The organism is Streptomyces sp. NPDC056987, from assembly GCF_042673865.1.
Lineage (GTDB): Bacteria > Actinomycetota > Actinomycetes > Streptomycetales > Streptomycetaceae > Streptomyces.
In genome coordinates this window covers 87,398-145,068 of the sequence record NZ_JBHURV010000016.1, presented here as the reverse complement: position 1 = coordinate 145,068, position 57,671 = coordinate 87,398, and the positions used below count along the sequence as shown (strand labels likewise).

Genomic DNA, 57,671 nt, shown 5'->3' with positions numbered 1-57,671 from the left:
GGGACCACTGGCCCTCCTCGCGCGAGTAGTCGAGGTAGAGCATCGAGGCGACCGCGTCCACGCGCAGCCCGTCGATGTGGAACTCCTCGCACCAGTAGACGGCGTTGGCGACCAGGAAGTTACGGACCTCCGTGCGCCCGTAGTCGAACTCCAGCGTCCCCCAGTCCGGGTGCTCGGCCCGCTGCGGATCCGCGTGCTCGTACAGCGGCCGGCCGTCGAAGCACGCCAGCGCCCACTCGTCCTTCGGGAAGTGGGCGGGCACCCAGTCGACGAGCACCCCGATGCCCGCCCGGTGCAGGGCGTCCACCAGGTACCGGAAGTCGTCGGGAGTCCCCATGCGGGACGTCGGCGCGTAGAACCCGGTGACCTGATACCCCCACGAGCCGCCGAAGGGATGCTCGGCCACCGGCATCAGTTCGACGTGCGTGAAGCCAAGATCCTTGACGTACGCGGGAAGCTGAGCGGCCAACTGACGATACGTCAGCCCCGGTCGCCAAGAGGCGAGATGCACCTCGTAGACGGAGAACGGCGCCTCGTGCACCGGACGTTCGCCGCGCCGCGCCAGCCACTCCGCGTCCCGCCACACATGGTGGGACTCGGTGACGATCGAGGCCGTCGCGGGCGGCACCTCCGTACGCCGGGCCATCGGGTCGGCCCGCAGGGTGTGCGAGCCGTCGGGGCGGGCGATGTCGAACTTGTAGAGCGCGCCCTCGCCGATCCCCGGCACGAACAGCTCCCACACCCCCGAGGAGCCGAGCGAGCGCATGGGCAGACTCGTACCGTCCCAGTAGTTGAAGTCACCGGCGATCCGCACCCCGCGCGCGTTCGGCGCCCAGAGCGTGAACCGGGTCCCGGTCACCCCCTGGTGGGTCATCGTCCGGGCGCCGAGCGCCTGCCACAGCTCCTCGTGCCGGCCCTCGCGGATCAGATGCAGATCGAGATCCCCGAGCGCGGGCAGGAAGCGGTACGGGTCCCCCACCTCCAGCTCGTCCGGCTCGGCCGCGGAGTCACCGCTGTCGTTGCCCTCGGCCTCCTCGCCGTACCGGACGAGCAGCGTGTACGCGGGCACCGCGCGCAGCGGCAGGACGCCGGAGAAGAAGCCGTCCCCGTCGCTTCTCAGCTCCGCCCGCAGATCCGGCGCGCATACGGTGACGGCCCGCGCGTACGGCCGCAGCACCCGGAACGCCACCCCGTCCGGCACGGGGTGCGCCCCCAGCAGCCCGTGCGGATCGTGGTGGGTCCCGCTGAGCAGCCGGTCCCGGTCGCCCGCGTCCAGCGGCGGCGCGACCCGCACCCGGGGCGCGGACGTCGCGGGAGCCGCGGCGGGTGCGGGTGCCGTCGCGGGGGCCGGGATCGGGAGGGCGGCGGCCGGTGACGCGGCCTTCGGCTTGGTCTTCGGGGTGGTCTTGGGCTTCGGCTTCGACGCGGACTTGGACGCGGACTTCGAAGCGGACTTGGACGCGGACTTGGACGCGGACTTGGACGCGGACTTGGACGCGGACTTCGACGTGGGCTTGGGAGTCCGGCCGGACGAACGGTCGGACGGCGTGCGGGCGGTCACGGGGGCTGCCTCCTCGAAGGGGCTTCGTTGTCGAACGGAGGGGGGAGGGGGAGGGGGAGGGGAGAAGCAGGGAGGGGGAGAACGGCGGCGGCGCGGGTCAGGTGCCCGCGGCGAGCCGGCGGATCGCCGCCATCGGGACCGGGAGCCAGTCGGGGCGGTGCCTCGCCTCGTACAGGACCTCGTACACCGCCTTGTCCGTCTCGTACGCGCGCAGCAGCTCGGGCTCCGTGCGCGGATCGGTGCCCGAGGCGGCGGCGTACCCCTCGCAGTACGCCGCGCGGCAGCGCGCCGCCCAGTCGGGGCGCCACGGCTCGTGCTGGCGCGCCGCGTAGTCGAAGGACCTGAGCATGCCCGCGACATCGCGGACCGGCGGCTGCGGCCGGCGCCGTTCGGCGAGCGGCCTGGCGGGTTCGCCCTCGAAGTCGATGACCGACCAGCGGCCGTCCGGGGTCCGCAGGGCCTGGCCGAGATGGAGGTCGCCGTGCACCCGTTGCGCGGACCTGCCGCGCCCCGCCCCGGCCGGCCCGGCGAGCGCGTCGAACGCGGCACGCAGCCCGGGGACGTACGGCAGCAGCGCGGGCACCGCGCGCGCCGCCGCCTCCAGCCGTTCGGTCATCCCCTCGGCGAGGTGCGCGGTCTGCCGGCGGCCCAGCGTCACCGTCGGCAGCGCGGCGGCGAGCGCGGTGTGCACCTCGGCGGTGGCCCGGCCCAGCGCCCGCGCCTCCGCGGTGAACTCCCGGTCCTCGGTGAGCGCCGCCAGCGCCAGGCGCCAGCCGTCCAGGGAGTCGCGCAGATACGGCTGGAGCACGCCGAGCGTCAGGGTCTCGCCGCCGGCCGGCCGGCCGCCGCCCGACGGGTCGGCCGCCTCGATCCAGCCGACCGGCGCGGGCACCCGCTCGCACCCCTCGGCGGCCAGGGCGAGCGGCAGCTCCAGATCCGGATGGGGGCCGGGGAAGACCCGGCGCAGGATCTTCAGGATGTACGCGTCCGAGCCGCCGCCCGAGCCACCGTCCACGGCGGTTCCGTACACCAGCGACGAGTTGGACTGTTCGGCGTCGAGCAGCCGGCCCGTGAGCCCGGCCGGGAGGGGCGCCGCGCGGCAGAACCGCAGCGGCCCGCGCGCGCCCGGGGTGCGCAGCCGCTCCAGCAGCAGGTCGGCGACGCGCGGGTCGTGGAGGCCCTCGTAGACGGTGCGGCCGGCCAGCGGCCCCTGCTCCACCTGGCCGATCGCGGCGGTGGCGAGGGAGGCGGGCAGTGAGTGCCGCACGCCGAGGAGGAGCTGGTAGCAGTCCTGGTAACGGCCGGCCGCCGGGGCCGGGCTCGCGGCGCCGTGCTGCTCGACCCGTACGAGCAGATGGAGCAGTCCAGGGCCGCCGGCGCCCAGCGCCCGCAGCTCCGTGACGGCGACCGGCACGAAGCCGGTGATGGGCCGGCCCTTGCCCGCGAACCAGCGCCGGCGGGGCAGCCATTCCTGGAGGAGCGGCGCGAGCGAGCCGACCAGCGTGCGCGCCTCGGCGTCGGAGAGAGCGGGAGCGGATGCCTGGGCCCCGGACGGCGGGGACAGGGCGCTCCTGAGCCGGGGGACGCCGTGGTCGGGTCGGGCGTCCTGGGCCGGGGAGGTGACGGGGTCCTGCGGAGGGTGGCTTCGGTCAGCGAGACCCGGAGTAATCCGGGCGGATGCCGCCTTCGACATGGCATCGCGTCCTTTCCCCGGGCACACCACAGGATGCGCAGAGTGTCCCGGATTGCGGCAATGGCTGTCCGGCTGTGCGGGACGTGTCGGGTGAGGATGATCCGTACGGATCGATTCCGTACGAACTCGATACGAATTTGATCGAATCGATCGAACTGGATGTGGAGGAGAGTGCCCCGTGCGAGGCGGTGGAAACCGCCCCGCACCACGACACGCGTTAACACCGTGTCACAACGGCCCTCCGGGCAGGAGGGGATACGCGGCTCACGCCGGAGGCGCGGCGGCGGCGTCCTTCCGCAGTCTGAACCAGTAGAAGCCGTGGCCCGCCAGGGTCAGCAGATACGGCCATTCGCCGATCGCGGGGAACCGCACCCCGCCGATCAGCTCCACCGGGTGCCGGCCGCTGAACGTCTTCAGGTCCAGCTCCGTCGGCTGTGCGAAACGCGAGAAGTTGTGGACGCACAGCACCAGGTCGTCGCCCTCGCCCTCCTGGGAGGGCGCCTCGCGCAGGAAGGCCAGCACCGCCGGGTTGGACGACGGCAGCTCCGTGTACGAGCCGAGCCCGAAGGCCGGGTTCTGCTTCCGGATCTCGATCATCCGCCGGGTCCAGTGCAGGAGCGAGGACGGCGACGCCATCGCCGCCTCCACGTTGGTGACCTGGTAGCCGTAGACCGGGTCCATGATCGTCGGCAGATAGAGCCGCCCGGGGTCGCTGGACGAGAAGCCCGCGTTCCGGTCCGGGGTCCACTGCATCGGCGTCCGTACGGCGTCCCGGTCGCCCAGCCAGATGTTGTCGCCCATCCCGATCTCGTCCCCGTAATAGAGGATCGGGGAGCCGGGCAGCGACAGCAGCAGCGCCGTGAACAGCTCGATCTGGTTGCGGTCGTTGTCCAGCAGCGGGGCGAGCCGGCGCCGGATGCCGATGTTGGCGCGCATCCGCGGATCCTTGGCGTACTCCGCGTACATGTAGTCGCGCTCTTCGTCCGTGACCATTTCGAGGGTCAGCTCGTCATGGTTGCGCAGGAAGATGCCCCACTGGCAGCTGCTCGGGATCGCCGGGGTCTTCGCCAGGATTTCCGAGACCGGGTAGCGGGACTCGCGCCGTACGGCCATGAAGATCCGCGGCATCACGGGGAAGTGGAACGCCATGTGGCATTCGTCGCCCCCCTTCGCGTAGTCGCCGAAGTAGTCGACGACGTCCTCCGGCCACTGGTTGGCCTCGGCGAGGATCACGGTGTCGGGGTAGTTCGCGTCGATCTCCGCCCGTACCCGCTTCAGGAACTCGTGGGTGGCCGGCAGGTTCTCGCAGTTGGTGTTCTCCTCCTGGTACAGGTACGGCACGGCGTCGAGCCGGAAGCCGTCGATGCCCAGGTCCAGCCAGAAGCGCAGCGCGGAGACGATCTCCTCCTGCACCTTCGGGTTCTCGTAGTTGAGATCGGGCTGGTGGGAGAAGAAGCGGTGCCAGTAGTACTGCTTGCGCACCGGGTCGAAGGTCCAGTTCGACGTCTCCGTGTCGACGAAGATGATCCGCGCGTCCTGGAACGCCTTGTCGTCGTCGGCCCAGACGTAGTAGTCGCCGTACGGACCCTCGGGGTCCTTGCGGGACTCCTGGAACCAGTCGTGCTGATCGCTCGTGTGGTTCATGACGAAGTCGATGATCACGCGCATGCCGCGCTGGTGCGCGGCGTCGACGAACTCCACGAAGTCGGCGAGGTCGCCGAACTCGGGGAGGACCGCCGTGTAGTCGGAGACGTCGTAGCCCCCGTCGCGCAGCGGCGACTTGAAGAACGGCGGCAGCCAGAGGCAGTCGACCCCGAGCCATTGCAGATAGTCCAGCTTGGCGGTGATTCCCTTGAGATCACCGATGCCGTCGCCGTTGCTGTCCTGGAACGAACGCACCAGGACCTCGTAGAAGACGGCGCGCTTGAACCAGTCGGGATCGCGGTCCTTGGCCGGGGTGTCCTCGAACGTGTCGTGGACCGGCTCGTTGACGATCATGATGTGGGTGACCCTCCGATCGGCGGGGACGGTCGCAGCACCACGATGTGCGCGGGCGTGACGCCCGGCTCCAGGCGCACATAGAAGGAGCTGCCCCAGTGATAGGTCTCGCCGGTGAGCTCGTCGCGCACCGGCACGGTCTCGTGACCCTCCATCGATGCGAGGCCGAGCCGTGCCCTGTCCAACGAGACCGTCGCCTCCTGGGTGTGGTGGGGGTCGAGGTTGACGACCACCAGAACGATGTCCGTACCCGACCTCTTGCTGTACGCGATGACCGCGTCGTTGTCGGCGTGGTGGAAGTGGATGTCGCGGAGTTGCTGGAGGGCGGGGTGGCGCCGTCTGATCCGGTTGAGTGACGTGATCAGCGGTGCGATCGTCCGGCCCTCACGCTCGGCCGCCTCCCAGTCACGGGGCCTGAGCTGGTACTTCTCCGAGTCGAGGTACTCCTCGCTGCCCGCTTTGAGCGGTGTGTTCTCGCAGAGCTCGTACCCCGCGTACACCCCCCAGGTAGGCGCCATCGTCGCCGCGAGCACCGCCCGCGCCTCGAAGGCGGGGCGGCCGCCCTCCTGGAGGTAGGCGTGCAGGATGTCCGGTGTGTTGACGAAGAAGTTGGGCCGCATGGACCAGGCCGACTCACCCGACAGCTCCGTCAGGTACTCCGTCAGCTCCTGCTTGCTGTTACGCCACGTGAAGTACGTGTACGACTGCTGGAAGCCGACCGCGCCGAGCGTCCGCATCATGGCGGGCCGGGTGAACGCCTCCGCCAGGAAGATGACGTCCGGGTCCGTCCGGTTGATGTTCGCGATGACCTTCTCCCAGAAGAGCACCGGCTTCGTGTGCGGATTGTCGACGCGGAAGATGCGGACACCGTGCGCCATCCAGTACCGCAGGACACGGGTGGTCTCCCGGACCAGCCCGCGCAGATCGCTGTCGAAGGCGATCGGATAGATGTCCTGGTACTTCTTCGGCGGGTTCTCCGCGTACGCGACGGAGCCGTCCGCGCGGTGGTGGAACCACTCCGGGTGCTTCTCGACCCACGGGTGGTCCGGTGAGCACTGGAGCGCGAAGTCGAGCGCGATCTCCATCCGCAGGGTGCGGGCCGTCTCCACGAAGTGGTCGAAGTCCTCGATCGTCCCCAGGGCCGGGTGGATCTCGTCGTGGCCGCCCTCGGCCGAGCCGATCGCCCACGGCACCCCGACATCCTCGGGGCCGGGCGTGAGGCTGTTGTTGGGGCCCTTGCGGAAGGTGGTGCCGATGGGGTGGATCGGCGGCAGGTAGACGACGTCGAACCCCATCGCGGCCACGGCGGGCAGCCGCTCGGCCGCCGTCCTGAAGGTGCCGCTCACCGGCGGCTCGCCCTGCCGGACCACCGCGCCCTCGGAGCGCGGGAACAGCTCGTACCACGATCCGTACAGCGCGCGGCGGCGCTCGACGAGCAGCGGCACCGGGCGTGAAGCGCTGACCAGTTCGCGCAGCGGATGGCGGTCGAGGGCCGCGGTGGCCTCGGGGGCGAGCGCGGCGGCGAGCCGGGCCGCGGCGGGCAGCGCGGTGTCCCGCAGGGTGTCGGCGGCGGCGAGCACCGCCTCCCGGCCGTCGCGCTTGGGCACCCCGGCGGCGGCGCGCTCGTACAGCTCGGCGCCTTCCGCGAGGACGAGGGGGATGTCGGTGGCACCGGCCGGAATCTTGATGCCGGCGGCGTGGCGCCAGGTCGCGACGGGGTCGCTCCACGCCTCGACCGTATACGTCCACCGGCCTTCCCCGGTGGGGGTGACCTCCGCGCCCCACCGGTCGGTGCCGGGGGCGAGTTCACACATCGGGGTCCACGGGCCGGGGCGTCCGCCCGGGTCCACGAGAACGACATTGGCGGCGACGGCGTCATGGCCTTCGCGGAAGACGGTCGCGGTGACCTGGAAGGATTCACCGACCACCGCCTTCGCGGGGCGTCTTCCGCAGTCGACGAGCGGGCGTACGTCCAGGACGGGAATGCGTCCGATCAGCGGTTTCACTGGATCACCTGAGGGCTGTGCGGGCTTGACAGGCAGGGCGGGTGAAGCGGGTGAAGCGGGTATCGCGAGTGGAGCGGCTGCAGTGCCGTGACGAGAGAAGGTGTGCGAGCTTTGTGTGGTTTTAATGCTCTTTGTAGCTGCTCTGTGGGCGACTGCGAGGCTGCGAGCATGGCCGCTCCTGTCCGCGTTCACTCGAATAGCGCTGGAAATCGGGACGAGACGCGCTCGTGTGCGGTAGGTACCGCTGGAGCCTTCCCACTCGTTTCGGGGCGGTAATCCAGTGGTGTGTTAACTCCTCCTACTCCGGCCGGATCGGGACATGCATGCCGTGAGGGGGTGGGTTTCGGCCGATAAGGACGGTGCCGCGTGTCGCGGCACCGGACCGCTCCGGTGTCCCGGCGCCGATGTCCCCACCACGTCCCGGATATCACCGACGGGACAACCGGGGAAACCACCGGGGAGGGAGCGAATGGAGTGCATTCGCGGCCACGTGTGCGCCGTGGTCCCGCGCGGCGGGGTAGGGCTACCTTCGAGGAGAGGCGGACGCACCCTGCGGTGTGTCCGCTGCGGCTCTTCTGACGTCCGGCTGTCCGACCCCCCGGTTGCGAAGGTGGAACACGTGAAGGCAATCCGTCGGTTCACCGTCCGCCCCGTCCTGCCAGAACCGCTCCAACCCCTCAGTGACCTCGCCCGCAATCTGCGCTGGTCATGGCGGACGGAGACCCGCGAACTCTTCGAGTCCGTCGATCCCGCCGGGTGGCGTGCCGCGGGCGCCGACCCCGTACGGATGCTGGGTGGCGTCTCCGCCGCGCGCCTCGCGGAGCTGGCGGCCGACGGTGCTTTCCTCGACCGGCTCACCGCCGCCGCCGCCGATCTCGACACCTATCTGCGCGGTCCCCGCTGGTACCAGGAGCGTGCCGTCGGCGTGGGGGAGACCGGCGGGGAAGGGGGCGTACGCGGGAGCGCGGGCGGGTCCGCCGAACTGCCCGCCGCCATTGGCTACTTCTCGCCGGAGTTCGGGGTCACGGCCGCGCTGCCGCAGTACTCCGGCGGCCTCGGCATCCTCGCCGGCGACCACCTCAAGGCCGCCAGCGATCTCGGCGTACCGCTCATCGGCGTCGGACTGCTCTACCGGCACGGCTACTTCCGCCAGTCGCTCTCACGGGACGGCTGGCAGCAGGAGCAGTACCCCGTCCTCGACCCCAACGAGCTGCCGCTGACCCTGCTGCGCGAGGCGGACGGCACCGCCGCGCGGGTCACCCTCGCCCTGCCGGGCCACCGCACGCTGCGCGCCTGCGTCTGGCAGGCCCAGGTCGGCCGCGTCCCGCTGCTGCTGCTCGACTCGGACGTCGAGGAGAACGGCCCCGGCGAACGCGAGGTCACCGACCGGCTCTACGGCGGCGGCAGCGAGCACCGCCTCCTCCAGGAGATGCTGCTCGGCATCGGCGGCGTCCGCGCGCTCCGTACCTACTGCCGGCTCACCGGCCACCCCGCGCCCGAGGTGTTCCACACCAACGAGGGGCACGCCGGCTTCCTCGGCCTGGAACGCATCCGCGAACTCGTCAGCACCCCGGCCGAGGCCCTGTCCGGCACCGGAGCCCCCGGTTCCGGTACGGGCATGGGGTTCGAGGCCGCGCTGGAGGCCGTCCGCGCCGGCACGGTCTTCACCACGCACACCCCCGTCCCGGCCGGCATCGACCGCTTCGACCGCGACCTGGTCGCCCGCCACTTCGGCGACGACGGCGAACTGCCCGGCGTACCCGTGGAACGGGTACTCGGCCTCGGCACGGAGAGCTACCCCGGCGGCGAACCGAACCTGTTCAACATGGCGGTCATGGGGCTGCGGCTCGCCCAGCGCGCCAACGGGGTCTCCACCCTGCACGGGGCCGTCAGCCGGGAGATGTTCGCCGGGCTCTGGCCGGGCTTCGACCCGGCGGAGGTGCCCATCACCTCCGTGACCAACGGGGTGCACGCACCGACCTGGACCGCCCCCGAGATCACCCGCCTCGGCACCCGACGGGACGGCGCCGACCACCCCGGCACCGCGGACCTCCCCGACTTCACCGGGACCCCGGACGCCGACCTCTGGGACGTACGCCGGGCGCTGCGCGCCCGGCTCGTCGCCGAGGTACGCGAACGGCTCCGCGCCTCCTGGCGGCTGCGCGGCGCCGAGGACGCCGAACTGGGCTGGATCGACGGCGTCCTCGACCCGGACGTCCTGACCATCGGCTTCGCCCGCCGCGTCCCCTCGTACAAACGCCTCACGCTCATGCTGCGCGACCGGGACCGCCTCACGGAGCTGCTGCTCCACCCCGAGCGGCCGGTCCAGATCGTCGTCGCGGGGAAGGCGCATCCGGCGGACGACAGCGGGAAGCGGCTGGTGCGCGAACTGGTGCGGTTCTCCGACGACCCGCGCGTACGGCACCGCATCGTCTTCCTGCCCGACTACGGCATGGGCATGGCGCAGAAGCTCTACCCCGGCTGCGACGTCTGGCTCAACAACCCGCTGCGCCCGCTGGAGGCGTGCGGCACCAGCGGAATGAAGGCCGCGCTCAACGGCTGCCTCAACCTGTCGGTGCTGGACGGCTGGTGGGACGAGTGGTTCGAGCCCGACTTCGGCTGGGCGATCCCCACGGCCGACGCCGCGAGCGCCGACGAGAACCGCCGGGACGACCTGGAGGCGAACGCCCTCTACGAACTCATCGAGGACCGTGTCGCGCCCCGGTTCTACGACCGGGGCGAGGGCGGTGCCGACGGACTGCCGGGCCGCTGGATCGAGATGGTCCGCCGCACCCTGGTCACCCTGGGGCCGAAGGTGCTCGCGGGACGCATGGTGCGGGAGTACGTGGAGCGGCTCTACGCCCCGGCCGCCCGCGCCCACCGCGCGCTCGACGGCGGTACGGCGGCGGAGCTGGCCGCCTGGAAGTACCGGACGCGCACGCTCTGGCCGTACGTCTCCGTCGACCACGTGGAGGCGGTGGCGGCCACCGGCGCCGGGGGCAGTACCGAGCTGGGCTCCACGCTCACCCTCCGGGTGTGTGTCGGCCTCGGCGAACTGCGCCCGGACGACGTCGAGGTGCAGGCCGTCGCGGGCCGGGTCGGCACGGACGACGCGCTCGTGGACGCGCGGCCCTTCCCGCTCAAACCGGCGGGCGGCCCCGACCTGGAGGGCCGCTGGGTGTACGAGGGCCCGCTCGCCCTGGACCGTACGGGCCCCTACGGCTACACCGTCCGCGTCCTGCCCGCGCACCCGCTGCTGGCCACCAGCGCGGACCTCGGGCTGGTGGCCCTGCCGACGGAGGCGACGGGGGAGGGCGCGGGGGTGCTGATGCGCTGAGCCGCACGGGGGAGCCGCGACTGCGGAGCCGCCGGGCCGGAACGCCGGTTCAGGAGAGCGAGCCGGGGTCCGTGTTGGCGCCGCACAGCACCACGCACACCCGCTCCCCGGGGGCGGGCCGGTAGCCGTACCGTCCCTCCTCCGGGGCGTGCGTGAGCGCGGCCAGCGCCGTCGACGCCGCGTGCTCCACCGCGATCCGGTGGCCGTCCCACAGGGACTGCCGGGCCGCCGTGATCGCGGAGTCCGGTACGAGGACCGAACGCACCCCGTCCCGCCCGGCGGTGGACAGGGCCATCGCCGAGGCACGGGACGCGCCCAGGGAGTCGGCGGCGACCGAGTCGACCGGCACGTCCACTACACGGCCCGCCTCCAGCGCCGCGTTCAGGGCCCGGCAGTGCTCGGGCTCGACCGCCACGACCCGCACGCCGTGGTGCAGCGCGGCGGTGGCGACGCCCGTGAACAGCCCGCCGCCGCCCACGGACACCACCACCGTGTCCAGCTCGGGCAGCCGGGCGTGGATCTCCTCCATCAGGGTGCCCGCGCCGGCCGCGATCAGCGGATGGTCGTACGCGTGCGAGGCGAGCGCGCCGCTCGTGGCGGCGAACTCCTCGCACGCCGCGAGCGCCTCGCCGTACGTGGCCCCGGTCAGCCGCACGTCGGCGCCGTACGACCGGAGCCGGCCGACCTTCACCGGCGGGGCCGACTCCGGCAGGAAGACCGTCGCCCGTACGCCCTGCTGCCGCGCCGCCCACGCGCAGGCGAGCCCGGCGTTGCCGCCCGAGGCGATGGTCACGCCCGCGGCCGGCAGGGTGCCGGAGGCGCGGTGGGCGCGGAGGAAGTTCTGCGCGCCACGGGCCTTGAAGCTGCCGGTGTACTGGAGGTACTCCAGCGCCAGCCAGATCTCCGCACCGCCTTCGGACACCGGGTCCGCCGGGGCCAGGGCCACGGGGCGGACGTGCCCGGCGACGCGGTCCGCCGCCTGCTTGACGTCGTCGTAGGTGATTCCGGGCATGTGCTGGCTCCTGCCGGTGGGGCGCGAGGTTCCGGCCCCCGGGGCTCTTGGAACGGGGGCCGAGGGGACCGGTGGATGGTCCGATACGGTGTACCGTACGCTGGCTCCCATGCCCAGGCAATCCGCTTCCCTCGACGCCGCCACCCCGGAGCGCATCGCCGCCACCGCGCTGGCGATGATCGACACGGACGGCCCCGGCGCGCTGAGCTTCCGCACGCTCGCCGCCCGCCTCGGTGTCGCCCACGCCACCGTCCAGCGCCGCTGCGCCGACCTCGCCGGGCTGCTCGACCTCTGCGCGGACCATCTCGCCGGGGACCTCCCCGCCATCCCGCCGGACACCGGCTGGGCCGAGGCGACCGAGACCCGCTTCCGGGCGCTGTACGCGACGCTGACCGCGCACCCCGGGCTGCTCGCGCTGCGCGGCAGCCGCCCGTGGCTCGGCCCCCGGCTGCTGGGCAGGCTGGTGGAGCCGCAGCTCGCCGACAGCGTCGCCGCCGGGATGACACCGGGCGAGGCGATCGCCGCGTACCGCCGGATGTATCTGCTCACTCTCGGCAGTGCCACCTTCGTCGACCACCGTGATCCCCGGGGGAGCGTGGCGGCGACCCGTACGGCACTGGCGGCGCTGGACCCCGAGGAGTTCCCGGTGCTCACCGGACATCTCCCGGAGATCCTCCCCGCGGTCGTGGACCACGAGGTCTTCTACGGCGCGCTGCGCCAGCTCGTCCGCGCCGCCGACCCGGCGACGTGAAACCGCCCGGGGCGCAGAGGCACCCCGGGCGGCTTCCGTGGAACGACGGCTCAGGAGATGAACCTTCAGGAGATGAAGTTCAGGAGCTGAACTTCAGAAGGTGAGCCTTCAGAAGGTGAGCTTGAAGCTGTTGAGCCGGCCCGTGTCCTGGGACGCGACATCCTGGACCTTCAGCGTCCAGGTGCCGTTCGCGACCTCGGACGAGGCGTTGACGTAGTACGTCTCGATCACGTCGTCCGCCGAGTCCCCGCTGCTGGAGGCCTTCAGCCGGTACGAGGTGCCGCTCGGCCCGACCAGGTCGATGACCAGGTCACCGCGCCAGGTGTGCGTGATGTTCACGTCGACCTGGAGGGTGGACGGGGCGTTGCCCGTGACGCCCGAGACGACGAGCGGCGAGGTGATCGCCGCGCCGTTGTCCGGGATGGCGACCGACGTCGTGGACTCGAAGGCCTGGCCCGTGCCGCCGCTGCCCGGACGGGGGCCGACCGCGATGCCGGCCCACGCGTTCTGCACGGCCGTGTACTCGGCGCTGGTCGTGCCGTACAGCTCACCGGCGACCGCGAGCGTGCCGGTGCGGGCCGCCGCGTAGTTCGTCGTGGAGGTGAACTTGGTGGAGAGCGCCTTGAACCAGATCTGCTCGGCCTTCTCCCGGCCGATGCCGGTCACCGGCAGCCCGTCGGAGGTCGGGGAGTTGTACGAGACCCCGTTGACCGTCTTGGCGCCGCTGCCCTCGGAGAGCAGGTAGAAGAAGTGGTTCGCCGGGCCCGAGGAGTAGTGGACGTCGACGCCGCCGATGCCGGAGTACCAGTAGTCCTTGGAGGCGCCGTCCTTGCTCGGCTGGTCCATGTAGCGGAGCGGCGTGCCGTTGCCGTTGATGTTGATCTTCTCGCCGACGAGGTAGTCGCCCGGGTCGTTCGGGTTGTCCGCGTAGAACTCGACGGCCGCGGCGAAGATGTCGGAGGTGGCCTCGTTGAGGCCGCCGGACTCACCGCTGTAGATCAGGCCGGCCGTGTTGGCCGTGACCCCGTGGGACATCTCGTGGGCGGCCACGTCGATGGAGGTCAGCGGCCGGGTGTTGCCCGAGCCGTCCCCGTACGTCATGCAGAAGCAGGAGTCCTGCCAGAAGGCGTTGACGTAGCCGCTGCTGTAGTGGACGCGGGAGTACGCGCCGACACCGTCACCGCGGATGCCGGTGCGGCCGTGCACGTTCTTGAAGTAGTCCCACGTCTCGGCCGCCCCGTACGCGGCGTCGGCGCCCGCCGTCTCCAGGTTGGCGGGCAGGCCGTTGCCCCACGTGTCGGTGGAGTTGGAGAAGAGCGTCCCGGTGCCCGACGTACCGCGGTTCAGGTTGTACGTACGGTGGTTGCCGCGGCCCCCGTCGGTGAGGTTGTACGTCGAGCCCGACGCGGTGGAGCCGAGGGTGACCTGGCCGCTGTACTGGGTGTTGCCCACGCCGTTCTTGACGGCCTGCCACTGGTACAGCTTCTTGCCGGTGGCCGCGTCGGTGACGACGTGCAGCTCGTTCGGGGTGCCGTCGTGCTGGAGGCCGCCGACGACCGTCTCGTAGGCGAGGGTGGGGGAACCCTGCGCCATCCAGACGACCTTGCGCGGCGCGCGCTCGGCCTCGGTCTTCTTCGAACCCTCCGCCACGGCGGCGCTCAGCGCCTGCTTCTCCGCGACCGGGGCCGCCACGTCGGCCTCGGTGCTGACGTTCGTGAGCGTGGACTTGGACGCCTTGCTCACGGACTGCGTCGTGCCCGCCTTCGTCTCGGCGACGACGAGGTCACCGCCGAGGACCGGCAGCCCCTGATAGGTGCGCTCGTAGCGGGTGTGCGTGGTGCCGTCGACGTCCTGGACGACATCGCGGACGACCAGCTTCTCCTGGGAGCCGAGGCCGAGTTCCCCGGCGGTCTCCGCCTTGGTCGCGTCGGCGTCGCGCAGCAGGGCGGCGCGCTGGGCGGGGGAGAGCGTGCGCGGCAGCGCACCCGGATCGGCCTTGCCCGCGACGGGGGCGGCGGGCGCGCTGTCCGGCTGCGCGGCGGCGGTGCCGGCCTGGACGCCGACGGTGAGAAGGGCTGCTGCGGCGATCAGGGCGCCGGTGGCCGTGGCGCGCCGACGGGGTCTGTGCGTGGGTCTCACGCGAACTCCTTCTGCGAGGGGGGACCGGGCGGCTCGGTGGGTCACCCGGACAGTGCACGCGGAGCTGTGTGGAGCGGGGCGGTGCGGGCGGTGCGGAGAACGGGGGAAGAGTGGCAGCAGTGACGCGCCCCTGTCAGGGGCGCGTCAAGAAGTTGGCCGGAATTCGTTCGCTGCCCGAAATTGCCTGTTCGTTAAGCGGACGTTTCACCGGTCAACACGCTTGCGGTGCCTGCGCGTCGGGACGGGCGGGGGGATGTGAACGGAACGTCAACCGGCTCCGGGCGAGACCCGCCCGGAGCCGGTTGTACTGTGGCGCGTTCTGTACTGTGCCCCCGGTCAGACCGCCGTGCTCCGCGCGGGCGGACGGGACACCGTACCGGCCCCCGCGGCGGGTGCGGATTCCGCCGGTCGCGGGGCCTGCCGGGCCCAGCGGGCCGCGAGGACCGCGCACACCATCAACTGGAGCTGGTGGTAGAGCATCAGCGGCAGGATCACCGGGCCCGCCGAGGCCCCGAACAGCACCGCCGCCATGGGCAGCCCCGTGGCGAGGCTCTTGTTCGAGCCGCAGAAGACGATGGTGATCCGGTCCTCCCGGTCGAAGCCGAGCCGCCGGGCGGCGTACGCCGTCGCCGTGAGCGCCAGCCCGAGCAGGCCCGCCACCACACCGAGGAGGCCGGCCAGCCGCGCCGGAGTGATCTGCTGCCAGATCCCCTCGGCCACGCCCAGGCTGAACGCCGTGTACACGACGAGCAGGATCGAGCCCCGGTCCAGCAGGGCGAGTCCCCTCTTGTGCCGCCCGACGAACCCGCCGATCCAGCGGCGCAGCACCTGTCCGGCGAGGAACGGCAGCAGCAGCTGGACCGCGATGGCGAGCAGCCGCTCCGCCGAGAAGGTGGCGGTGGCGCCGATCAGCCAGGCGGACAGCAGCGGCGTGGCGACCATCCCGGCGAGGCTGGAGTACGTGCCGGCGCAGATCGCGGCCGGCACATTGCCCCGGGCGGTGGAGGTGAGGGCGATCGAGGACTGGACGGTGGAGGGGACGACGCAGAGGAAGAGCAGACCGATGTGCAACTGGTCGGTGAGCAGATACGGTACGAGGCCGCCCGCGGCCACACCGAGCAGCGGGAAGAGCGCGAACGTGCCCGCGCCCACGACGAGATGGAGCTTCCACCGGCGCAGGCCGTCCAGCGCCTCCCGGGTGGAGAGCCGCGCTCCGTAGAGGAAGAAGAGCAGCCCGATGGCGAGGTCGGCGGCGCCCCCGACGGCCACGGCGGCGCGGCCGGTCGCGGGGAGCAGCGCGGCGAGCACGACCGTACCGAGGAGGGCGGCCACGTAGGGGTCGACCGCCTTCCTCAGCCGGCCCGGCCAGGACGGCGGCCGGGACTTCTGGTTCACGTCAATCACCTTCGCCGTCGTCGCCCTGCCACGGGGGGTGGCCGATCTGCGCGATCCACCCGAGCAGCGAGGGCGTGGAGTTGGCGGCCCGCGCGGGGGCCGGTGCGGGGGGCGGGGCCCCGGCCGGTGCGGGCGGCCGGGCCTGGTCGGAGGGGGACGCGGTCCCGGACTCGGGTGCGGAGGCCGGTGGTTGTGCCTGTCCCTGTCCCTGTCCTGCACCGGGTGCGGGCGCGGGCGCCGTGACCGGTGCGGGCGCCGGTGCGGGTGCGGGTGCGGTGCCGGAGGTGTCCCCGGTCCGTACGTCGATCGCGCCGCCGCCCCCGTCGTGGTCGCTGCCCGCCGTCCCCTTGCTGCTGATCAGCGTGTTGAGCGTGCGGTCGACCTCCAGCCAGGAATCGGCGTGGGAGTTGTCGATCACGACGAGCCCGACGTTCCGCCCGGCGACGGGCCCGGACTCCGACGAGTCGTCGTCATCGGCCTGCGCCCCGGCGCCCGCGCACAGGATGCTCACGCCCGCCATGGCGACGACGCCCACGGCGGAGCCGCGTGTCAGGCGGGAACCGCCGGTGGTGTTCCGGTGCCGGCCGGTGCCGGCCCGGAAAAGGTTCGACGACACGAGGTTCCGCGGCCCCGTCAGACGGAGGCGGGAACGGCCACGGAATGGCGGACGTCGTGATGTCTGCTGATGTTCTTCTCCAGCAGTTCCGTCGCGCCCTGTACTCCGATGGCGCCGGTTTCCCGGGTGTCGGGCAGCCGCCCGTCATCCATTTTCAGATCGATGAGCGCGCTGTCGATCGCGCCGTGCGCGGCGAAAAGGCACGGCGTGCTGTAGATGGCGACATCGACGCCGAGTTCCGAGAGTTCGGTGAGCGAGAGCCGCGGCGACTTTCCGCCCGCGATCTGGTTGAAGAGCAGGGGCTTGTCGCCGACGACCGAACGGATCTTCCGGATCCATTCGACGCTGCGCACCCCGTCGACGAGGACGACGTCCGCGTCGGTCTCCGCGAGGGCCTCGGCCCGCCGGATGATCTCCGCCTCCTCCGTGGCGTCCGTACGGGCCACCACGAGCAGGTCCTCCCGGCTGCGCAGCACCAGATCCAGCTTGGCCAGGTACTCCTCCAGGGGCAGGATCAGCTTGCCGTCCGCGTGCCCGCAGCGGCGGGGCCGCTTCTGGTCCTCCAGGATCACCCCGGAAGCCCCGGCGCGCTCCAGCCGCTGCACGACGTGGCAGGCGACCTCGGGGTCGACGTAACCGTCGTCGATGTCCACCAGCATGTGGTGGCGGGGGAAGGCGAGCCGCAGCCGTTCGGCGAAGGCCACCATGTCGGGCCACGCGATGTATCCGATGTCGGGAAGCCCGTAGTGCGAGGCGGCGAAGCCGAATCCCGAGACGAAGAATCCGTTGTAGTGCTGGGCCGCGATCGAGGCCGAGTACATGTCGTAAATACCGATGAGCGGTGTGGTGCGGGGCGATTGAACCGCTTCCCGCAGGGCGTTGCCGTAAAGCATGGCTCTCCTCTGTCCGGAGTGGATTCCTCGGCGGAATCCGGGACGGGGTGGGTGGGGGCTACGGGAAGAGATTTGCAGAACCCCAAGAGTTGGTAACGCGACACACCGGAGAATTTCCCGGTTTGGCAAAATTTCGATATTCGTCCTGTCCGGATCCGGTTGACCCGATCCGGTCTGTTGGGCCCTGGATTGGGTCCTGGGGCCCATGACGCGCCTGTGCCACGGCCGTTACGCTCACCCGAACGGGGGGTGGGGCGATGTGCGCCACCATGAACGGCCCTTTCACCGGGGCAGTTTGAGGTCAGACATGTCATTTTCTGGTGTCGTTCCACGGTCGGTTCCGCAACCCATGCCCAGGCAGCTCCGGCTGGCGCGGCTGCTGGTGTACGTCCTGTTCGGCGCGACGCTGCTCGGCGGGCTCGGGATCTTCCTGACCGCCGTGCTGCTCGGCGCGGTGGACGGGGTGCTGATCGGGGCGGTGGCCTGGGCCGCCGTGCCCGGGGTGGCCGGCTGGGTGCTGGCGCGGCAGGCGGGGGTCGGCGGGGTCCGGGTCTGGTGGGGGCTGATCGCGGTCCAGGTGTGGCTGATCCTCGGCGGTCTGGCCAACATCCGGGACGGGTCGGTCGCGGGCCTCACCCAACTGGTGCTGCCCATCGCGATCCTGACGCTGCTGAGCCGGGTGCGCAGCCGTGAGTGGTTCGACCTGTCGGAGCGCGAGCGGCTCGCGGACCCGCCGTTCTCGTTCGCCCACATGATCACGTGGCGGCGGGACCGCGGTCAGACGGCGATGGAGTACCTCGGTCTCGTCCTGGTCGTCGTGGCGGTCATCGGGGGCCTGGTGCTGGGGGCCGCGCAGATCGGCGGCGGTGTGCAGGCCCGTATCTGCTCGGTCCTCGACCTGTCCTGCGCCGCGGAGGGCGGCGGGGACAGCGCGATCGAGGCGGGCGGCGACCAGGGCGACCCGGGCGGCCAGGGCGACCCGGGCGGCCGGACCGGCGGTACGACGGGCGGTACGACGGGGGGTGCCACCGGCGGTACGACGGGCGGCGCCACCGGCGGCACTGGTGGTACGGGTGGGACCGGCGGCACCGGAGGGACGGGCGGCACGGGTGGGACCGGCGGCACCGGAGGGACGGAGGGCGCGGGAGGCGCGGACACCTCCGGGGGGACGGCGGACGCCCCGGGCGATGACATCCCGGGCGGCTCCGACGACGAGGCGGGCGACCCCACCGACCCGTACGAGCCCATCTTCGCGCCCGGCGAGGAGGAGCGGCGCGAGGGGGGCGGCGACGACAAGAAGGCCGACTGCTCCGGTTTCTGGGGATGCACCTGGGACAAGCTCGGGCAGGTCGGCGAGGGCCTGTTCGTCGACGGTGTCTGGGGTGACGTCACCGACCTGTTCAACACGGTCATCCACCCGATCGACACGTTCAACGGCATCCTCGACTACGGCAAGTCGCTCGGCGACAAGTGGTCGGACGACTCCAAGGACGCCTCCGACAAGTGGGGCGACGGCGACTACCTCGGCGCGCTGGGCGACTGGACCGGCGCCACGCTCAAGACCGGCGGCACGGTCCTGGACGACATGTTCATCGGGGACGACGTACGCGAGACCTGGAACCGGGGCGAGAAGACCCAGGCCGTCACCAACGTTGCCTGGAACATCGGTTCGCTCTTCATCCCCGGCTACAACGTCGCGAAGGTCGCCGGGAAGACCAGCAAACTCGGCAAGCTGGGCAAGATCGCCCAGGCCATCGCCAAGGGTGCCGAGAAGGCCAAGGACGCCGCGGGCAAGGCGCGGAAGGCGGCGGGCCTCGGTGACGCCAAGGGCGCCCGCAAGGCGGCCGACGAGGCGCAGCAGCACGCCGACGACGCGGCGAAGCAGGTCGAGGAGAAGGGGAGTTGCAGCATCGCGCTGGGCGGCGCGCTGCGCGTCCCGTACGGCGGGGTGCCGACCGGCGGCGACAGCGGTCCTGGCGCCGGCGGCGGTCCGGCCGGGGTGGCCGGCTCCGGCACCGGGGTCCTCGCCTCGGCCCGTGCCTCCGTTCCGCTGATCGTCCTCGCGGAGGGCGGCACGAAGCGGTGCGAGGGCGCGGAGGCGGACGACGCGCGGGAGGCGCAGCGGGAGGCGGACGACGCCGACCGGGCGGCGGACGGCGCGGAACTCGTCGACGCGGCCGACCGGGCCAAGCAGACCATCAAGGACGCGAAGGACAGGCAGAAGACGCCCAAGGAGGACCGCTACACCCTCAACGAGGGCGGGATCGACAAGCTCACCGCGAAGGCCAAGGACAACCCGGATCTGCGGCGGGGCGAGTTCGGCAAGGACGAGCTGGCCGCGGCGCTGGACGACCTCTCCGAGATGCTGAACACCAAGGGCATCGAGAACCAGAGTCGCGGTTCCCTCGGTGCGACCGTCCTGAAGGCGAACGACCGTCACCAGCTGGCCGAGGCCATGGCCGAGGTCCGCGCCGCCAAGCGCGCCGCCGATCTGGAGGCCGCGCCCGGCACCAAGGTGTACGCGGCCGTCGGTGAGAAGAAGGGCCGCCAGTCGGTGAACCTCGGGGACGGCACCACCGCCGACCTCAAGGGCATCGACGACGCGGACGTCGTCTACAAGGGCAAGGACGGCAACATCCACGTCGCGGAGGTCAAGAACACCGCCAACGCCACCACCCAGGCATCCCTGCCCGCCCAGGCGGAGAGGCTCGGGAAGTGGGCGAAGCAGGACGGGGCGAACCCGCCCAGGGCGGCGCGGTACGAGATCCAGACGCAGAAGGACTGGGACAAGATCTTCGACGGCTTCCAGAAGGACAGGAAGACCGGCGAGACCCCGGAGGGCACCCCCGCGCGGACCATCGCGGACAACGGCCTCGGGGCCCGGATCGCCGGCCAGGACCTCACCCCCAAGCAGCTCAAGGACCTGGACGCCGCGTGGAACGCGAAGAGCTCGGCGGAGAAGCAGGCCGCGCGCGACTCGGGCAAGATGAAGGATCCCAAGAGCGCGATGGAATACCTGGGGGTCTCGTGACCAAGGACGACGGCGCGAAGGACGGCGGTGCGAGGAGCGACGGTGCGGGCGACGTCGCGGGCAGCGTCGTGGGCGACGCCACGCCGCTGCTGCCCGAGGCGGTGCGGGCGGTCCCGTACTCCTGGGACACCGGCTTCGGCTGGCCGCCGGAGACCCCGGAGAGCGCCGAGAACCTCGCCCTCGCCCGTGCCGTACTGGAGGCGTGTCTCCCGGCGCGGCCCCTCGCCGTGCCGGAGCCGCCCGCCGAGGTACGGGCGAAGGACCTCGGCGAGGGGGAGGAACTGCCCGACTGGGTCGAGGCGAGGAGTGTGCTGCGGGACCTCATGCCGTACGCGCGCGACGTGACCCGGGGGCGTATGGCCGAGGCGGAGGCGCGGTGCGCGCGGGCGGGCCTGGACACCACGGACTTCACGGCGCGCTGGACCCTCCGGATCTCCGCCTGGATCGCGGAGGAGGTGCTGCGGTGGTGCGGCCTGATGGTCGACGACACCACGGCGCTCACCCCCTGGGCGGTCGAGCTGGCGGAACGGTACGCGACCCGGGGCGTCGCCGCCGAACAGGCCGTGTGGCTGCTCCGGCTCACCCCCGAACTCCCGTCCGGCCAGGCGGCCCTGGCCCGCCTGGCCCGTGACGCGACCCTGCCGGCCGAGGTACGGGAACTGGCCGCCGAGGGGGTCGGGTAGCAGCCCCCGGGTCCTGACACCGGGGAACCTTTACGGTCGAGAACCGGCCGCGATGGAGGCCCGGTCACGGCGGTGTACCGGCCGCGGCGGAGGCCCGGTCACGACGGAGAACCGTTACGGCCGGTGCCGGCCGTCAGCCGCCCGCGGTGACGGCTTTCAGCTGGGCCGGCGAGTCGCGTACGAGCTCCCGGAAGTCCGCCGGGCCCGGGTGCCGAACCGTACCGTGGCCGAGGTGATCGGGCGCCACCTCGGCCTGCCGGTGGCCTCGGTCTCCCCCGACGACGCGGCCGGGCACTTCATCTGGCCGGCATCCTTCCTCTGCTCACCGCGGAGGGCTGGGTCATCGTGCGCGGCTGACCTGACAGCGAGACCTGCTGCCACGCCCACCGGGTCCACCGGTCCACCGGGCCCTGGCGGCAGGTCGCCACGGTGCGGCGACCTGCCGTGGAACGCGGAAGCCGCCCACCCGCGGGCTCTCAGGCCAGGCTGTCGCGCCACGCGCGGTGGAGGCCCGCGAAGCGGCCCGTGCCCGCGATCAGCTCGGCCGGGGGGCCGTCCTCCACGATGCGGCCGTGCTCCATCACCAGGACCCGGTCCGCGATCTCGACCGTGGAGAGGCGGTGCGCGATGACCACCGCGGTACGCCCGTGCAGCACCGTGTCCATCGCGCGCTGCACGGCACGCTCGCCCGGGATGTCCAGCGAGCTGGTCGCCTCGTCCAGGATCAGCACCGCCGGGTCCGCGAGCAGCGCGCGGGCGAACGCGACCAACTGGCGCTGGCCCGCCGAGATCCGGCCGCCCCGTTTCCGTACGTCCGTGTCGTAGCCGTCCGGCAGACCGCTGATGAAGTCGTCCGCGCCGATCGCCTTGGCGGCCGCCTCGATCTCGGCGCGGCCCGCGTCCGGGCGGCCGATGGCGATGTTCTCCGCGACCGTGCCGGAGAAGAGGAACGCCTCCTGGGTCACCATCACCACCCCGCGCCGCAGCTCGGGCGTGTCCAGCTCGCGCAGGTCGACGCCGTCCAGCAGGATCCGGCCCTCCGTCGGGTCGTAGAACCGGGCCAGCAGCTTCGCCAGGGTGGACTTGCCCGCGCCCGTCGAGCCGACCACCGCGACCGTCTGGCCCGCCGGGATGGTCAGATCGAAGCGGGGCAGGACCTCGCCGCCCGTGCGGTACGCGAAGCGCACCCCCTCGAAGACGGCCGCCCGGCCGGGGAATCCGCCGTCCAGCACCGGCAGTTCCCTCGGCTGCGCGGCCTCGGGCACCGAGGGCGTCTGGGCCAGCAGACCCGCGATCTTCTCCATGGAGGCGGCGGCCGACTGGTACGAGTTGAGGAACATCCCGAGCCGGTCGATCGGGTCGTACAACCGCCGCAGATACAGCGCCGCCGCCGCGAGCACTCCGAGCGGCAGGGTGCCGTCCGCCACCCGGTAGGCGCCCCAGAGGACGATTCCGGCGACGGCCGTGTTGGCGACGAGCCGGGAGCCGGTCACATAACGGGCCATCTCCAGGATCGCGTCGCCGTTGCTCCGCTCGTGTCGGTGGTTGAGCGCCCGGAAGTCCGCGTCGTTGGCGCGTTCGCGCCGGAACGCCTGTACCGGCCTGATGCCGTTCATCGTCTCCGCGAACTTCACGATGACGGCCGCGATCGCGGTGGAGCGCCGGGAGTAGGCGAGCGCCGCCCGCCGCTGGTAGAGCCGTACGAGCAGATACAGCGGGACGAAGGACGCGACGGCCAGCGCGCCGAGCCCCACGTCCAGATAGAGCAGCATCGCCGAGATGTAGACGAAGGCCAGCACCACACCGATGAGTTCCTGGAGGCCCTCGCTCAGCAGTTCCCGCAGCGACTCGACGTCCGTGGTCGACCGGGAGATCAGCCGCCCCGACGTGTACCGCTCGTGGAAGTCGACGCTCAGCGCCTGGGCGTGGCGGAAGATCCGGCCGCGCAGGTCGAGGAGCACGTCCTGGTTGATCCGGGCGGCCGCCCGGATGAACGCGTACTGGAGGGCCCCCGACCCGGCCGAACAGATCAGATAGGCCACGCCGACCGTGTAGAGCGGCCCGTTGTCCCCGTCGCGGAACGCGGGCACGCCCCGGTCGATGGCGAACGCGACCAGCAGCGGCCCGGCCTGCATCGCGGCCTGCTGGAGCAGCAGGAGCAGCGCGGCCACGGCCACCTTCGTACGCCGGGCGCTCAGCAACGACCGCAGCAGGGCGCCGGTGGCTCCTGGAGGCGTGGGCAGCGCGTCCTTCCCGAAGGGATCGTCCGCGTCGGAGGAGAGCGGGGATGGCGACGGGGGTGGTGACGGCGAGGGGGTCGCCTTGTCCTTTTCCAGGTACAGGTCCAGGTCCCTGGCCCGGTCCTTGTCCAGGCTCACGGAGCGGACGGCGGCCGGCTCCCGCCGGGCCTCCGCCTCCACTTCCGTTTCCGGATCGGGTTCCGGGCCGTGCCCGTCCGTCGTGGTCGACGTCGTCATCGGACACTCTCCTCAACGGGCGCGGAGGCCCCGGACATCAGCCATGCGTACTCCGTGCTGCTCCGCAGCAGCTCCTGATGCGTCCCCACGGCGGCGACCCGCCCCCCGGAGATCAACGCCACCCGGTCGGCGAGCAGCACCGTCGACGGCCGGTGTGCCACGACCAGCGCCGTCGTGTCCCGCAGGACCCGCCGCAGCGCCGCCTCCACCCGCGCCTCCGTGTGCACGTCCAGCGCGGAGAGCGGGTCGTCCAGCACGAGGAAGCGTGGTCGGCCGGCCACCGCCCTGGCCAGCGCGAGCCGTTGGCGCTGGCCGCCGGAGAGGCTGTGGCCCTGCTCGCCGACCTCGGTCTCCGTGCCGTGCGGCAGCGCCTCGACGAAGTCCGCCTGTGCCACGTCCAGCGCGCGCGGCAGCGCGTCCTCCCCGAGGTCGGCGGCGCCCATCAGAACGTTCTCGCCGACCGTCGCGGAGAAGAGCGTGGGCTCCTCGAAGGCCACGGACACCAGCTCCCGCAGCCGCCGTCTGGGCAGCTCCGTGATGTCCTGCCCGTCCAGGGTGATCCGCCCCGCCGTCGCCTCGTGCAGCCGTGGTACGAGCGCGGTCAGCGTCGTCTTGCCCGAACCCGTGGCCCCGACCAGCGCCATCGTCTCGCCGGGCCGGATGTGCAGATCGATCCGGTCCAGGACGGGCGCCGAGTCGGCGGGGGCGTCGGGATAGCGGAACGAGACCCCCTCGAAGCGCATCCCGCCCTCCGTGCCGCCCGCCGCCGCTCCGGGCGTACCCGCACCCGCGCCCGCACCCGCGCCCGCCTCCGCCTCCGCTTCCTCTTCCTCCCGTACGTCCATCACCTCGAAGTACCGGTCGGTCGCCGTCGCCGACTCCTGGCTCATCGCCAGCAGGAACCCGATGGACTCCACCGGCCAGCGCAGCGCCAGCGCCGTCGACAGGAACGCCACCAGCGTGCCCGCCGAGAGACCGCCGTCCGCCACCTGGATCGTGCCCAGCACCAGCGCCGCGCCGATGGCCAGCTCCGGAACGGTCACGATGACGGCCCAGATCCCGGCCAGCAGCCGCGCCTTGACCAGCTCCGTCGAGCGCAGTCGTCGCGCGAGCTCACGGAAGGCCAGCGCCTGGCTGCGATGGCGGCCGAACCCCTTGATGATCCGGATGCCGAGCACGCTCTCCTCGATCACCGTCGTCAGATCACCGACCTGGTCCTGCGCCTTCCGCGCGACCAGGGAGTACCGCGTCTCGAAGAGCGAACAGACGATCACCAGCGGTACGACGGGGAGCAGCAGCACCAGCCCCAACGACCAGTCCTGGAGCAGCAGAATGACGAAGCCGATCAGAATCGTCACCCCGTTGACCAGCAGGAAGGTCAGGGGAAAGGCCAGGAACATCCGCAGCAGCATGAGGTCCGTCGTGCCGCGCGAGAGCAACTGGCCCGACGGCCAGCGGTCGTGGAAGGACACCGGCAGCCGTTGCAGATGGCGGTAGAGATCGGCGCGCATCGCCGCCTCCACCCCCGCCAGCGGCCGGGCCACCAGCCACCGCCGCAGCCCGAACAGCAGCGCCTCCGCGACCCCCAGTCCCAGCAGTGCCAGCGCGCCGAGCCAGACGCCCCCGGGGTCCCGGTCCGTCACCGGGCCGTCCACCATCCACTTCAGGACGAGCGGCATGACCAGCCCCAGGCACGACGCCACTATCGCGACGACCGCCGCGCAGAAGAGACGCCTGCGCACCGGTCGTACGTACGGCCACAGCCGCAGCAGCGAACGGACGGAGGAGGACCGCTCCCCGGGGCGTTCCCCGGTCCGGTCCTTGGCAGGTGCATCTGTTTCGGTCATCAGAGCGAGCCTACGGTCCGGCACTGACAACGCTCATGTGGTTTTCCTGCCACTCTCGTCCGGTCGTACCACCACATCAACCGATCGGATGACGGTAGTTCGAGCGCGATGGCCGATGCCGCTCACCGTCGCCGCGCGGGACCCTCGTCCTCATGGCGATCATCGAAGTCAACGGCCTGCGCAAGGTGTACGGCGCCCGAACCGTCGTGGACGGCGTCTCCTTCACCGTGGACGAGGGGGAGATCTTCGGGATCCGCGGGCCCAACGGCGCCGGCAAGACGACCACCGTCGAGTGCGTCGAGGGCCTCAGGGCCCCGGACGGGGGCACGGTCCGGGTCGCCGGGCTCGACCCGGTCGCCGACCACGACCGCGTGACCCGGATCCTCGGCGCGCAGCTCCAGGAGAGCGAGCTCCAGGCCAAGCTGACCGTACGGGAGGCGCTGGAGCTGTACGCGGCGTTCTACCCGGAGCCCGCGGACTGGCGGCCCCTGGCCGAACGGCTCGGCCTCACCTCCCGGCTGACGACCCGGTTCGCGCAGCTCTCCGGCGGCCAGAAGCAGCGGCTGTTCATCGCGCTCGCGCTGATCGGCAATCCGCGCGTGGTCGTCCTCGACGAGCTGACCACCGGCCTCGACCCGCGCGCCCGCCGCGACACCTGGAGCCTCATCGAGGAGGTCCGGGACTCCGGCGTGACCGTGCTGCTGGTCACCCATTTCATGGAGGAGGCCCAGCGCCTCTGCGACCGGATCGCCGTGATCGACGGCGGCCGGATCGCCGCGCTCGACACCCCGTCCGGGCTGATCGGCCGCTCGGCCGCGTCCACCGTCATCTCGTTCACCCCCTCGGCGCCGCTCGACGACGCGGAGCTGGCCGCGCTGCCGCAGGCGGCCTCCGTCGACACCCGGGGCGGCCGTGTGGTGATCAACGGGACGGACGACACCGTCAACGCCGTGATCACCCTGCTCGCCCGGCACCGCGTCACGGCGCGCCAGCTCCGGGTCACCGAGGCGACCCTGGACGACGCGTTCCTTGACCTCACGCAGACATCGGAGACGCCGGACCCCACGGTCCCTGTGCGCCGCACCGCCGCCGTGAACCCCGCCGGAAAGAAGGTCTGACCGATGTCCGTTCCCGCCACCGCCGCTCCCCGTTCCTCGTCCGCCACCGCCCTCGTCGTCAGGGCCGAGGCCCGGCTCTTCCTCCGTGAGCCCGGCAGCCTCTTCTGGGTCGTCCTCTTCCCGACCCTCCTGACGACGATCCTCGGGCTGATCCCCTCCTTCCGCGAGAGCTCGGACTCACTCGGCGGCCGGCGCGTCATCGACCTCTATGTGCCCGTCGGTGTCCTGCTCGCCATGATCATGGCCGGGCTCCAGGCCATGCCTCCCGTTCTCACCGGCTACCGCGAACGCGGCATCCTGCGCCGGATGTCGACGACCCCCGTACGGCCCGCCTCCCTGCTCGGCGCCCAGATCCTGCTGCACGGGGTCGCCGCGCTCTGCGCCGCCGCCCTGGTGATCCTGGTGGGCAGAATCGCCTTCGGTGTCGAACTGCCTGCTCAGCTCGCCGGTTACGCGGTGGCCCTGGTCCTCGCCACGGCGAGCGCCCTCGCGCTGGGCGCGGTGGTGACGGCGGTCTCCCGTACGCAGAAGATCGCCGGAGCCGTCGGTTCCGCCGCCTTCTTCCCCTCGATGTTCGCGGCGGGCGTCTATCTGCCGGTACAGACGATGCCGGGCACCCTGCGCCACATCGTCGAGCTCACCCCTTTCGGCGCCGCCTCCCAGGCGCTCGACCAGGCGACGCGCGGTGACTGGCCGAGCTGGAGCCATCTCGGGGTGACGGCGCTGTGGGCGGTCGTGCTGACGGCCGTGGCGGCCCGCCGGTTCCGGTGGGAGTGAGCCGGATGAGCGACGGCGCCACCGTGGCGACGCGCGGGCACACTGTGGACATGCCCGGCACCCCGACCTCCGCGACCTCCCCGCCCCCCGCGCTCGTACCGGCGCCCGCAGAGGCGCCCGTATCCGCGTCCGTGCCCGCGTCCGCCTCCGTGCCCCCGTCCGTCTCCGTGGAGGAGCGCTGGGCGCAGTTCTATCGTTGGGGCCCGTACGCCACGCTCGCGCTCTCCACCGCCATCTCGGTCTTCGTCGACCGTGACCGCGCGCCCGTCCCGAGCGCCGCGCTGCTGCTCTCGGCCCTCGTGCTCCAGCTCTGGTGGCACCGGACCCGCGACCGGGTGCCCGCGCAGTCCCGGCCCGCCCAGTTCTACTACGTGTCCCGTACGGTCCTCGCGTTCGCGCTCACCTGGCTGCACCCCTTCTACTCCATCTACGCCATCCTCGGGTACTTCGACGTCGACCGGCTCATGCCCCGGCGGTACACCCGCGCCGGCATGTTGGTCACGGCCGTCACCATGGCGGGTTCGCAGTCCGGGGGGCTGCCGCCGGACTCCCTTCTCCAGGCCTTCGTCCTCGCGGCGCTCTTCCTGCTGCACTGCTCCCTCGTGCTCATCTTCGGTCATCTCGCCGAGCGGGAGGCCGAGAACGTACGGGAGAAGGCCGCCACCATCGCCGAGCTGGAGCGCACCAACGCCCGGCTGGAGCAGGCCCTCGCCGAGAACGCCGCACTCCAGGCCCAACTGCTCGTCCAGGCCAGGGAGGCGGGCGTCGCCGACGAGCGCCGCCGGCTCGCCGCCGAGATCCACGACACCATCGCGCAGGGGCTGGCCGGGATCATCGCCCAGCTCCAGGTGGTCACCCTCACCCCCGACCGCGCGCTCGCCCGGGTCCATCTGAAGCGGGCCGCCGACCTCGCCCGGCACAGCCTCGGGGAGGCGCGCAGGTCCGTACAGAATCTCGGCCCGGCCGAGCTGGAGCACGACACACTGCCCAAGGCGCTCCGCAAGACGGTCTCCGGCTGGGCCGAACGCTCCGGACTGCGGGCCGGGTTCACGGTCACGGGCACGGAGGAGCCGCTCCACGACGAGGTCGCGGCGACCCTGCTCCGTATCGCCCAGGAAGCCCTGGCCAACACCGACCGGCACGCGGCGGCCCGGCGCGTGGGCGTCACGCTCTCCTACATGGGCGACGAGATCACCCTCGACATCCGCGACGACGGCCGCGGCTTCGACGCGCTCTCGCCGCCCCCGCGCTCCGGTACGGGCGGCTTCGGCCTGGCCGGGATGCGCGCCAGGGCGGAACGCCTCGCGGGCACGGTCACCGTCGAGTCGGCACCGGGGGAGGGGACGGCGGTCTCGGCTCGCGTACCGTTGGTGCGCCATGACTGACAGACCCAGTGACAGACCCACTGACAGCCCCACTGACAGAACCGCTGACAGAACCGGCGGGACCGGTGCGCAGGACCGGATCATCACACTGATCGTCGTCGACGACCACCCTGTCGTACGGGACGGTCTGCGCGGCATGTTCGAGTCCGCGCCCGGCTTCCGGGTGCTCGGCGAGGCCGCGAACGGCGTCGAGGGCGTCGCGCTCGCCACCCGTCTCGACCCCGACGTCGTCCTGATGGACCTGCGGATGCCGGGCGGCGGCGGGGTCGACGCGATCGCCGAACTCGGCCGCCGGGGCGCCCGCGCCCGGGTCCTCGTCCTCACCACGTACGACACGGACTCCGACACGCTCCCCGCGATCGAGGCGGGCGCGACCGGCTATCTACTCAAGGACGCCCCGCGCGAGGAGCTGTTCACGGCGGTACGGGCCGCCGCCGACGGCCGTACGGTCCTCTCACCGGCCGTCGCCTCCCGCCTCGTCTCGCACGTGAGGTCCCCGGCCGCCGCCGGGGGCGAACCCCTGTCGGCGCGCGAGCGCGAGGTCCTCGGCTGGGTCGCCAGGGGTACGCCGAACCGGGAGATCGCCGCCGAACTCTTCATCAGCGAGGCGACGGTGAAGACCCATCTCACCCATCTCTACGCCAAGCTCGGCGTGAAGGACCGCGCGGCGGCGGTCGCGGCCGGCTACGACCGGGGCATCCTCGGCTGACGGCCCCCACGGTGCCAGGACCCCACGGCCCCCGGCGTCTCCGCCGTCGCGGGCCGCCGCTCACGCGGTCACCCGGAACAGCAGCACCGCCCGAGCCGGGACCCGTACCACCGCGCCGCCCTTGTGCACCGTCCCCGGCGCCGCCCGCTGGTCCGGCCGCGCGGTGTCCACCACCAGCTCGTACGCGCCCGACCACGGCGGCCCGGGCAGCGTGAACTCCACCGGCTCGGCACCCGCGTGCAGGACCGTCAGGAAGCTGTCGTCCGTGATCTTCTCGCCCCGCGCGTCCCGCCCCGGGATGTCGCGCCCGGAGAGGAAGAGCCCGAGCGGCGCAGCGCCTGGGGCGTACCAGTCCGCCTCGGTCATCTCCGCGCCGTACGGGGTGAACCACGCCAGGTCCCGCAGCCCGTCCGGGGCCTGCCGGCGGCCGGAGAAGAAGGCGCGGCGGCGCAGCACCGGGTGGGCGCGGCGCAGGGCGAGCAGCCGGACGGCGAGCCGGTGCAGCTCCAGCGGCCCGCGCTCCGCCCCGTCGGCGAGTTCCCGGGTGTCCCGTGCGCCCCGCACGCCCTGCTCGCCCTGTGTGCCGTCCTCGTCGAGCAGGGACCAGTCGAGCCAGCTCACCTCGTTGTCCTGGCAGTACGCGTTGTTGTTGCCGCGCTGCGTACGGCCCATCTCGTCGCCCGCGACCAGCATGGGCACGCCCGTCGACAGCAGGAGCGTGGTCAGCAGGTTGCGGATCTGGCGCCACCGCAGGGCATTGACCTCGGGATCGTCGCTCGCGCCCTCGGCGCCGCAGTTCCAGGACCGGTTGTCGTCCGTCCCGTCCCGGTTGCCCTCGCCGTTGGCCTCGTTGTGCTTCCGCTCGTACGACACCAGGTCGCGCAGGGTGAAACCGTCGTGCGCGGTGATGAAGTTGACGGAGGCGTACGGCCGCCGGCCGCCGGCCGCGTACAGGTCGCTCGACCCGGAGAGCCGGTAGCCGAGATCCCGTACGTCGGGCAGCGCGCCGCGCCAGAAGTCCCGTACGGCGTCGCGGTAGCGGTCGTTCCACTCGGTCCACAGCGCCGGGAACGCGCCGACCTGGTAGCCGCCGCTGCCCACGTCCCACGGCTCCGCGATCAGCTTCACTCGGCGCAGCACCGGGTCCTGGGCGATCACGGCGAGGAACGGCGAGAGCATGTCCACGTCGTGCATGGAGCGGGCCAGGGCCGCCGCCAGGTCGAAGCGGAAGCCGTCCACGCCCATCTCCGTCACCCAGTAGCGCAGTGAGTCGGTGATCAGCCGCAGCACGTGCGGCTGTACGACGTGCAGGGTGTTCCCGCAGCCCGTGTAGTCGGTGTACCGGCGGGCGTCCGGGGGCAGCCGGTAGTAGCCGCGGTTGTCGATCCCGCGGAGGGAGAGCGTCGGCCCCCGCTCGCCCGCCTCCGCCGTGTGGTTGTAGACCACGTCGAGGATGACCTCGATCCCGGCGGCGTGCAGCGCGCGCACCATCTCCTTGAACTCCTCGACCTGCCGGCCACGGGTGCCGCCCGCCGCGTACCCGGCGTGCGGGGCGAAGTAGCCGATGGAGTTGTAGCCCCAGTAGTTGCGCCGGCCGCGGCGCAGGAGATGATCCTCGTGCGCGAACTGGTGTACGGGAAGCAGCTCGACCGCCGTCACCCCGAGGCGCCGCAGATGGCCGATCGCCGCCGGGTGCGCGAGGCCCGCGTACGTGCCGCGCAGCCGCTCCGGGATCCCCGGGTGGAGCTTGGTGAAGCCCCGTACGTGCACCTCGTAGATGACGGAGTCGGCCAGCGGCGTCTTGGGGCGCCGGTCGTCCGTCCAGCCGTCGTCGGGCGCGCCGTCGTGGACGACGACCCCTTTGGGGACGAACGGGGCGGAGTCGCGGTCGTCCCGCACGGTGTCGGCGACCTGCGGCTGCGGCCAGTCCCGTACGTGGCCGTAGACCTCCGGGGGCAGCGCGAACTCCCCGTCGACGGCGCGCGCGTACGGGTCGAGCAGCAGCTTCGCCGGGTTCCAGCGCGCGCCCGTCCACGGGTCCCAGCGGCCGTGGACGCGGAACCCGTACCGCTGTCCCGGGCCCACCCCGGGGACGAAGCCGTGCCAGATCTCGTGGGTCAGCTCGGTCAGCGGCAGCCGGGTCTCGGCGCCGTCGTCGTCGTACAGACAGATCTCGACCGCCTCCGCGCCGCCCGCCCAGAGCGCGAAGTTCGTGCCCGCGACGCCGTCAGGACCGACCCGGTAGCGGGCCCCGAGAGGATTCGGCGCGCCCGGCCGGACGACGGGCGCGGGGGCGCCGGACGGCAGCGCCCGCGCGGGGTGCTCCGCCGGGCGCCCCGTGACCTGGTCCGTGGCTCGCTCCGTGGCCTGCTCCATGGTGTGTTCCTGATGGGCTGTCTCCTGCTCGGCTGCGCTCGCCACTGACCGGCCTCCCGCGGCTCATGGGCCCCGCTCCCCGGCGCGCACGGCGTCCCGGCCGTGGCGCGCTCCTCGCGTGGTCCTTCTCCTGTTCTGCCCCCAAGAGGCCCCGCCCTCACGTTTCCCCGGGAGGGGGGTGGTCGTTGGGCGGTCATGAGAAACGTGACGAAACGGGCACGGGTTCGCAGGGTGACCGCCCCGGCCTGGGCAGGAATGATCGCGGCGCTGATCGCCGGAGTGACCGCTCTGGCCGGGTGCACCGGCGGCGTCGCGCTGCTGGAGGGCAAGGACGGCTCGCTCACCGGCACCCCGGCCGGCGACTCCGCCGACACCATCGCCGTCACCCCGAAGGACGGGGCGAAGGGGGTCGCGCGGACGGACCGGATCGAGGTGCGGATCCCGGACGGCAGGCTCGAACGGGTGAAGGTGACCCAGGTGGAGGACGCGCGCCCGGCGGAGCTGCCGGGGCGGATCTCCGCGGACGGCCGCTCGTGGAGCCCGAGCGGCGGGGCGGTCGTCGCGCTCGCCGCCAAGTACCGCGTGGACGCGGTCGCCGTGGACGGCGCGGGGCGCCGCTCCGCGCGCCACACCACCTTCACGACGGCGGTGCCGGAAGACCGCTTCACGGCCTACTTCTCGCCGGAGAACCGGGCCACCGTCGGCACCGGAATGATCATCTCCGTCGACTTCAACCGGACGATCCGGGACCGGGCCGCCGTCCAGCGGGCCATCCGGATCACCTCGGACCCGCCGGTGGAGGTGGCGGCCCACTGGTTCGGCGACGAGCGGGTCGACTTCCGTCCGCAGGAGTACTGGCAGCCGGGTACCGAGGTCACGGTCGAGCTGGGGCTGCGGGACGTCGAGGGGGCGCCCGGCGTCTTCGGTATGCAGCACAAGACGCTCGGCTTCACGGTGGGCCGCTCCCAGGTCTCCTTGGTCGACGCGGAGGAGCACACCATGGAGGTACGGCGCGACGGCGAGCTGCTGTCGACGTTGCCGATCACCGCGGGCGACGCCAAGAGCCCCACGTACAACGGGAAGATGGTGGTGACGGAGTTGCACGAGGTGACGCGCATGAACGGCAGGTCGGTCGGGTTCGGCGCCGAGTACGACATCAAGGACGTGCCGCACGCGATCCGGCTCACCACCACGGGCACCTTCCTGCACGGCAACTACTGGGAGTCCGCGGACACGTTCGGCTCCGAGAACGTGAGCCACGGGTGCGTGGGGCTGCGCGACACCAAGGGCGGCGGCGCCGACACCCCGGCCGGCTGGTTCTTCGACCGGACCCTGGTCGGCGATGTGGTGGAGGTGGTCAACTCCAAGGACCGTACGGTCGCTCCGGACAACGGCCTCGGCGGCTGGAACATGGCGTGGAAGCGGTGGAAGGCGGGCTCGGCACTCCGCTGAGTCCCGCGGGCCGTTCCCCGGGCCCGTTCTCCAGAGCCGTTCTCCAGGGCTGTTCCGCAGGGCCCCTTCCGTACGCCGCCCGACGGCGTGCGGAAGGGGCCCTGCCCGTCCCACCCACCGCTATGACCTGCGCCGTACCGGCCTGTTGGGACGGAACGGTGACACACGGGAGATCTGCACCGTGCTCACCATGTGATTATCTATCGCCATGCGCGTGCACTCGACGCGCGGGGGTGCGGGCCGTGGCGGGGCCAGGCCGCGCGAGGGGAGACACCATGGTGAACGGGCTGCCGATATCGGCGACATCAGTCACATCAGCCACATCGACCACGTCGGCCACATCGATCACGACGTCAGCGTCCGGGCGTGGGCGTGGACACGGACGTACGGGGCTGCTCGCCCTGCTGCTGGGAGCGCTGCTCCTGGTGGTGACGGCGTGCGGCGGGGGCGGCGGATCCGGTGCGGGTGACGACGGCAAGGGTGACGGGAAGGGCGCGGCGGAGGTGAAGAACGCCGCCTCCGTCGCGGTGGTGACGATCGAACCCAAGGACGACGCGAAGGCCGTGGAGACCACGGGCGCGCTCAAGGTCTCCGCGGCCAAGGGCAAGCTGACCACCGTCACCGTCCAGGACGACAAGGGCGACCCGGTCGAGGGGAAGCTCTCGGCGGACGGCACGGCCTGGGAGCCGCTCCAGCACCTGGCCTCCGGCACCCGGTACAAGGTGCACGCGATCGCCGAGGACGCGGACGGCCGGGAGTCCGCGAAGGACACCGCGTTCACCACGCTCGTACCGAAGAACACCTTCATCGGCACCTACACGCCCGAGGACGGCTCGACGGTCGGCGTCGGCATGCCGGTCTCGATCAACTTCACCCGGGGCATCACCGAGCCCGAGGCCGTGGAGAAGGCCATCACGGTGACGGCCGAGCCGTCCGTCCCGGTGGAGGGCCACTGGTTCGGCAACGACCGGCTCGACTTCCGCCCCGAGAAGTACTGGGCGCCGGGCACGAAGGTGACGGTGAAGCTCGACCTGGACGGCGTCGAGGGCCGCCCCGGCGTCTACGGCAAGCAGGCCAAGACCGTCTCCTTCACCATCGGCCGCAGCCAGGTCTCGACCGTCGACGCGAGCGCCAAGACGATGAAGGTCGTCCGGGACGGCAAGCTCGTCAAGACCATCCCGATCACCGCGGGCGCCCCGTCGACCACCACGTACAACGGCCAGATGGTCATCAGCGAGAAGTACGCGGTGACCCGGATGAACGGCGCCACGGTCGGCTTCGGCGGTGAGTACGACATCAAGGACGTGCCGCACGCGATGCGTCTCTCCACCTCGGGCACCTTCATGCACGGCAACTACTGGGCGTCCTCGGGCACCTTCGGCTCGGCGAACGTCAGCCACGGCTGCGTCGGACTGCGCGACCTCCGGGGCGGCGGGAACAACGGCACCCCCGCGGCGTGGATGTACAACGCCTCGATCATCGGCGACGTGGTGATCGTGAAGAACTCGAAGGACAAGCAGATAGCCCCGGACAACGGCCTCAACGGCTGGAACATGTCCTGGTCGGAGTGGACCGCGTAGGTCCCGTCCGCCGCGGCCCCCGGGCCCGGTCGCGCACCGTACGGTGCGCGACCGGGCCCGTTGTCGTTAGCGCCGGTTAACCTCGTTGGCATGGCATTCGTGAATCTTGAGGTCTCCGGCGGCGTCGGTACGATCCGGCTCGACCGCCCCCCGATGAACGCGCTCGACACCGCCCTCCAGGACCGGCTGCGTGAACTGGCCGTGGAGGCGGGGGCGCGGGACGACGTGCGCTCCGTGATCCTCTACGGCGGCGAGAAGGTCTTCGCGGCCGGCGCCGACATCAAGGAGATGCGGGCGATGGACCACGCGGCGATGATCGGGCGCTCCCGGGCCCTCCAGGAGTCCTTCACGGCCGTGGCCAGGATCCCCAAGCCGGTCGTCGCGGCCGTCACCGGGTACGCGCTGGGCGGCGGCTGCGAGCTGGCCCTCTGCGCGGACTACCGCATCGCCGGGGACAACGCCAAGCTCGGCCAGCCCGAGATCCTGCTGGGCCTGATCCCGGGCGCGGGCGGCACCCAGCGGCTCGCGCGGCTGATCGGCCCGTCCCGCGCCAAGGACCTGATCTTCACGGGCCGTCAGGTGCGGGCGGACGAGGCGCTGGCCATCGGCCTGGTCGACCGGGTCGTCCCGGCGGCCGAGGTGTACGAGCAGGCCCACGCCTGGGCGGCGAAGCTCGCGCAGGGGCCGGCGCTCGCGCTGCGCGCCGCGAAGGAGTCGGTCGACGCGGGTCTCGAAACGGACCTGGAGACGGGACTCGCCCTCGAACGGACCTGGTTCGCGAGCCTGTTCGCCACCGAGGACCGCGAGCGCGGCATGCGGTCCTTCGTGGAGGAGGGGCCGGGCAAGGCGAAGTTCCTCTGAGAACCGCCCTGTTGGACATGTGTGGCCGTTACGTCAACCCCGTGCATCGCCCGGCGCAACCTTAAGGCAGGCTTAAGGAAGCCTTCGCGATCACATTTGGTGATCTATCAATCGGTTCTCGTCATCGCAGGTCAGGATAGGTGCTCAAGCTCAATTTCTGCCAAGGGCATATGCCGATCACGCCTCCCGGAATGCCTCGTTCCGGGGGGCCGAATACCAGGGAACGGCCACGGTGGGAGCGCCGTGCGGCCATGATGGGGGGCATGGCGGGCCTGGAGGGTACGGAGCAGCCGCGGCAGCGCGGACACGCCGCCGCCGAGCGGTGGATACCGTCCGTCGACGACGAACAGGCGCTCAAAGCGCTGGAATTGTTCGGCAACCCGACGGAGGCGGAGGTACGGCTGCCGTCCCGCCCCGAATCCGCCGCCGCCGCCCGCCGGATCACCCACACCGTGGTGCTGCGCCAGTGGCAGCTCTCGCCCGGGACCGCCGAGTACGCGGTCCTGCTCGTCTCCGAACTGGTCGGCAACGCCGTCCGCCACACCGGTGCCCGCGTCTTCGGGTTACGGATGCTGCGCCGCCGCGGCTGGATCAGGATCGAGGTCCGCGACCCCTCGCGCGGGCTGCCCTGCCTGATGCCGGTGCGTGAGCTGGACACCAGCGGGCGCGGGCTCTTCCTGGTCGACCGGCTCTCCGACCGGTGGGGCGTGGACCTGCTGCCGCGCGGCAAGACCACCTGGTTCGAGATGCGGGTCGCGGACCGCCAGATTCCGTAGCCGCCGCGACGCCTCGCGGCGCCCCGCGACATTTCACGGCACTCCGCCGCGCCCCCTGGCACGTCATGACGTCCCGCGACACCCGTGAGGGTCGCACAGCGGGTCAATCGTCACCTTTCACCCTATTTGCACCTTAAATGGGGTCGTGATCCCGATCGACCGCCGCAGTGCACTGCGCGCAGCAGCCGGCGCTGCCGTCACGGGCGCCCTCGCCACCAGCTGTTCCGACACCACCCCCACTTCTGTAAAGCCGTCAGCGGCCGCTCCCGGCGACAGCCCGGGAGCCTCCGGCCCCAGCCCCGGCACGGTACGGCCCGCCGCGCGCAGCGCCCCCGCGCCCCGGCGCTTCCCCGGGCAGCCCGCCGAGATCGAGCACGGCCCCCGCGACCGCCCCCGCGTCGCCCTCACCTTCCACGGCCAGGGCGACCCCGCCACCGCCACCGCCCTGCTCGCCGAGGCGGAACGCGCCGGGGCCCGGGTCACCGTCCTCGCGGTCGGCACCTGGCTCGACGAACAGCCCGCCCTCGCCCGCCGGATCCTCGACGGCGGCCACGACCTCGGCAACCACACACTGCACCACACCGACATCTCCGCCATGGACGAGGCGGAGGCGTACGCGGAGATCACCGGCTGCGCCCGGCGGCTGCGCCGGCTCACCGGCTCCATCGGCACCTGGTTCCGGCCGTCCCGCACCCAGCACGCCACCCCGCTCGTCCAGCGGCTGGCCCGGCGGGCCGGCTACCCGCACGTCCTCTCGTACGACGTCGACTCCCTCGACTTCACCTCGCCCGGCGCCGCGGCCGTCGTCCGTACCGTCACCGGAGAGATCCGCGACGGCTCCGTGGTGAGCCTGCACTTCGGCTACGCGGACACGGTGGCCGCGCTGCCCGCCCTCCTCGACGCACTGGAACGCCGCGGCCTGCGCGCGGTGACGACCACGGAGCTGCTGACCTGATGCACCGAACTCCTCCCCGCGCCTCCCGCCTCGCGACCGCCGCCGCGGCCATCTCCCTCGCCGCCGTGCTCGCGGGGTGCGGTGACTCCGGCGAGCCGGTCCGTACGGCGGCCACCGCCACCAAGGCCACGCGCCCGGCCGCCCCGGTGCGGTCCGTGCCCGCCGGTCTGCCGGGCATGCCCCCGGTGCAGGACCCCAAGGACATCTACGCCGCCGACCGTCCCGGCATGCTCTCGCCCGTCGTGCGGGGCTTCCCCTCGCGGGTGTACGTGCCCAACACCAACTCGGACACGGTCTCCGTCATCGACCCGGCGACGTACGAGGTCATCGAGACGGTCCCGGTCGGCCGGCAGCCGCAGCACGTCGTGCCGTCCTGGGACCTCAAGACCCTCTGGGTCAACAACAACCGCGGCCACACCCTCACCCCGATCGACCCCGCCACCGGCAAGGCCGGTGACCCGGTCGACGTGCACGACCCGTACAACCTCTACTTCACGCCCGACGGCAAGTACGCCGTCGTCATGGCCTCCCTCGACCGGGAACTCGTCTTCCGCGATCCGCACACCATGAAGGTGGTCAAGACCGAGCCGGTCACCTGCGCGGGCGTCAACCACGCGGACTTCTCGGCGGACGGGCGGTACTTCATCGTCTCCTGCGAGTTCTCCGGCGAACTCCTGAAGGTCGACACCGCGAAGATGAAGGTCGTCGGCCAGCAGACCCTGCCCTTCGAGGGGGCGATGCCCCAGGACGTGAAGATCTCGCCGGACGGCGGCACGTTCTACATCGCGGACATGATGGCCGACGGCATGTGGGTGCTGGACGGGAAGAAGTTCTCCACCCCGAAGCTGCTGCCCACCGGCAAGGGCACGCACGGTCTCTACGTGAGCCGGAACTCCCGCGAGATGTACATCTCCAACCGGGGCGAGGGCTCCGTCTCCGTCTTCGACTTTAAGCGGGACAAGCTGACGAAGAAGTGGCACCTGCCCGGCGGCGGCAGCCCCGACATGGGCGGCGTCTCGTCGGACGGCAAGGTCCTCTGGCTGTCGGGGCGTTACAACGCGGAGGTGTACGCGATCGACACCACCAGCGGCAAGGAACTGGCCCGGATCCCGGTCGGCGGGGGACCCCACGGCCTCGCGGTCTACCCGCAGCCGGGCCGCTACTCGCTCGGACACACGGGCGTCTTCCGCTGACCGCGGCGGGCCCGGAACCCCGCCCCGGCAACAGGCCGACAACACGCCCCAATCCGGGTGACGGTCCACGGCCCGCCGCCGCGGAGCGTGGAGGGTGCTCCCCATGACCACTTCTCGCCTGCGGCGGCGGGCCGCGGCCGTCGCCCTCTCCGTCGCCGCCCTGTTCGTCCCCGCCGCCTCGGCCACGGGGGCCGTGTCAGGACCGGAACCGTCCCCCTCGGCCACCGCGAAACCCGCCGACCCCGTCGAACCCGCCGCGCCGGCCCCGTCCGTACCGTCCGTCCCGACCACACCGCCCGCCCCGGGCGCACCAGGCGCACCGGCGGCCCCGGGGGCCGAGCCCGCCCCGGCCGCCGAGCCCGCCCCGGCCGTCGACCGGTGTCCGCTCGTCGAGGACAAGATGTTCGCCGCGGTGGACCACCGGGTCGAGGTCGCGCGGATCACGCCGACGCCGTCCTGGCGTACCGACTGCCGGCAGCTCTACCGGGCCGACGGCCGGGCGCCCCAGCTCGTCTTCGAGCAGGGCCTCCACCCCGACGCGCCGCTGGACGGCCGGTACGACCTGAGCCGCCACACCGCGGCCGGGCAGGGCTCGCCGTACGTCTCCGCCAGCTACGACCACGACCTCTACAAGTCCACGGTGGGGGACAGGCCCGTCTACAACTACTACATCGACGCGCCCGGCGGCGTCGACGTCGACCGGACCCTCGGCGTCCCCCGGCAGCCCGGGGGGAGCGACGAGGTCGCCTTCCCCGGCGGCGTCTCCCGGGAACGGGTCGTCGGCGCCTGTCCGGTGGACCTGGCGAAGAAGACCGAGACCATGGCGCAGTGTCAGGACAACCCGCACTACAAGCCCTGGCGTGGCTGAAGCATCGGCTTCGTGACGCTCAAACATCGGCTTCGTGATGCTCACGGTCGCGTTGCCGCTCCGTGCGATCCGTAGAGATGATGAGCAGGTGATATTTCCTGGTCCGTCGGTCGACGCCACCGCCCACGGTTCCGGCCGCAGAGCCACGCCGACCACCGTGGCTCTGGTCGCGGGCGGCACGCTGACGGCCCTGCTCGTCGTCCTGCTGGGCGCGAGCGCCGCCGCCCGGGGCACGGGGGAACTGCGCATACCCGGCGCGGGCGCCACCACGGTGCTGCGCGCGGTGGTCTTCGCCGCGCTCGCCGTGCACCTCGGCGAACTCGCGGGCGGCCGGCTCGCCCGCCCCGGAACCGCCCGCTCCGGACCACTCCGTACCGCCCCAGGGACCGCTCTCGGGACCGCCCTCGGGACTGCCTCCGTGACGGCTCCCTTGGCCGCCCCTTTGACCGCCCCCGTGGCCTTCTCCGAGCCGCGCCGCTGGGCCGTCGCCGCGTCGCTCGCCGGGGCCGCCGCCTCCGCCGGGCAGATCGTGCTGCTGGCCCGGGTCAGCGGGCTCGACCTCACCACGGTGTACGGCACCGCCGACGGCCGCCTCCTGCTCGTCATGGCCAACGGCTTCCTGCTGGCCGCCGGCTGCGCCACCCTGACCCGCCCCGCCCTCGCCCTCGCCCCGCTCGCCGCCGTCGTCGGCGCGGAGGCGCTGCGGGCCCACCCCGAGCCGTACACCCCGCTGTTGGGCGCCGCGCTCACCGTCGTCCATCTCACCGCGGCGTCGCTCTGGACCGGCGGGCTGCTGTACGTACTGCGGGCGATGTGGCTCCGCCGCGGTGTCCCGGGCGGGGCCGGGGGCCTGCTCGCCCGGTACGCCCGTCACGCGGGCCGGCTGCTCGCCGCGCTCGCCGCCACCGGCACGGTCTCGGCCCTGCGCAGGCTCCCCGCCGATGTCGTCCTCACCACGGCGTACGGCCGGGTGCTGATCGCCAAGCTCGTCCTGGTGGCCGTGGTGTGCGCGCTGGCGCTGGCGGCCCGGCGCCGGCTGGGCGGGGGCGGCGACCCCACCCGCCCCGCCCGCGCCGAACTGGCCGTACTGGGACTGGTCGTGCTGGTCTCGGCGGTCCTGACGGTGGTGCCTGACCCGCACTGGGTCAGTACCCGCTGACCGGGCCCCGGCCGCCGGGCGCCCCGGTCACCGCAGGGCGCTGCCCGCCAGCCACCGGCTCCAGGGGATGTTCCAGTCCCCGTAACCGTTGCCCGGATCGACCGTCTCCGGCGAGCCGGTGACCTGTACGACGTCCCCGGGGATGACCTCCTCGAAGAAGCGCCGCGCCGTGCCGTCCGTGGGGAGACCGACGCAGCCGTGCGTGATGTTCTCGTGCCCCGCGTGGACGTCGGCCAGCGGGTTCTCGTGGAGGTAGGTGCCGGAGGACGTCAGATGGACGGCGTAGTTGTAGTAGCCCTTGTACGCGTCGCCGAAGCCGACGGTGCTGGAGTCCATCAGCACCCGGCGCTCCTTGTCCGAGACGACCATGACGCCGTTCCAGGTCTCCATGCCGGGGGCCCCGGCGGTGATGGGGATCCGGGTGGCGACCCCGCCCTTCACGACCGTCATGAAGTGGCCGGGCACATCGACGGTGGCGACGAGGGACCGGCCGACGGAGAAGCGCCGGTTCAGGGTGCCCGCCGGGCCGGAGCCCTTGCCGGACCGGGCGCCCGGGCCCGCGCGGAGGGTGACCTTCGTGCCGGGGGTCCAGTAGGTGCGGGGGCGGTAGTCGAGGCGCTGGCCGTCGTCGAGGTGGCGGTCCTTCACCCAGCTCCAGGCTCCGGTCACGGGCGGCCTGCTGATGATGGTCAGGGCCCGTTCGACGGCGGCCCGTTCGGCGGCGGGCACGGGCTGCTCGAAGGTGAGCGACACCGGCATCCCGACCCCGACCACGGCTCCGTCCTCGACATTGACGTGGACGCCCTCCAGCGCGGTGGGCACGGGCGCGACCGGGCGGAGCGCGGGGCGGACGGTGGCGGGCTCCGTGGCGGGCACGGCTTTGTCGTCCGCGGAGGTGTCGGAGCCTCCGGCGCCCAGCAGCGAGCAGCCCGTCAGCGCGAAGGCGGCGCACAGGACCGCGGCTCCCAGGGCGTACGGGACGCGGGGACGGGCGCGGTCATGGGCAGAGGCAGGGGCGGAGGCAGGGACGGAGGCAGGGACAGGGGCAGAGGCGTGCCCACGGGCACAGGCGCGGGCGGTGTGGTCGGTCTTGATGTCGGCTCCCGGGGTCATCGTGTCCCCCCTCGGTGGTGTTCCGGATGGTGCGGTGGACTTGCAGCATGCGTGAGTTCGGCGTACAGCGCGCGGGACGGACAAAGGACATGGGAACGGGTCGGCCGGGACGGAGGACGAATCCGACGCCTTCTACGCCCCGACGTTCCCCCGAATGGTCGGCCGTCCCTACGCCATGACGGGTGATCACGCCGTCGTCCAGGTCGCCGCCGTCACCGGGGAGCGGGAGCCTGCCGCACCCGTTGACGCCTGATGATCCCCTTGGGAATGTGTGGAGTCCTGATGCTTTCTGTCCCATCTTGGGAGACGTCATGCGGGACGTACCGGCACGGAGCGAGTCGCACGGCAACGATGGCAGTGAGAACAGTGACAGCAGGGCCGGAAAAGACGCCAGAGCCGGCAGAGAAGGCGCCGGGCGCGGCGGCCACGCCGCCCGCAGGAGCTTCCTCGGCGGGGCCGCCGCGCTCGGCGGGGCGATGGCGCTGGGCGCCGCACTGCCCCGTACGGCGCAGGCCGCCGCGCAGGCCGCCGCGGCGCCGGGCACGGCACGCCCGGCGCGGGCGGCGGCCGCGTGGGAGGACGTGATCAACGGGTCCTTCGGCAGCTATGCCGCCTTCGAGGCGGAGTGGAACTACCGGTACCCCTGGGGAAGCGACCACAACGGCAGCGCCCGGATGTACGGCAGTTCCACCGACCACAACCACATCTATCTCAACTCCGGCGTGCTCACGCTCCAGGCGACCCGGATCACCTGGGACGAGGGCACGAGCAGCTCGACACCGCATCTGCCGATCCGCTACCACTCGGGCGCGGTGCACGCGAAGAACCAGATCGTGGTGACCGACCAGTTCCCCGACTACGAGGTCAAGGGCGAGTTCCAGGCCCCGAGCGGCGCGGGCACCTGGCCCGCGTTCTGGCTGACCGGGGTCAACAGCTGGCCGCCGGAGAGCGACATCCTGGAGTTCAAGGGGAACACCGACAACTGGTTCAACACCTTCCGTACCTCCTCGGACGTGTCGACCACGATCGTCGGCGTCTCCTCGCCCGGCTCCTGGCACACGTACCGCGCCTGGATCACCAAGGTGAGCGCCACGGACGTGGACATCCACTACTACCTCGACGGCACCTGGAAGGCGGTCCACCGGGGGGCCGGGTTCGTCGGCAAACCGCTCTGGCTGATCATCAACCTCCAGATGGAGGGCTCCTCGGGCTCCTCGGGGCCGGGCGGCGACACCTTCTACCGGGCGCGGAACGTCTACGTGGGCCGCAACCGCACCGCGTGACCGGCGTGCCGGTTCACGGACGGTGGAAGGCCACCTCCGGGTAGGCGGCGGACTCCCCGTCCAGCAGTGGACGTGGTACGTGGCGCAGGTGGCGGTCGAAGAAGGCGGCGAGGTACTCCCGGACGATCGCGTTCGCCCGGTCCGGCGGGAGCGTGGCCCCCGTGGGGTCCTCCAAGCCGAGCTGGTCGATCACCGCCGAGACATCCGTGAACGAGGTGACGTGCGCCGAGCCGGCGACCGTCAGCCAGCGCTTCCAGCCGTCCAGCCGCTCCCAGGTGGTGTCCCAGCTCGTGTCGCCGCCGCCGGGACGGTGCAGGCTGTCCGTGCCCAGCAGCAGGAACGGGCGCCCGGCGACCCCGGCGCCGGGCGCCTTCTGGTGGAAGCTGCCGTCCATGTTGACCCCGGCCAGGACGCGCGGGTCGTCGGACATGGTCTGCTCGGCGGAGTCGCCGCCGATGGAGTGCCCCGCCATGCCGATCCGGGATCGGTCGATCAGCCGGGCGCGCTCCCACGCGGGCCGCGCGCCGGTCAGCCGGTCCAGCAGGAAGGAGACATCGGCGGAGCGTACGTCGGCCACGGCCGGCTTCCCCTCCTCGCCGCGCACCTCGCACGCGACGCAGGAGGTGAAGGAGCCGTCGGGCCAGCTCGTACCGAAGCTCTCGTACGCGTGGTCCACCAGCGCGACGACGTAGCCGCGGCTGGTCAGGTCCTCCGCGAGGAGCGAGAGAGTGAGCCGGGAGAGGGAGAAGCCGGGCGAGAGCACGACGAGCGGATGGCGCCCCGGCAGCGCCCGCGCGTCCAGACGGGAGTGGACCCGCGTCGCGCTCATCGGCTCGGCGAGGGAGCCGGGGACACCGTTGTTCACCAGGAAGGCACGGGCCTCGTCGGCCGTCAGGTACGGCGCCGGGCGGCCGGTGCCCGGCGCGGCCGGGTAGTACATCGACACCATTAGCCGGCGCGGCCCCGACTCCGGCACCCATGGATCGGTACGGGCCTGGTCCACCAGGCTCAGGGTGTCCCGGCCGACCCCGTACGGGCCGGTGGGGCGGGGCAGTTCGGCACCGGCCGCAGCAGGGGAGGCGGACACGGCGCCGGGCGCGGGGGCCGCGGCGGCCGTTCCGGCGGAGAGCGCCGGGAGGCCCGGGGCGGCGAGGGCGAGGATCAGGGCGGCGGAGAGGGCGTGGGCGCGGGTTCTCTTCGCCATACCGGGAGAGACGACCGGGGCACGGGCGCAGTTGCCGTACTCCGGGGGAAGCCGGGGTGACCGGGGTGTGCGCGGGGTCAGTTGTCCTGGTGCGGGCGTCCCGGCCCGGCGGCGCGCAGGGCCCATGCCGGGGTCCAGATCTCCGGCGCGGTGAGGCGGGGGCGCGCGGCGGCGGTGAGGTGGTCGCGGAGTGCGGTGAGGGCCGGGTGCGGATTGTCCGTGCGCCAGACCAGGCAGTGCGGGTAGACCGGGGTCGGATCGCGCAGGGGGATGCGCCGCAGATCGTGGCCGGCGGGCCGGACGAGGGGGGTGCGCTCGCTGAGGAAGGTGCCCAGCGTCGCGGAGTCCGCGATCGTGCCGAGCAGCGCCTCGACGCCGAAGTCGGGGCCGATGGCGTCGACGGTGAGCCCGAACGCGGCGGCGAGTTCGTCGTAGTACGCGGCCCACTCCGTTCCCGACCGGTTGGCGGGCATCCAGATCCGCCGGCCCGCGAGCTGGGCGGGGGTGACCGCGTCGGCGGCGGCGTACGGATGGGCCGACCCCGTGACGAGCTGGAGCGGCTCGTCGAGGACCGGGGTCGCCTCGACCCCTTCGGGGAGCGGCAGTCCGGGCATGGTGACGGCGCGGAACGTCGCGTCGATCGTGCCGTCGCGGACCGCCGCGAACGCCTCCTCCGCGCTGTACAGGGTCATGACATCGAGTTCGGTCCCGGGATGCGCGCCGTGGAAGTCGCGCAGCAGCCCCGCCGTGGCGACCCGCCGGCCGATCACGTCGACGCGCAGCGGGCGGCGCCCCGGCCGTACGGAGGCGGCGGCCCGCTCCTCGGCCCGCAGCAGCGCGCGGGCGTGCGGCAGGAACGCCTGCCCGTCGATGGTGAGCCGGGCCCCGCGCGGCGCCCGGGTGAAGAGCCGTACGCCGAGCTGCTTCTCCAGCGCGGCGACGCGCTTGGACACGGCCTGCTGCGTGATCGACAGGCTGTCCGCGGCTTCCTGGAACTGGCCCGCGTCCGCGGCGGCGACGAAGGTGCGTACGGCGGTGAGATCCACGGCCGCCAAGCTAACAGCACAACCAGCAGTTGTGGCGCCGGGGCGAAGCCCGGTCCGGTTCGGCGCTCAGGAGGCCGGCCCGGCCCCGCCCAGGGCCGCCAGCTCGGCGCGCAGCAGCCCGCTCACCTGGCGGTCCCTGGCCTCCTGCGCCGGGCCGGAGAAACCTCGCGGCACCACCTCGACCAGCATGATCAGATAGAGGTAGCAGCGGTAGAGGGCGAGCCGCCGCCGGGTCCCGTCGTCGAAGTCGACCCGGCCGCCCGCCGCCCGGTATCCGTCGAGGAACGCCCCGTCGCGCTCGATGTCCTCGAAGAGGGCCAGCGAGACCAGCTCCGCCAACGGGTCGCCCCAGAAGGCGCGTTCACCGTCGATCAGGCCGCTGATCCGGTGCGGCCCGTCCGGGGCGGCGCGGTCGACCAGGATGTTGCCGTCCCAGAGGTCGAAGTGGACCAGGACCGGCGTGGTCACGGCGTCGAGCGGATCCGCCGCGGCGTGCACCGTCTCCCGGATCCGCTCGGCGGGCTCCGGCAGCGGCGCGCCGAACACGGCCGCGTCGGCCAGGACCGTGTCCACCATGGCGAGGAACGCGGCGCGCCAGCCCGGCGGCGAGGCGAGGGCAGCGGCCTCCGGCGCCCCATCGGTCCGCAGGACCCGCGCGGCCTCCGGGAGCTGCGCGGTCTGCGGGTAGCCGAACGCCGGGCCCGTCACCTCGTGCAGCGCCGCCACCAGCCCGCCCAGCTCGCCGCGGAGCCCCGCCCGCTCGTCCTCCCCGATCCGCTCGTGCGCGGCGGACCAGTTGGCGCCCGGCAGGTCGGTCAGCACCAGGAAGTCGGTGTCGATCAGCTCGCGGGAGAAGTCCGCGTACACCACCTCGGGCACCGGCACCCGGCCCGCCGCGGCCGCGTAGAACAGGCCCTCGGTCCGCATGATGCCGCGCTCGTAGCCCAGCGTCGGCATCGCCGGATCGGGCGCGATCTTGAGTACGAGACTGCCGTACCCCGGCGCGTCCTCGCTCAGGTGAACGCGGTAGACCGTGTTGAAGGTCGCGTCCTCCAGCTCGGTGAGCGAGCGCACCAGGCCGGGATCGACGCCCGCCGCCGCGAGCATCCGGTGGAACTGCCGCTCCCCGGGGCGTCGTTTGTGCAGATTGTGCATATTGTTCACGTGTCTGCCTTTCCGACGCGCGGACCGCGTCCGGCGGGCGGGCAGGGCGGTAACGCGGAGGGTACGTCCATGGCTGTCCTCATGACCCTTCCGAACTGCCCCTCAGGGGGTGCGGACGCGTGTGCGCGTGCCGAGCGTGCCGAAAAGTATCCGGGAGCGCTTCCAAGGGTCAAGTGCGCCTCGGGAGAAGGGAGTTGCGCGGAATCCCTCGGAGGTCGTTCACCTGTCCGCCGCGGGGTTCCTCAGCACTCGATGATGTTCACCGCGAGCCCGCCGCGCGCCGTCTCCTTGTACTTGACCGACATGTCCGCGCCGGTCTCCTTCATCGTCTTGATGACCTTGTCCAGGGAGACCTTGTGGCTGCCGTCCCCGCGCAGCGCCATCTTCGCCGCCGTGACCGCCTTCACCGCCGCCATGCCGTTGCGCTCGATGCACGGGATCTGGACCAGGCCGCCGACCGGGTCGCAGGTCAGGCCCAGGTTGTGCTCCATGCCGATCTCGGCGGCGTTCTCGACCTGTTCCGCGGAGCCGCCCAGTACCTCGGCGAGGGCGCCCGCCGCCATGGAGCAGGCCGAGCCGACCTCGCCCTGGCAGCCGACCTCGGCGCCGGAGATGGAGGCGTTCTCCTTGAAGAGCATGCCGATCGCGCCGGCCGCGAGAAGGAAACGGACCACGTTCTCGTCCTTCTCCTCGGCCGTCGCACCGCCCGCCGCGAAGTTCATGTAGTAGTGCAGGACGGCCGGGATGATGCCCGCCGCGCCGTTGGTCGGGGCCGTGACGACGCGGCCGCCCGCCGCGTTCTCCTCGTTCACCGCCATCGCGTACAGCGTGATCCACTCCATCGCGTGGGCCTGCTGGTCGCCCTCGGCGCGTAGCTGGCGCGCCGAGTGGGCCGCGCGGCGGCGGACCTTGAGGCCGCCGGGGAGGATGCCCTCCCGGGACATGCCCCGGGAGACGCACGCCTGCATGACCCGCCAGATCTCCAGCAGCCCGGCGCGGATCTCGTCCTCCGTGCGCCACGCCTTCTCGTTCTCCAGCATCAGCGCGGAGATGGACAGACCGGTGTCGGCGGAGAGCCGCAGCAGTTCGTCGCCGGTGCGGAAGGGGTACTTCAGCACGGTGTCGTCCGGCTTGATCCGGTCCTCGCCGGGCGCGCCCTCGTCGAGCACGGACTCGTCGACGACGAAGCCGCCGCCCACCGAGTAGTACGTCTTCTCCAGCAGTGGCGCGCCCTCGGCGTCGTACGCGGCGACCGTCATGCCGTTGGCGTGGAACGGCAGGGCCTTGCGGCGGTGCAGCACCAGGTCCCGGTCGGCGTCGAAGGCGATCTCGTGCACGCCGAGCAGGCTGAGCCGGCCGGCCGCGCGGATCCGTGCCACCTGCTCGTCGGCGCTCTCCACGTCGACGGTGCGCGGCGAGTCGCCCTCCAGGCCGAGGAGTACGGCCTTCGGGGTGCCGTGGCCGTGCCCGGTCGCGCCGAGCGAGCCGTACAGCTCGCACCGTACGGACACGGTGTGGGCGAGCAGGCCCTCGTTCTTCAGGCGGCGCGCGAACAGGCCCGCCGCGCGCATCGGGCCGACCGTGTGGGAACTGGAGGGGCCGATACCGACCGAGAACAGGTCGAAGACCGAGATGGCCACGGTGGTGACTCCTTACAAGGCGGTCGTACGGCGGAGAGGCCGCCGCACGGGGGCGAGGCACCGCACCGCACCGGCCCGGGGGTGGTGGGCCCGGTGTGCGCGGTGCCCCGCACAGCAGTTGTTACAGGCCCGGGTAGAGGGGGTGCTTCCCGGCCAGCGCGGTGACCCGGGCGGCCAGCGCCGCGCGGTCGAACTCCGGCTTCAGCGCCGCCGCGATGATGTCCGCGACCTCGGTGAAGTCCTCGGCCGTGAAGCCGCGGGTGGCCAGCGCCGGCGTGCCGATCCGCAGACCCGAGGTGACCATCGGGGGGCGCGGGTCGTTCGGGACGGCGTTGCGGTTGACGGTGATGCCGACCTCGTGGAGCCGGTCCTCGGCCTGCTGGCCGTCCAGCTCCGAGTTGCGCAGGTCGACCAGGACCAGGTGGACGTCCGTACCGCCGGACAGGACGGAGACGCCCGCCTCGGTCACGTCCGGCTGCACCAGGCGCTCGGCGAGGATCCGGGCGCCGTCCAGGGTGCGCTGCTGGCGCTCCTTGAACTCGTCCGTGGCCGCCACCTTGAAGGAGACCGCCTTGCCCGCGATGACATGCTCCAGCGGGCCGCCCTGCTGACCGGGGAAGACCGCCGAGTTGATCTTCTTCGCCAGTTCCTTGGTGGAGAGGATCACGCCCCCGCGCGGGCCGCCGAGGGTCTTGTGCGTGGTGGTGGTGACGACGTGCGCGTGCGGCACCGGGTTGGGGTGCAGCCCGGCCGCGACCAGACCGGCGAAGTGCGCCATGTCGACCATCAGGTACGCGCCGACCTCGTCCGCGATCCGGCGGAAGGCCGCGAAGTCGAGCTGACGGGGGTACGCGGACCAGCCGGCCACGATCAGCTTCGGGCGGGACTCCTTGGCGAGCCGCTCGACCTCGGCCATGTCGATCTGGCCGGTCTCGCCGTCGACGTGGTACGCGACGACGTTGTAGAGCTTGCCGGAGAAGTTGATCTTCATGCCGTGGGTGAGGTGCCCGCCGTGGGCGAGGTTCAGACCCATGATCGTGTCGCCGGGGGAGAGCAGCGCGAACATCGCGGCCGCGTTCGCCTGGGCACCCGAGTGCGGCTGTACGTTCGCGTGCTCGGCGCCGAAGAGCGCCTTCACCCGGTCGATGGCGATCTGCTCGACCACGTCGACGTGCTCGCAGCCGCCGTAGTAGCGGCGGCCGGGGTAGCCCTCGGCGTACTTGTTGGTCAGGACGGAGCCCTGGGCCTCCATGACCGCGACCGGCGCGAAGTTCTCCGAGGCGATCATTTCGAGGGTGGACTGCTGGCGGTGGAGTTCGGCGTCGACAGCGGCGGCGACGTCGGGGTCCAGCTCGTGGAGTGAGGCGTTCAGAAGCGACTTCGAAGACATCACGGTCCCTGGGGTGTCTTGGTGCGGGGTCGTCCGGGTGAGCTGCGTCACGTCAGTTGCCCGGGGTCAGTTGCCGGAGAACGTCGTGTATTCCTCGGCGGTGAGCAGGTCCTCCGGCTCCTCCGTGACGCGTACCTTGAACAGCCAGCCGCCCTCGAAGGGCGCGGAGTTCACCAGCGAGGGGTCGTCGACGACGTCCTGGTTCGTCTCGGTGACCTCGCCGGTCACCGGGGCGTACAGATCGCTGACGGACTTGGTGGACTCCAGCTCTCCGCAGGTCTCGCCCGCGGTCACCGTGTCACCGACCTCGGGAAGCTGGGCGTACACGACATCGCCGAGGGCGTTGGCCGCGTACTCCGTGATACCGACCGTCGACACGCCGTTCTCGGCGGCCGTCAGCCACTCGTGCTCCTTGCTGTAGCGAAGCTGCTGGGGGTTGCTCATGACCTGAATTCTCCTGTACGCGAGGGTGTGGTGCGGAACCGCTGTCTTGCGGACCGAGACGGGACGGACGCGGCGGGCGTCCGTATCACTTCCGGTGCCTGATCACTTCTGGCGCTTGTAGAACGGCAGCGCCACGACCTCGTACGGCTCGTGGGAGCCGCGGATGTCCACGCCGACCCCCGCCGTACCGGGCGCGGCGTGCGCGGCGTCCACGTACGCCATCGCGATGGGCCGGCCCAGGGTCGGCGACGGGGCGCCCGAGGTGACCTCGCCCACGACGGCGCCGTCGGCGACCACCGGGTATCCGGCGCGCGGGACGCGGCGGCCCTCGGCGATCAGGCCGACCAGCTTGCGCGGCGGGGCGGCCGCGGCGCGCTCGGCGGCCGCCGCCAGCGCCTCGCGGCCGACGAAGGCGCCGCCGTTCGACGTCTTGTCGAACTTCACGACCCGGCCGAGGCCCGCGTCGAACGGGGTCAGGGCGGTGGACAGCTCGTTCCCGTACAGCGGCATGCCCGCCTCCAGCCGGAGGGTGTCGCGGCAGGAGAGCCCGCAGGGCACCAGGCCCACGCCCGCGCCGGCCTCGGTGAGCGCCTGCCACAGCCGCTCGGCGTGGCGCGGCTCGACGAAGAGCTCGAAGCCGTCCTCGCCGGTGTAGCCGGTCCGCGCGATCAGGGCGGGCACCCCGGCGACGGTGCCGGGCAGGCCCGCGTAGTACTTGAGCCCGTCCAGGTCGGCGTCGGTCAACGCCTTCAGGATGCCGGGCGACTCCGGGCCCTGGACGGCCAGCAGCGCGTACGCGTCCCGGTCGTCCCGTACGGCGGCGTCGAACCCGGCGGCGCGGGCGGTGAGCGCGTCCAGGACCGTCCCGGCGTTGGAGGCGTTGGCGACGACCAGGTACGTGTCCTCGCCGAGGCGGTAGACGATCAGGTCGTCCAGGATCCCGCCGTCCTCCTGGCAGATCATCGTGTACCGGGCGCGGCCCATCGCCACGGCGCCGATGTTGCCGACCAGCGCGTGGTCGAGGAGACGCCCGGCGTCCGGCCCCGTGACGGTGATCTCGCCCATGTGGGAGAGGTCGAAGAGCCCGGCGCGGGTGCGGACCGCGGTGTGCTCGTCGCGCTCACTGCCGTAGCGCAGCGGCATGTCCCAGCCCGCGAAGTCGGTCATGGTCGCGCCCAGCGCGCGGTGCGTGGCGTCGAGGGCGGTACGGCGGGGGGTGCTGCTCGGGGGGACATGGCTCATCGGTGTGGCTCCCAGGGTATGACTACGAGGACGATCCTCCCCATCTGTCATCGGAACCTGAGAGGTTCATCACGACCCCGCGTACTGAGGTCATGACTTGCACCTTGGGTGGGGCCGTGACGACACGGCCCGCTTTTCAGATCTGCCTCGTCCGCGCGGTACGGGGCCTGAGAGATTCAAGGGAGGGTCTTGCTCCTTCGGCGCCCGGCGCACAGGGCGACCGGGACTCTCCCGCGCGGATTCGAACGGCCGGTATGGAGTTGGCGGGCACATCATCGCACGGGGTGCGGCGGGACGGCGCGGCCGGTCGGCAGATCGCCGGTACAGGTGAGAGGCTTGCGGGACATTACCAAGTCTTTACACTTCATGGGCAAGAGACATGGGCAGGCCGGACGGGGCGGCCACCGGCCGGGCCGACGGGGCGGACCGGCCCGGCCGGGCAGGCCGGACCGACCGGGCCGGCACGGACTGAGCTGACAGGGGGACGGCGATGATCTCGCAGGGGTCCGGCGCGTGTGCCACGACCGCGGGCGTGCCCGCACAGCAGGGGGCGGGCGCGCTCGGCGAGGGCCCCGCGGGGGTGGCGGCCCCGGCCCCGCCGGCCCCCGCCGTGCGCGACCTGCGGGGGCTGGGGCCGGGCCGGGGGCCCGACGGGCTGGTCTTCGACGCCGGGGACCTGGTGGTCGTCTCCGGGCTGCCCGGCAGCGGCAAGTCCACGCTGATCCGGCGGGCCGCCGAGGGCGGCGGCATCGACTCCCAGGACGCGCGGGACCGCTGGGCGCGGCGGATGCCGTCCGTACTGCCCTACGCCGTCTACCGCCCCCTCGTACGGACGGCGCACTACGCGGGGCTGCGGCGCGCGCTGCGCTCGGGCGCGAGCCCCGTCGTGCACGACTGCGGTACGCAGACCTGGGTACGGCGCTGGCTCGCCCGGGAGGCCGTCAGACGCGGGCGCCGGCTGCATCTGCTCGTGCTGGACGTGCCGCCGGAGACCGCCCGTGCGGGCCAGCGCGAGCGCGGCCGCGGCGTCTCGGGGTACGCCTTCGCACGCCACCGCGGCGCGGTCCGCCGGCTGCTCGCCGCGGTGGCGGCGGGCCGGCTCCCTCAGGGGTGCGCCTCGGTGGTGCTGCTGGACCGGGACGCGGCGGGCGGTCTGGAGCGGATCGCGTTCTTAGACGCACCGGTCCTGGGCTCCGCGCCGGGAGCGGAGTGACCCGCGCCACGCTCCACGGCATTAGGGTGCTGGGTGCTGCGGCAGGGTCCTGAGCGGACCCGGTGTACTGGGTGGAGGGGTAACACGTGGTGAACACGGCATGGCCGGGGAACGAGCTGGAAGAGGTCCTCAGCGCCTCGCTCGGCAACGACGCGGCGGGCGGGCGGCTGGTCGAGGTCCTCGGCCGCAGCGAGATCTGGGTACCGCTGCCCAACGGGGGCGGACCCGACAGCCCCTCGCTCGACTTGCCGACGGTCGAGATCGACGGCGCACCGTACGTCCCGGTGTTCAGCTCGCACCAGCAGTTCCTCCAGTGCGTCGGCGAGCACATGGCGTTCACCGTCGCGCCGGCCCGTGACTTCGCCCGCGGGCTGCCCCCGCAGCTCGGCATCGCGGTCAACCCCGGCGGTGCGGTCGGGGCGCCGCTGCCGCCGCTCGCCGTCGCCGAGCTGTGCCGGGTGGGGCGTACCCCGCTCGACGGGCCGGCCAGCGGGGGCCGGGTCAGGCTCTTCGAGCCGGACTGGCAGGAGGACCCGGTCGACTTCCTCTCCGCCGCCGCGGCCGAGTTCGGCGCGGCGGGCACGGTGGCCACCGCCCGGCGCGCGCTCGCCAGCGTCGAGGGCGAGCCGCCGGTGCTCTTCATCGGCGTCCAGCTCTCCTCCTGGGAGGCCGCCGACCGCAACGCCCCGATGGACGCGCTCGGCCGCGCCCTGGGCCGGGTGCCGGTGGCCTGGCCCGTCAACCTCCTGCTGCTGGACCTGACGCAGGACCCGGTCGGCGAGTGGCTGCTGGCGAAGGTCCGGCCCTTCTACGAGCGCGCGTGAGCGGAAGGGCCGGAAGGGTACGACCGGCCGGGGCGGGTATGAGCCGTAGTCGCGGGCACGTCTCCGCTCCGGCCACGGCACACGCGGCAGGAACCAGCCGTACCGCACCGCCCCGCCTATGCGGCACGCGCACCCGCCGTCAAGTCGGTGTCAGGCCAGCCGCCTAAGCTGGTTGGATGGCTGGACCGGCGTACCGCCCACGCGGCGGGCGCGCTCCGCGGGTCACGGGGCACCCCGGGTGGCGCCGGGGGGAGCGGGACGAATGGTGGATCTAAGAGGGGCGGGACCCAGAGTGAGCGCGTCAGGCACCGCGGCGGCCGGGCAGGTCGAGCACATGCTGCGCCAGGTGACGCCGGGACGGTACGACGCGTACGAGGCGCTGCTCCAGGCCCTCGCCGACGAGAGCGTCTGGATGCTGCTCTGGCACGGCAGGGCCGGTTCGCCCGACGCCCAGTACGGCAACATGGAGGTCGACGGGCTGGGTTACGCGCCCTGCGTCACCTCCGCCCACGAGCTGTCCGCCAGCGGCTGGACCCGCGCGCACGAAGTGGTCTCCGGCCGCGACATCGCCCGTGCCCTCTACCCGGACCGCTGGGGGATCTGGCTCAATCCGCACGCCCCCGGCGGCGGCCTCGGCATTCCGTGGCTGGATCTGCGCCGGATCGCCACCGGCCTCGACCGGATGCCCGCGGGCCCGCTGCGGCTCTCCGAGCCGGCCATCCAACTCCCGCAGTTCTACGCCCTGCTCACCCAGAACGCGCACCGCACCCCCGCCGTACGGTCGTTGCGCCGCGCCTGGGTGCAGCCCGCGCTGGGCGCCCCGTACCTGGCGATCGGGCTCGACCTGTACGACACGAGCCCGGTCTCCGTCGACTCCGTACGCGCGATGATGCGTCAGTCGATCGCCGCCGTCCCCGACGGGCTGCCCGTCTCCACGGTCGCGATGTCCGACGAGTACGACCCGGTCGCGATGTGGCTGCGGGTCAACTCCCGCCCGTTCTACGACCGGGAGGCGCACGCGGCGCACGCGGCGCCCGTCCAGTCCTCCGGTTACGGCTATCCGCCCCCCGCCTCTCGCGCATACTGAATCCGCCACGGGGGAGACAACAAGTGGGTCAAACATGCCCGTTCTGGTCGAATCTGACGGGTCGATGACCGATGTCGTCCGCTGAGGCGTCAGAGGTGTCCGTATAACGGTAACCCTCTGATCGCATCACGGTTGAGCAACCATTCTCCTGTGGGGCTGGCATGTGATCGCGATAGGGCTGAAGACTCCCTCCAGCAGGTGGCATCGGCACGTATGTGCGACAGATGTGTGGGCGACGCGCTGACAGAAGCGGATCTCCCGAACCGGGGGGACCACCGTGCGACATCAATGAAGCGAACGAGCCGCTACAGCGGCGGTCACAGGCCGGCCACCGTCGGCCGAGAGGGGTCTCCAGCGCAATGACGGCACCTATCGAGACCACCGGTCCGGCGGCGAAAGCGCAGCCGGAAGCGGTGCTGGAAGGCGCCGGGGGCAAGCAGATCGAGGGCCGCTCGCTCGGCCGGATCGCATGGACGCGGTTCAAACGGGACAAGGTCGCCATGGCGGGCGGCGTCATCGTGATCCTGCTGGTCCTTGTCGCCGCACTCTCCAAGCCGATCCAGTCGGTCTTCGGCCTTGACCCCAACGCCTTCAACCAGGACCTCGTCGATCCCGTGCTGCTCGCGCCCAAGGGCAGCTTCGGCGGCATGAGCTGGGACCACCCCCTGGGTGTCGAACCGCAGACGGGCCGGGACATCCTGGCCCGCATCATCGAGGGCTCCTGGGTCTCCCTGGTCGTCGCGGCCGGGTCCACGCTGCTCTCCGTCGTCATCGGTGTCGTGATGGGCGTCGTCGCCGGCTTCTACGGCGGCTGGGTCGACAGCGCCATCAGCCGCATGATGGACACCTTCCTCGCCTTCCCGCTGCTCCTCTTCGCGATCTCCATCTCCGCGTCGCTCCAGGGCAAGGTGTTCGGGCTCGAAGGGCTCTCGCTGCGCATCGCCGTACTCATCTTCGTGATCGGCTTCTTCAGCTGGCCGTACATCGGCCGCATCGTGCGCGCGCAGACCCTCAGCCTGCGTGAGCGGGAGTTCGTGGAGGCGGCCAGATCGCTCGGCGCGCGCGGCCCGTTCATCCTCTTCCGGGAGCTGCTGCCCAACCTGATCGCGCCGATCCTCGTCTACTCGACGCTGCTGATCCCCACCAACATCCTCTTCGAGGCTTCCCTGAGCTTCCTCGGCGTCGGTATCGCCCCGCCGCAGTCCTCATGGGGCGGCATGCTGTCCACCGCGGTCGACCTGTACCAGGTCGACCCGATGTTCATGATCATTCCTGGCATGGCGATCTTCATCACCGTGCTCGCCTTCAATCTGCTGGGGGACGGTCTGCGTGACGCACTCGACCCCCGTGGCAAGTAATCGCGGCCCGGCCGCACCATCGATCGAGGGGGCTTTCCTCAGGTGAACAGCAGAAAGACAGCATCGGCCATAGCCGTCACGCTGGCGTTGGCGCTCGGTGCGACCGCCTGCGGCAGCGGTGACAGCAAGGACAAGGACGGCAATGGGGGCGGCAGCGCGAAGGCCGATGCCGGACTGAGCAGCATCGTCAACGCCAGCACGAAGAAGGGGGGCACGGTCACGTACGAGCACTCCAGTGGCCCCGACTCCCTGGACCCGGGCAACACGTACTACGGCTGGGTGCAGAACTTCTCCCGCCTGTACGCCCGTTCGCTGGTGACGTTCAAGCCGGCCGCCGGCAAGGAGGGCCTCACGGTCGTCCCCGACCTGGCGACCTCCCTCGGCAAGGCCAGTCCGGACGCCAAGACCTGGACGTACACGCTCCGTAAGGGCGTCAAGTTCCAGGACGGCACCGAGATCACCTCGGCCGACGTCAAGTACGCCGTCGAGCGCTCCAACTTCGCGCCCGAGGCCATGTCCAACGGCCCGACGTACTTCAAGGCGTACCTGGACGGCGGCGACAAGTACAAGGGTCCGTACAAGGACAAGTCGCCCGAGGGTCTCAAGTCCATCGAGACGCCGGACAAGTACACGATCACCTTCAAGCTGAACAAGCCGTTCGCGGACATGGACTACCTGGCCGCGTTCTCGCAGACGGCCCCGGTCCCGCAGAAGGCCGACACGGGCGCCGAGTACGTCCAGAAGATCGTCTCCTCGGGCCCGTACAAGTTCGACTCGTACAGCGAGAGCCGCGGCGCGACGTTCTCCCGGAACCCCGAGTGGGACCCGGCGACGGACCCGATCCGCAAGGCGCTGCCCGACAAGATCGAGCTGAAGTTCAACGTCAACGCCACGACGGTCGACGAGCACCTGCTCAGCGACACCATCACGGCGGACATCGCGGGCACCGGCCTCCAGTCGAAGACGCAGCCGAAGGTGCTCGTCAAGCCGGCCGAGAAGGCCCGGACGGACAACCCGTACGCGGGCGCGCTCCAGTACCTGGCGATGAACGTCAACGTGAAGCCGTTCGACAACATCGATTGCCGCAAGGCAGTGCAGTACGCGATCAACAAGGCCGGTGTGGTCGACTCCATCGGCGGTGCGGTCAAGGGTGACCCCGCCACCACGATGATCCCGCCGTCGGTCGCCGGCTACAAGAAGTTCGACCTGTACCCGACGCCGGGCAACAAGGGTGACGCGGCCAAGGCCAAGGATCACCTCACCAAGTGCGGTCAGCCGAACGGCTTCAAGACCTCGCTCACGGCGCGTTCCGACCGCCCCGACGAGGTCCTGGCCGCCACGCAGATCCAGCAGAGCCTGAAGGCGATCGGCATCGACGCCGACATCAAGCAGTTCCCGGCGGACAAGTACTTCACGGACTTCGCGGGCTCCCCGAAGTGGGTCCACGACAACAAGGCCGGCCTGATGATGATGGCCTGGGGTGCTGACTGGCCCACCGGCTACGGCTTCCTCGACTCGATCGTGAACGGCGCGGCCATCAAGCCGTCCGGTGGCACGAACCTGATGGAGCTGAACGACCCGAAGATCAACAAGGCGCTGACCGACGGTATCGGCACCGTCGACGCCACCGCTCGTGGTGAGAAGTGGGCCGAGGTCGACAAGCTGGTCCTGGAGAACGCGTCCGCGGTGCCGCTCTTCTACAAGAAGAACCTGCTCTACCGCCCGGACTCGGCCACCAACGTCACCGTCGCCGAGTCGTACCTCGGCATGTACGACTACGTGCTGATGGGCTCGTCCAAGTAAGTCCCCGGGACCCGCGGACCAGTAGGCCCGTGGTCTCCTCGGAGCACGTTCCGTAACACATTCAGTAGCACCTGTTACATCAATCAGCACCCCCCGAAAGGCAGGTGAAGGTGTCGGGGGGGGGGGGGGGCCCCCCCCCCCCCCCCCCCCCCCCCCCCGGCGGGGGGGGGGGGTAAACGACGCCGCCGAGTAAGGCCCGGGGGTGTGGTGGG

Annotated in this window: 42 protein-coding genes and 1 riboswitch (1 of these 43 cut by a window edge); of the genes, 22 read left to right on the top strand and 20 right to left on the bottom strand. The window is 72.0% G+C overall.

Going from position 1 to position 57,671, the window contains the following annotated elements; genetic code table 11:
- The 4 genes from glgB to ACFTZC_RS20330 all read right to left on the bottom strand — a co-directional run.
- Positions 1–1,561, bottom strand: partial view of a 1,4-alpha-glucan branching enzyme gene (glgB, locus tag ACFTZC_RS20345; protein ID WP_382891569.1) — the 5' portion only. It extends 941 nt beyond the left edge of the window; the window shows 1,561 of its 2,502 coding nt (coding positions 1–1,561); it begins with the start codon at positions 1,559–1,561; the stop codon falls past the left edge of the window.
- A gap of 97 nt (positions 1,562–1,658) precedes the next feature.
- Entirely contained in the window at positions 1,659–3,254 is a 1,596-nt protein-coding gene (locus ACFTZC_RS20340) for a phosphotransferase (protein ID WP_382891567.1), read from the bottom strand.
- Between the two features lie 264 nt (positions 3,255–3,518).
- Complete coding sequence (treS, locus tag ACFTZC_RS20335) at positions 3,519–5,252, bottom strand: maltose alpha-D-glucosyltransferase (RefSeq protein WP_382891565.1); 1,734 nt, start codon at positions 5,250–5,252, stop codon at positions 3,519–3,521.
- Positions 5,249–7,249: an alpha-1,4-glucan--maltose-1-phosphate maltosyltransferase gene (locus ACFTZC_RS20330; RefSeq protein ID WP_382891641.1), complete on the bottom strand. Its 2,001-nt coding sequence runs from the start codon at positions 7,247–7,249 to the stop codon at positions 5,249–5,251. Before ACFTZC_RS20330 ends, treS begins: the two co-directional genes overlap by 4 nt.
- A 628-nt stretch (positions 7,250–7,877) precedes the next feature.
- Here ACFTZC_RS20330 and glgP point away from each other — a divergent pair.
- A complete protein-coding gene (gene glgP / locus ACFTZC_RS20325) occupies positions 7,878–10,595 on the top strand; it encodes an alpha-glucan family phosphorylase (protein ID WP_382891563.1) in 2,718 nt (905 codons plus the stop codon).
- Between the two features lie 49 nt (positions 10,596–10,644).
- Here glgP and ACFTZC_RS20320 read toward each other — a convergent pair whose 3' ends face one another.
- Positions 10,645–11,607, bottom strand: coding sequence for a threonine/serine dehydratase (locus tag ACFTZC_RS20320; RefSeq protein WP_382891561.1), 963 nt, complete (start codon positions 11,605–11,607; stop codon positions 10,645–10,647).
- A gap of 109 nt (positions 11,608–11,716) precedes the next feature.
- Between ACFTZC_RS20320 and ACFTZC_RS20315 the strand changes: the two genes are divergently transcribed.
- Complete coding sequence (locus ACFTZC_RS20315) at positions 11,717–12,358, top strand: TetR/AcrR family transcriptional regulator (protein WP_382891559.1); 642 nt, start codon at positions 11,717–11,719, stop codon at positions 12,356–12,358.
- A 108-nt stretch (positions 12,359–12,466) separates the two neighbouring features.
- On the opposite strand, the gene ACFTZC_RS20310 is transcribed toward ACFTZC_RS20315, so the two are convergent.
- From ACFTZC_RS20310 to ACFTZC_RS20295, 4 genes are all read right to left on the bottom strand, one after another.
- Complete coding sequence (locus tag ACFTZC_RS20310; RefSeq protein WP_382891557.1) at positions 12,467–14,497, bottom strand: M4 family metallopeptidase; 2,031 nt, start codon at positions 14,495–14,497, stop codon at positions 12,467–12,469.
- A gap of 336 nt (positions 14,498–14,833) precedes the next feature.
- Positions 14,834–15,901, bottom strand: a complete 1,068-nt coding sequence (locus ACFTZC_RS20305; RefSeq protein WP_382891555.1) for a bile acid:sodium symporter family protein — start codon at positions 15,899–15,901, stop codon at positions 14,834–14,836.
- On the bottom strand, positions 15,894–16,508 hold the full coding sequence (locus ACFTZC_RS20300; protein ID WP_382891553.1) for a hypothetical protein: 615 nt from the start codon (positions 16,506–16,508) through the stop codon (positions 15,894–15,896). Before ACFTZC_RS20300 ends, ACFTZC_RS20305 begins: the two co-directional genes overlap by 8 nt.
- A 17-nt stretch (positions 16,509–16,525) precedes the next feature.
- Positions 16,526–17,401 carry an oxaloacetate decarboxylase gene (locus tag ACFTZC_RS20295; RefSeq protein ID WP_382891551.1) on the bottom strand — a complete coding sequence of 292 codons (876 nt, stop codon included), beginning with the start codon at positions 17,399–17,401 and terminating at the stop codon, positions 16,526–16,528.
- 349 nt (positions 17,402–17,750) lie between these two features.
- Between ACFTZC_RS20295 and ACFTZC_RS20290 the strand changes: the two genes are divergently transcribed.
- Together ACFTZC_RS20290 and ACFTZC_RS20285 are read left to right on the top strand one after the other, a co-directional pair.
- A complete protein-coding gene (locus ACFTZC_RS20290; RefSeq protein WP_382891550.1) occupies positions 17,751–20,432 on the top strand; it encodes a hypothetical protein in 2,682 nt (893 codons plus the stop codon).
- Positions 20,429–21,115: a hypothetical protein gene (locus ACFTZC_RS20285; RefSeq protein WP_382891548.1), complete on the top strand. Its 687-nt coding sequence runs from the start codon at positions 20,429–20,431 to the stop codon at positions 21,113–21,115. The genes ACFTZC_RS20290 and ACFTZC_RS20285 overlap by 4 nt, the downstream gene beginning before the upstream one ends.
- A 476-nt stretch (positions 21,116–21,591) precedes the next feature.
- Here ACFTZC_RS20285 and ACFTZC_RS20280 read toward each other — a convergent pair whose 3' ends face one another.
- Entirely contained in the window at positions 21,592–23,592 is a 2,001-nt protein-coding gene (locus ACFTZC_RS20280) for an ABC transporter ATP-binding protein (RefSeq protein ID WP_382891546.1), read from the bottom strand.
- A complete protein-coding gene (locus ACFTZC_RS20275; RefSeq protein WP_382891544.1) occupies positions 23,589–25,439 on the bottom strand; it encodes an ABC transporter ATP-binding protein in 1,851 nt (616 codons plus the stop codon). The genes ACFTZC_RS20280 and ACFTZC_RS20275 overlap by 4 nt, the downstream gene beginning before the upstream one ends.
- A 152-nt stretch (positions 25,440–25,591) precedes the next feature.
- Between ACFTZC_RS20275 and ACFTZC_RS20270 the strand changes: the two genes are divergently transcribed.
- The 4 genes from ACFTZC_RS20270 to ACFTZC_RS20255 are packed head-to-tail and all read left to right on the top strand — an operon-like array spanning position 25,592 to position 29,428.
- Complete coding sequence (locus tag ACFTZC_RS20270) at positions 25,592–26,557, top strand: ABC transporter ATP-binding protein (protein ID WP_382891542.1); 966 nt, start codon at positions 25,592–25,594, stop codon at positions 26,555–26,557.
- Positions 26,558–26,560: 3 nt separating this feature from the next.
- Positions 26,561–27,334 carry an ABC transporter permease gene (locus tag ACFTZC_RS20265; RefSeq protein WP_382891540.1) on the top strand — a complete coding sequence of 258 codons (774 nt, stop codon included), beginning with the start codon at positions 26,561–26,563 and terminating at the stop codon, positions 27,332–27,334.
- 50 nt (positions 27,335–27,384) lie between these two features.
- Positions 27,385–28,719, top strand: coding sequence for a sensor histidine kinase (locus ACFTZC_RS20260; protein ID WP_382891538.1), 1,335 nt, complete (start codon positions 27,385–27,387; stop codon positions 28,717–28,719).
- A complete protein-coding gene (locus ACFTZC_RS20255) occupies positions 28,712–29,428 on the top strand; it encodes a response regulator (RefSeq protein WP_382891536.1) in 717 nt (238 codons plus the stop codon). The genes ACFTZC_RS20260 and ACFTZC_RS20255 overlap by 8 nt, the downstream gene beginning before the upstream one ends.
- A gap of 60 nt (positions 29,429–29,488) precedes the next feature.
- Here ACFTZC_RS20255 and glgX read toward each other — a convergent pair whose 3' ends face one another.
- A complete protein-coding gene (gene glgX / locus ACFTZC_RS20250) occupies positions 29,489–31,804 on the bottom strand; it encodes a glycogen debranching protein GlgX (protein WP_382891639.1) in 2,316 nt (771 codons plus the stop codon).
- A gap of 195 nt (positions 31,805–31,999) precedes the next feature.
- Between glgX and ACFTZC_RS20245 the strand changes: the two genes are divergently transcribed.
- From ACFTZC_RS20245 to ACFTZC_RS20210, 8 genes are all read left to right on the top strand, one after another.
- Entirely contained in the window at positions 32,000–33,256 is a 1,257-nt protein-coding gene (locus ACFTZC_RS20245) for an Ig-like domain-containing protein (RefSeq protein WP_382891534.1), read from the top strand.
- Between the two features lie 278 nt (positions 33,257–33,534).
- Positions 33,535–34,836, top strand: a complete 1,302-nt coding sequence (locus ACFTZC_RS20240; RefSeq protein WP_382891637.1) for an Ig-like domain-containing protein — start codon at positions 33,535–33,537, stop codon at positions 34,834–34,836.
- 90 nt (positions 34,837–34,926) lie between these two features.
- Entirely contained in the window at positions 34,927–35,697 is a 771-nt protein-coding gene (locus ACFTZC_RS20235) for an enoyl-CoA hydratase/isomerase family protein (RefSeq protein ID WP_382891533.1), read from the top strand.
- A gap of 251 nt (positions 35,698–35,948) precedes the next feature.
- Positions 35,949–36,473, top strand: a complete 525-nt coding sequence (locus ACFTZC_RS20230) for an ATP-binding protein (protein WP_382891531.1) — start codon at positions 35,949–35,951, stop codon at positions 36,471–36,473.
- Between the two features lie 145 nt (positions 36,474–36,618).
- A complete protein-coding gene (locus ACFTZC_RS20225; RefSeq protein WP_382891529.1) occupies positions 36,619–37,428 on the top strand; it encodes a polysaccharide deacetylase family protein in 810 nt (269 codons plus the stop codon).
- The gene (locus ACFTZC_RS20220) at positions 37,428–38,621 is read left to right on the top strand and encodes a hypothetical protein (RefSeq protein WP_382891527.1); all 1,194 of its coding nucleotides are present in this window, start codon (positions 37,428–37,430) and stop codon (positions 38,619–38,621) included. Before ACFTZC_RS20225 ends, ACFTZC_RS20220 begins: the two co-directional genes overlap by 1 nt.
- Positions 38,622–38,724: 103 nt before the next feature.
- Positions 38,725–39,489: a hypothetical protein gene (locus ACFTZC_RS20215; protein ID WP_382891525.1), complete on the top strand. Its 765-nt coding sequence runs from the start codon at positions 38,725–38,727 to the stop codon at positions 39,487–39,489.
- A gap of 88 nt (positions 39,490–39,577) precedes the next feature.
- Complete coding sequence (locus ACFTZC_RS20210; protein WP_382891523.1) at positions 39,578–40,648, top strand: CopD family protein; 1,071 nt, start codon at positions 39,578–39,580, stop codon at positions 40,646–40,648.
- A gap of 27 nt (positions 40,649–40,675) precedes the next feature.
- Here ACFTZC_RS20210 and ACFTZC_RS20205 read toward each other — a convergent pair whose 3' ends face one another.
- Positions 40,676–41,761, bottom strand: coding sequence for an Ig-like domain-containing protein (locus tag ACFTZC_RS20205; RefSeq protein ID WP_382891521.1), 1,086 nt, complete (start codon positions 41,759–41,761; stop codon positions 40,676–40,678).
- Between the two features lie 311 nt (positions 41,762–42,072).
- Between ACFTZC_RS20205 and ACFTZC_RS20200 the strand changes: the two genes are divergently transcribed.
- The gene (locus ACFTZC_RS20200; protein ID WP_382891519.1) at positions 42,073–43,044 is read left to right on the top strand and encodes a twin-arginine translocation signal domain-containing protein; all 972 of its coding nucleotides are present in this window, start codon (positions 42,073–42,075) and stop codon (positions 43,042–43,044) included.
- Between the two features lie 13 nt (positions 43,045–43,057).
- Here ACFTZC_RS20200 and ACFTZC_RS20195 read toward each other — a convergent pair whose 3' ends face one another.
- From ACFTZC_RS20195 to gcvT, 7 genes are all read right to left on the bottom strand, one after another.
- On the bottom strand, positions 43,058–44,248 hold the full coding sequence (locus tag ACFTZC_RS20195; RefSeq protein ID WP_382891517.1) for an alpha/beta hydrolase family protein: 1,191 nt from the start codon (positions 44,246–44,248) through the stop codon (positions 43,058–43,060).
- A gap of 77 nt (positions 44,249–44,325) precedes the next feature.
- Positions 44,326–45,294 carry a LysR family transcriptional regulator gene (locus tag ACFTZC_RS20190; RefSeq protein ID WP_382891515.1) on the bottom strand — a complete coding sequence of 323 codons (969 nt, stop codon included), beginning with the start codon at positions 45,292–45,294 and terminating at the stop codon, positions 44,326–44,328.
- A 66-nt stretch (positions 45,295–45,360) separates the two neighbouring features.
- Positions 45,361–46,449 carry a phosphotransferase family protein gene (locus ACFTZC_RS20185; protein WP_382891635.1) on the bottom strand — a complete coding sequence of 363 codons (1,089 nt, stop codon included), beginning with the start codon at positions 46,447–46,449 and terminating at the stop codon, positions 45,361–45,363.
- Positions 46,450–46,700: 251 nt separating this feature from the next.
- Positions 46,701–48,098: an L-serine ammonia-lyase gene (locus tag ACFTZC_RS20180; protein WP_382891513.1), complete on the bottom strand. Its 1,398-nt coding sequence runs from the start codon at positions 48,096–48,098 to the stop codon at positions 46,701–46,703.
- 121 nt (positions 48,099–48,219) lie between these two features.
- Positions 48,220–49,488 (bottom strand): serine hydroxymethyltransferase, encoded by a 1,269-nt coding sequence (gene glyA, locus ACFTZC_RS20175; RefSeq protein ID WP_382891511.1) that lies wholly within the window; start codon positions 49,486–49,488, stop codon positions 48,220–48,222.
- Positions 49,489–49,554: 66 nt separating this feature from the next.
- Positions 49,555–49,932 carry a glycine cleavage system protein GcvH gene (gene gcvH / locus ACFTZC_RS20170; protein ID WP_382891509.1) on the bottom strand — a complete coding sequence of 126 codons (378 nt, stop codon included), beginning with the start codon at positions 49,930–49,932 and terminating at the stop codon, positions 49,555–49,557.
- Between the two features lie 102 nt (positions 49,933–50,034).
- A complete protein-coding gene (gene gcvT / locus ACFTZC_RS20165) occupies positions 50,035–51,174 on the bottom strand; it encodes a glycine cleavage system aminomethyltransferase GcvT (protein ID WP_382891507.1) in 1,140 nt (379 codons plus the stop codon).
- Between the two features lie 146 nt (positions 51,175–51,320).
- Positions 51,321–51,418: riboswitch (glycine riboswitch) on the bottom strand.
- 246 nt (positions 51,419–51,664) lie between these two features.
- On the opposite strand from gcvT, the gene ACFTZC_RS20160 reads away from it, so the two are divergent.
- The 5 genes from ACFTZC_RS20160 to ACFTZC_RS20140 all read left to right on the top strand — a co-directional run bounded on the left by ACFTZC_RS20160 (position 51,665) and on the right by ACFTZC_RS20140 (position 57,459).
- A complete protein-coding gene (locus ACFTZC_RS20160) occupies positions 51,665–52,387 on the top strand; it encodes an AAA family ATPase (RefSeq protein WP_382891505.1) in 723 nt (240 codons plus the stop codon).
- A gap of 89 nt (positions 52,388–52,476) precedes the next feature.
- Entirely contained in the window at positions 52,477–53,211 is a 735-nt protein-coding gene (locus tag ACFTZC_RS20155; protein ID WP_382891633.1) for an enhanced serine sensitivity protein SseB, read from the top strand.
- A gap of 292 nt (positions 53,212–53,503) precedes the next feature.
- On the top strand, positions 53,504–54,298 hold the full coding sequence (locus ACFTZC_RS20150; protein ID WP_382891503.1) for an enhanced serine sensitivity protein SseB C-terminal domain-containing protein: 795 nt from the start codon (positions 53,504–53,506) through the stop codon (positions 54,296–54,298).
- Between the two features lie 359 nt (positions 54,299–54,657).
- A complete protein-coding gene (locus ACFTZC_RS20145; RefSeq protein ID WP_382891501.1) occupies positions 54,658–55,656 on the top strand; it encodes an ABC transporter permease in 999 nt (332 codons plus the stop codon).
- A gap of 42 nt (positions 55,657–55,698) precedes the next feature.
- A complete protein-coding gene (locus tag ACFTZC_RS20140) occupies positions 55,699–57,459 on the top strand; it encodes an ABC transporter substrate-binding protein (RefSeq protein ID WP_382891499.1) in 1,761 nt (586 codons plus the stop codon).
- Positions 57,460–57,671 lie beyond the last annotated feature (212 nt).

Bases quoted from the DNA above. Each gene is read 5' to 3' on its own strand.
- ACFTZC_RS20290 (WP_382891550.1), top strand. From the start codon at position 17,751: ATGCCCAGGCAGCTCCGGCTGGCGCGGCTGCTGGTGTACGTCCTGTTC.
- ACFTZC_RS20235 (WP_382891533.1), top strand. From the start codon at position 34,927: ATGGCATTCGTGAATCTTGAGGTCTCCGGCGGCGTCGGTACGATCCGG.
- ACFTZC_RS20205 (WP_382891521.1), bottom strand. From the start codon at position 41,761: ATGACCCCGGGAGCCGACATCAAGACCGACCACACCGCCCGCGCCTGT.
- ACFTZC_RS20260 (WP_382891538.1), top strand. From the start codon at position 27,385: ATGCCCGGCACCCCGACCTCCGCGACCTCCCCGCCCCCCGCGCTCGTA.
- ACFTZC_RS20215 (WP_382891525.1), top strand. From the start codon at position 38,725: ATGACCACTTCTCGCCTGCGGCGGCGGGCCGCGGCCGTCGCCCTCTCC.
- ACFTZC_RS20145 (WP_382891501.1), top strand. From the start codon at position 54,658: ATGACGGCACCTATCGAGACCACCGGTCCGGCGGCGAAAGCGCAGCCG.
- ACFTZC_RS20230 (WP_382891531.1), top strand. From the start codon at position 35,949: ATGATGGGGGGCATGGCGGGCCTGGAGGGTACGGAGCAGCCGCGGCAG.
- ACFTZC_RS20200 (WP_382891519.1), top strand. From the start codon at position 42,073: ATGCGGGACGTACCGGCACGGAGCGAGTCGCACGGCAACGATGGCAGT.
- treS (WP_382891565.1), bottom strand. From the start codon at position 5,252: ATGATCGTCAACGAGCCGGTCCACGACACGTTCGAGGACACCCCGGCC.
- ACFTZC_RS20315 (WP_382891559.1), top strand. From the start codon at position 11,717: ATGCCCAGGCAATCCGCTTCCCTCGACGCCGCCACCCCGGAGCGCATC.
- ACFTZC_RS20245 (WP_382891534.1), top strand. From the start codon at position 32,000: ATGAGAAACGTGACGAAACGGGCACGGGTTCGCAGGGTGACCGCCCCG.
- glgX (WP_382891639.1), bottom strand. From the start codon at position 31,804: ATGGAGCAGGCCACGGAGCGAGCCACGGACCAGGTCACGGGGCGCCCG.
- ACFTZC_RS20195 (WP_382891517.1), bottom strand. From the start codon at position 44,248: ATGGCGAAGAGAACCCGCGCCCACGCCCTCTCCGCCGCCCTGATCCTC.
- gcvT (WP_382891507.1), bottom strand. From the start codon at position 51,174: ATGAGCCATGTCCCCCCGAGCAGCACCCCCCGCCGTACCGCCCTCGAC.
- ACFTZC_RS20320 (WP_382891561.1), bottom strand. From the start codon at position 11,607: ATGCCCGGAATCACCTACGACGACGTCAAGCAGGCGGCGGACCGCGTC.
- ACFTZC_RS20280 (WP_382891546.1), bottom strand. From the start codon at position 23,592: ATGACGACGTCGACCACGACGGACGGGCACGGCCCGGAACCCGATCCG.
- ACFTZC_RS20255 (WP_382891536.1), top strand. From the start codon at position 28,712: ATGACTGACAGACCCAGTGACAGACCCACTGACAGCCCCACTGACAGA.
- glyA (WP_382891511.1), bottom strand. From the start codon at position 49,488: ATGTCTTCGAAGTCGCTTCTGAACGCCTCACTCCACGAGCTGGACCCC.
- ACFTZC_RS20340 (WP_382891567.1), bottom strand. From the start codon at position 3,254: ATGTCGAAGGCGGCATCCGCCCGGATTACTCCGGGTCTCGCTGACCGA.
- ACFTZC_RS20185 (WP_382891635.1), bottom strand. From the start codon at position 46,449: ATGCACAATCTGCACAAACGACGCCCCGGGGAGCGGCAGTTCCACCGG.
- ACFTZC_RS20160 (WP_382891505.1), top strand. From the start codon at position 51,665: ATGATCTCGCAGGGGTCCGGCGCGTGTGCCACGACCGCGGGCGTGCCC.
- ACFTZC_RS20295 (WP_382891551.1), bottom strand. From the start codon at position 17,401: ATGCTTTACGGCAACGCCCTGCGGGAAGCGGTTCAATCGCCCCGCACC.
- ACFTZC_RS20275 (WP_382891544.1), bottom strand. From the start codon at position 25,439: ATGACCGAAACAGATGCACCTGCCAAGGACCGGACCGGGGAACGCCCC.
- gcvH (WP_382891509.1), bottom strand. From the start codon at position 49,932: ATGAGCAACCCCCAGCAGCTTCGCTACAGCAAGGAGCACGAGTGGCTG.
- ACFTZC_RS20270 (WP_382891542.1), top strand. From the start codon at position 25,592: ATGGCGATCATCGAAGTCAACGGCCTGCGCAAGGTGTACGGCGCCCGA.
- ACFTZC_RS20220 (WP_382891527.1), top strand. From the start codon at position 37,428: ATGCACCGAACTCCTCCCCGCGCCTCCCGCCTCGCGACCGCCGCCGCG.
- ACFTZC_RS20265 (WP_382891540.1), top strand. From the start codon at position 26,561: ATGTCCGTTCCCGCCACCGCCGCTCCCCGTTCCTCGTCCGCCACCGCC.